Origin of the sequence: Acinetobacter sp. GG2 (genome assembly GCF_000292385.1) — a bacterium.
Taxonomy (GTDB): Bacteria; Pseudomonadota; Gammaproteobacteria; order Pseudomonadales; family Moraxellaceae; genus Acinetobacter; species Acinetobacter seifertii.
Map to the genome: position 1 here is coordinate 1 of NZ_ALOW01000036.1, position 57,671 is coordinate 57,671.

Consider the following 57,671-nt stretch of genomic DNA (forward strand, 5'->3'; position numbering starts at 1 on the left):
AATTGCACTATTACCAACAATCACATTATTGAGTGCATTACCTGTACCATTAATTGCTGTAGTGCCTGTTAAGGTTAAATTTTCCACATTATTTACTAATGTGTAAGTAACACTACTTTGGACAGTATCAGTTCCTTCATTCACACTTTCACTAATAACATCAGCAGTACTATCCACAATATAAGTGTCATCACCTTTTCCACCGTACATTGTGTCGTTACCAGTACCACCATTTAAAGTGTCATTACCTGCTTGCCCATAAAGAATATCATTACCTGCTTGACCTGTTAGTGTGTCATTTCCTGAAGCCCCATATAACGTATCAGCATTGCTTGTTCCATTTATTGTTTGATTTTGAACAACAAATGTTAGCTTAAACACATCAGAAACTGATTGGTTAGCAATATCTTTGACTGTAATTTTAATATTTAGCGGCATTGTGTTATCAGGTGAAGTGCCACTCAACACTCTCGTAGTTGGGTTGAAACTAAGCCAAGATGGTAATGGAGAGCCATCTTCTAAGGTAGCCGAATACGTTAATGTATCACCATCAGGGTCTTTGAATGTTGTTACAGGAACGGTATAGCTAAATGCTTTAGCATCCGTCACGCTTTGATCTGCAATTGCATTTAACAATGTTGGAGCTTGGTTCGGTAGACTAACTTTTAAATTAAATGAGGTGGCGGTACTATAACCATACATATCTGTTCCCCAATAAAAGAACGATAAGTTGCCAGTCACATTAGTAGGAGGAGTACCAGATAAAGTTTGTGTTGCAGTATCAAAACTTAACCATGATGGAATAGATTGGTATTGTCCACTACTATCTTTAGTCGTTAAAGTAATTTTATAACTCAAAGAATCCCAGCTATCCTGATCAACAATAATATTATTAGCAAATTTATAGCTAAATTCAGTTCCCTGATTACTTGTAATTAATGGTATAGCTGCATTAACAGTTGGTGCATGGTTTGTTAAGGCTCTATTAACTAATGTGTTAATATCATCAACACCCCAAATCACTCCAGAATCAAAATTAATCTGATCCATCTTATAGGTGGTATTTTCGGTATCTGCAATATAATAATTAGAAAGCCAAATATGATCATTTGTACCTTTAAAACTAAGATATACGCTATCGCCATATTTTTGAGCAGATACATCATTAGCTGAATAACCTTGAATTTTTAATATATTTACAGCATCAATATTATCTTCAAAGCTGTAGGTATCTGTACCACCACCTCGGCTAAAAATATAAGTATCATTTCCGGCTAAACCATCAATATAATTATCTTGCTCATTTCCAACAATGATATTATCAAGATCATTACCAAATCCTGTTTTAGCATTACCTTTTAAAATAAGATTTTCGATGTTATTTTCTAATATTTTATAACTATCTGTTAAAACTGGATTTCCATTTTCATCTTGACCAATAAAGCGTGCATCTTCCCAACGTTCTAGGGTATCTATTCCCCCATCAACATCTTCAACAACTTGGTCACCCTCTATAATGTAAGTATTACCATTCTCATCAGTTTCGATAGTTTCGGTTGTATCAACAACATAATAGTCATTACCCATACCCCCTTGCATATAGTCACTGCCTGCACGACCGTCAATATAGTTATTACCACTATTACCAATTAATTTATTATCAAATTCATCTCCATAGGCATTAATATTCTGGTTACCCAATAATGTAACAGCCTCAAAATTATTTAATGCAAGATCAAAATTTTTAGCAATATAAATTGTATCGTAACCACCATTTGGATCATTTTCTTCGTAAGTATCTTGTTCATCCACAACAAAGATATCATCACCTAACCCTCCTATCAGATGATCTGCTCCATCACCACCATCTAAATAAACACCTGATTTTCCAGCAAAAAGAATATCATCACCATTACCGCCATAAACATCACCACTTTCTATAGATATATAATCATTACCTTCGCCCCCATATACTTCACCTTTTCCACCTAGAATAATATCATTTCCAGCACCTGCTGTTATATAATTCTTCCCTTGACCTATAGTTATTTGGTCATCACCATCACCACTTTCAACTTTATTATTTCCACTACCAACATCTATTGTGTCTGCTCCACTTCCTGAATAAATGGTATCATTCCCACTTTTAGTTAAAATAATATTTTTGCCATTTCCTGCATAAATTAAATTATTTAAATTTCCAAAACCATCAATTACATTATCGCTATCATCATAAATAGATTTCACATCGCCAATAGATGAAATAAAATCTGTTAGTTTAAATTCAGTAGCTAGATAATGACTATAAGTGGCATTAGTATGATAAACATCCTCACCATCGATTCTAATATTCATATTTTTATATAAACTTAAATCACTAGCTGCGTTTATATTTTTCAACCCAAAAACAAACAAATCATCCTTCATGAGAGTAAATGTTTTAGAATGATAATCATAAGTTGCTTGAAGTAATGGCCTATTATTCAATGTGTATTTATATTCTGTATGTCCATTATTTTGAGATATTAATTCAGCAGAACTGCTATTTGGTGAGCGAATAAAAACATTACCTACTAATGTAAAATAGATTTGTGAATCAACATTTACAACCCCAAGATAGTCTTCATCCTCAATCCAAGTTTTTGTACCTAATTTTAAATTGTATGAATCATAACCCAACCCACCAAATAAATTAAATTCTGATTGAGAGTATGAATAATTTACTTGAAATAAATCATTACCACTTCCCCCATAAAGATAATTTAATAATTTTCCACCAGATAAATTATCATTACCATCACCACCATATATAATATTATTAAACTCAGCAGAACCACCCAAGTAATTGTCACCACTATCTCCTAGTTTTGTTATTCTTATTGACTCATTCAACTTATCTTTTGTTAGAGTCAAGTCCTCAAACTGAATTTCCTTGATATTCCCTTTCAATATAAAATTAGAAATTGTAACTAATGAACTTTCATTATAATGAATATTTAAATCATCTTTCACCACTTCAATTATTACATCTTTTGAAGTTATTCCATTAAACTTTAATATACTATCATCCCCATCATAGATAGTATTCTGTTGACTAAATATATCAAATAAATAAATATCCTCCCCATTTCCTCCTTCTAAAATATTATTACCTTTTCCTCCACTTAAAATATCATTATCATCTCCGCCGTATAATTTATCATCACCATCTCCACCGTAAAGCACGTCTCTACCAATATCTCCAAAAAGTTGATCATTGCCAGTGCCGCCCTCGATAATGTCATTTCCGTCGCCAGCTTCTAAATGGTCATCATCATCCCCACCTTCTAAATGATCTTCACCTGCACCACCGAAAAGCTGATTACTACCAATACCTCCTTTAATAATATCATTGCCATCACCACCTTCAATAATGTCATTTCCATCGCCACCTTCTAACTGATCATCACCTTCACCACCAAAAAGCTGATCATTACCTGTGCCACCACTAATAAAGTCATTGCCAGTATCCCCCTCTAACCTATCATTCCCTTCATCGCCAAAGAGCTGATCTGAACCACCAAGACCTTTGATAGTGTCATCGCCAATCCCACCATAAACAATATCCTCACTCTCAGAGCCTGTTGTTTGGTCATTACCACCCAACAAGTGATATTCATTGGCCTGATATTGTCCATATGAAATAACATTATTTCTAATCTGTTGAATATCAACAATGTCACTTAAATCAGAATTTTGATAAATTAAATTATCATCTTTAATATAACTATTAGTAAAAATTAAATATAATCCTTGAACACCATGCCAAGACCCATTCAAAACTTTATAACTTAGTCCTTCACGTTCTTTTAAATAGGTATCGATATGAATCACATAGTCATTCTGAATAGTATTATTTAAATTTGTATTTACATTATATTCATTGCGACTAAAATGAAGATATTGATTGTAACCGCCCGTAACGTTGTTTTCATATTCATCTGTGATAATTCCCCCATCAATTGTTGGTTGAGTTTTACTATCATCAAAAAAAGTTAATTTAAACTGGGGTAAAACAGCATCAGGATCTTGACTTGTTGTTGGACTAATAAGACTAACCGCATTCTTATAATGATAGATATTTATATTTGAAAGATTAAAATTTCCTTCTAAATAAAAGTGGTTTTCTCCAGAACTATCTAAAATTTTAACTTCCGAATCTCTTACTTGAATATGGTATGTATCATTTCCCTCACCTCCAGATAATTGATCATTCCCTTGATTACTTATAAAAGTGTCATCACCTTTTCCACCAAAAATGATATCATCTCCAGCTCCGCCATCTAAAATATCATTACCATCAAAACCAGATAAACTATCTTTTCCATTACCACCATAAAGTTGATCATTACCATCGAATGTATGATTATTAGTACCATCACCTACCAGATAATCATCTCCATCACCTCCATATAAAATATCCGAACCACCATCACCACGAATATTATCATTCCCAACATCACCATAAAGTGTATCATCACCATGATATTGAGCATCTAACTGACTATTATCTCCTTCTATATAATCACTACCAACTCCGCCATAAATAGTATCTGCCCCCCCATTTCCCCATAAAAGATCATCTCCTAAACCTCCATAGATTTGATCGTTTCCATGATATTGATGATCTAAAGCTGAATTATCTCCTGAGATTCTATCATTACCGTCATCTCCATAGATTTGATCATTACCACCATCCCCATTGATCTCATCATTATCATTACCTCCATAAATCTTATCGTCACCATGATACTGTCCATCTAAACTAGACTCATCTCCTGCAATTACATCATCTCCATCTCCTCCATAAATATAATCTTCATCACCTTGCCCCCAAATCTTATCCTTTCCATCGCCTCCATAAATTTTATCACCACCATGATATTGCCCATCTAAACCAGAATCATCTCCTGCAATTTCATCATCTCCATCTCCTCCATAAATAGTATCTGAACTTCCATCTCCCCAAATCGCATCTTCACCATCTCCACCATATAGAATGTCTTCATTATGGTATCTACCATCTAATGAAATATTATCTCCTGAAATTTTATCATTCCCTTTCCCACCTTCGATTATATCTTTCCCGCCATCACCCCATAGTTTATCATCCCCATTCCCTCCAAATAACTTGTCATCTCCATGATATTGCCCATCTAAGGTTAGATGATCTCCCGAAATTTCATCATCACCTTCATCACCAAAAATTTCATCATTACCTAGATTTCCCCAGATCTTATCGTTTCCCACACCCCCATAAACCAAGTCATTACCAAAACGGTTATAATTAGTAGATTCAATTGGTGGAGCAGATATATCTCTCAAATTCTCTAAATCAGCTTGAATGTTGTCATCACCTTCACCGCCATAGATGATATCTCGTTCAAGTCCACCAACAAGACTATCATTTCCATTGCCACCAGTAAGATCATCACTCCCATCCCCGCCATATACGATATCGTTATTCTCTCCTCCATATAGATAATCACCACCATCCATTCCATAAATAGCATCATCTCCTTCCCCACCATATAAAAAATCTTTATCAGATGACCCCAAGATAATGTCATTTCCTTGACCACCATAAGCAATATCACTTCCTGCATATCCATGGCCATAATTTAAAGCTTCTACAAGATTATAAAAATAGTACTTACCCTTTTGTCCTGTATAATAAATATCAAAAATAGGAAGAATTTGTTCTGTAATTTGCGATAAGTCATTTTTTATATAATATGAAAATCTATTAGTCTCATCTAAATCCATTTCAAAATTAAAGTTTAAGACATTATATTCTTTAGTAAAATCCGTACTACCTACATCTGCACTTCCAATTTGATTCAATAATGATTCTTTTAAAGCATCTAGTCTATTTGAAGACATAATAATATCATTACCACTTCCGCCATAAACTTTATCTAGCCCCTCACCAGAAAATATAATATTATTATCTTGGTTTGAATTAGTCACTCCTGCATAAATAGTATCGTTTCCTTTACCTGTAGAAATTAAATCATTACCATCACCGGCAATAATGACAGCATTTTCATTAGTAGAATGAATAAAGTCATTTCCTCCAAAGCTAGCTATATAACGTTCATCAAAAATAATATTATTACCTTCTGTACCAAAGGAATAAATTGAAGTTTCAGATGGAGGAGTAGTGTTATCCTCTATATCCCCGAAGGAGAGCCCTAATGCCCCATTATTAAAATGTCTTACTGTAATTTTATTAATTTCATTTTCGTCACTAATTACAACTTTTTGTGTAGTAACTACACCATCAAAGTCTTCAACTAAAACGATTGAGAATTTCCCATCAGCACTTTTCCATATTTTATTATTAACTTTTTCACCTACACTAAGAGCTATATCATCTATTTTTATCTGACCATTCCCATCTAGATCATAAATAGAATCTTTTCCAAAATTTCCATTAAAAATATAGGTATCATTACCTTTTTCATCGACTAAATTATCATCACCCTCTCCACCATCTAAAATATCATTCCCCACTCCACCATTCAGGTAGTCATTGTCTTCAGCACCATTTAACGAATCATCATCGCTCCCACCATATAAGGCATCAGAATATTTTGTTCCAGTAAGCGAATCATCCCCATCACCAGAAACAATAGAAATACCTTTTTGAGTTAATAAACTCTTCGCCAAATTTATAAGGTTAATTAATTTTTCATTTAAATTTAATGAAGAGGGTAAATTGGCTATACTCAATAGAATTGATTTTTGTAAAACTAAATTCGTTAACTCTCCATCACCCAAATTATCTTGTTTACTTGAGCCGTAAATGATTGCACGTCCAGAATTATCTACATAACTAATAATATCATTTTTAATTAAAGTTTCTAATGCTTCTAAAAGCTTTCCAGCATCTGGAATAGGTATATTATTAGGTAAAGATGATGAATAATCTTTAGCTTCCGTAATTAAACCTTGCAAATAATTTTCTTGTTTTATTAGAGATGGTAAATCACTTTTATCAAGATCAATTTTCTGCAATTTGTTTTTATCATCAAATATTATATTTACAGTCTTTCCTATATGATAGGGATCAATCGCACCTTTTGTAAGTAAGTTCGTTAATTGAGCGACACCGTTACCAGATGTATAATCAAAGTTATCATCTATAGGAATTATCGAAATATTTTTAATTTGAAAAGATCCATCTTTTCCAACAATAAACTGTGCATCTGGATTAATAGTAAAGGACATTGAACCGAACACGTAAGATCTATCAACATAATCATTACTATTTGTATCAAGACCATAATTTAAAACACTAAGCTGAGTTTTTCCATTATTAGGATAATCTTTATAACCAAGCGCATCAAAAAGTTCACTTGTATAATAAACTTTTCCAACTATTAGTTTATCAGCATACTCACCAGCTAAAAATTTTCTTACTGCTGTAACATTGCCCAAACCTACATAACGTCCAGCTCCAGTGGCCATAAATTCTATTGAATTTATATGGACTTTAGTTGCCAAGTTATCACGATCAGAAGAAATAATTTTATCATCAAGTAAATTTTCTGGTTTTTCCCGCTGCCCATATAAATAATAACTGATCATTTCAAACATATTAATAATTGAACTCACACACACCCCTTAACTAAAAATAATCATATTTTAAAAACATTGCTTAAAAAATTAAAAAAATTCAAAAGATCACTTCAACACCCCTAGTATAAAAAATATTTGAATTAAAAAATTAACCTAAAAGTAAAACAAATCATCTATATATTTTATAAAATCAATATTATCAATATACTATTTAAAAAAATAAATTTTAAATTAATATAGTTTATTTCTTTTTCTTAATGAGATATCTTCACCACTTTGAGTTTCACTAGAGTTAAATACTTGCTCTTCTTCTGAAATAGTGCCACATGCAGTTACCAATATTCTCCTCACAAATGGATATATATCTTTTCTTAGAGAAGCCACACTCATACGTACCCCATATCTTTGGATTTGTTCTGGCTCATTGAGTGCTAAATTTTCATATAACTTCATAATATAAACAGCATCAATATCTTCACCATTAATTTGTTTTAAATTCAACTTAGGTTCTTTTGTGCTATATAATTTTTCACCTCCCTTCATTCTTTTCCAATTTCCTACTATTTTTAAATCTATTGCTTTAATTTCTTTTGAAATTTCTTTATTATCACAACAAAGCTTGTTAAATGAATATGCTTCTATACTATAATTACCATTACTTATTTTTTTTAAACTTGAAAGTGGAAAAATTGTTCCACCAGAAGTTATTACAGAATAGTTCATTGGCAAGTTTTTTACATAATCAATATTCATCCGATTATCTTTCGTCCACAAACTTTTTAAATTATTCTTATTTTCACTTAAATCTTTGCATCTACTTTTATCTTTCTTACAATTTTTATTATTGTAATAATCCTGCATTGTTGCTACTGCTACAACATCCATATTCTCTTCAAATTTTTTATCTATTTTTGAAGTACTTATCACTTCAATAATTTTTTCCCTATTATTAAAATTAAATTTAGAAATATACATTGCATTATCATACACATTAAATCCTTCACGACCCTCTCTAATCCAATGTTCCATTTGTATAGCCAAAAAATCTGCTTTTAAATTTATTAACTTTTCTTCATCCGTAAGATATTTATTCTCACTTGTACAAAATCCTTTTTCTTCATTTTTATTAATTATATATTTTTGATATTTATTATTTGAAAATTTAAATATCAAAAAAAACACAAAAACAGCTAAAAAAAATATTTTATATTTCTTCACTTGCAACCTCTTTTATTTTCAAGTAGTCTAATTGGCCTTATTTTCTCTACTTCATTAAACAAACTAAATGTCTGATTCATATAATTTACAACACCAGATATTTGTTCAATATAATGCATAAGCTCAGGAGTTTTTTCTGCTTGAATTAACTTAACCGTTCTTGATGGATCAAAACCATCAAACTGGCAGTAAAATAAAGGGTCACCACGTTTTAATATTAAATCCTTTGATGTATCGTGCCATTCAAACGCCCACATTAATGGTCTAGGCCAAATATGAATTGGGAAACGTCCACCAAAAATAGTTCCAGGTAAAGGTTTTTTACGATAATGTGCAAATGCATCGAGTTGAGTTAAATACACGACTTCATCGGCTATAAAACAGTAAGGCAATTTAAGCTGAAGAATTGGCACTTGGGGTGTCCGCCATTCATTTTCATTTACCAACGTTAGCAACTCGCGTAATTTATTGGCTCGAACAGGTGACTGGTCGCCTAATACATTAACTAAAGTCGGTTTTCCGTTTGCATCTCGGGCGAATCTTAAATGAAAATCAAAAGGACAATTCACCACGAAGTAGCGACTTTCAAGTTGTAATACTGCAGGACAACGACTCGCTGACTTAGCATGCTTGGTTTCAGATTTTGAACGCATTCGATAAGGTGGTTCATAAAGTAATGCAGACTTATCATCTACCAGAAACCAACCTACCTGTATTACGCCTTCCCCTATGATCTTGTCTTGATCATCAATTGTAAAATTAAGATACATTCAGAATTTATATTTTCATTTTCAATACATTATTTTAACACCAACTATACAAAACTGTCTGTATTTTTCCCCAAAACAGAATAATAAATATCAAAAAAATTATGCTCTTATAGCTAGTATTTGTTCTGCTATCTTTTTTATTATTAAATCTTAAAAAATTAAAGAATCTGTATTACATTCAATTTACTTAAACTCACGAAAAGTCAGAAAACAATATGTTAAAAATTTTAGGACGCGATAACTCAATTAACGTTCGCAAAGTCTTATGGCTATGTGAAGAATTAAATCTTGAATATGAAAGAGAAGACTGGGGTCGAGGCTTTCGCTCTGCACAATCACCAGAATATTTGCAATTAAACCCAAATGGTCAAATTCCTGTTGTTTTAGATGGCGATTTAGTACTGTGGCAGTCTAACAGTATTATCCGTTATCTCGCCAATGCTTACGATAAAGACCATAAGCTTTACCCTACTCAAGCGAAAGAAAGATTCTTTGTTGACCAGTGGCTTGATTGGCAAGCGATCGAGCTAAATAATAGTTGGACTTATACGATTATGTCTTTGCTTAGACATTCACCAAATCATCAAGATCCAGATTTATTAAAAAAAGGTATTGATAATTGGAATCACCATATGCAGATTCTTGACCAACAGCTTGCAAAAACTCAAGCCTATGTTGCAGGAACTGAGTTTACCTTAGCCGATATTCCAATTGGTCTATCTGTACAGCGCTGGAAAGCCATTCCTTTTGACCATCCAACACTTAAACATGTCGACCAATATTTTGAACTATTAAATCAGCGTGCTGGCTTCTTAAAATGGGGCAATAACGGCGAACCTTAATTTTAAAATCAGTTTTAGTCCGAGTGATGGCGCTTCACGATGCCATCACTTAAAAGTTGATAGACCTGTTTTAAGTCATCCCTATTTGCTTGAGTTAATAGACTCTCATGCATTGCCAAGATATTTTGATCTCCCCTTACCGCAGGCCCAGTTTGCATTTGTTTCGGATCGTTTTCAGTGGCTTTTTTTGCTGTTTCCACCATTAATGGGTAGAGCAAGCTAAAGTCGACTTGTTCTGCATCCACAATCTGTTCAGCCATATCAAAACAGTAATTAGTAAAATTACAAGCAAATACAGCTGCCAAATGTAAAGTTAAACGCTGCTTTGAGGTGTATTGATATACTCGATTACTTAGGCTATTTGCTAAATCAGAAAGCATGGCTAAATCGGCTTTATTGGTCGCCTCTACAAATAATGGCGTGGCTTGCCAATCAACGTCTCTTTCCAGACTGAATGTTTGTAAAGGATAAAACACCCCTGCTTTTTCATGAATATTACTGATAACTTCAATATTGGTACTCCCCGATGTATGAACCATAAGCGTTTCTGGGAATATCTCATGTACCTGCATTACAAGTTCAGCAATAGCGCTGTCTGAAACTGCCAAAATAATTAAATCAGTTGCTTGAAACTCTTGAAGAGACTGACATGCTTTTGCTTGAATTTTTTCTGCAAACTTCAGGGTTTTCTCAAAATCACGCGCATAGACTTGGGCAATGTGATGCCCCTTAGCCAAAAGTGCCTTTGCCAAATGAAAAGAAACACGCCCACTTCCTAACAAACTGATTTTCATGTCAACTCAACAATATTGATCTCTATAAAAAAGCTTCTCAAAATGAGAAGCTTTTTTCAAATCAGAATCCAGTAAAATCAAGATTTCTTATGAATCTATTGATTATTGGGCTACTGAAAACTCGATACGACGGTTTTTAAAGCGACCTTCTTCAGTCTTGTTGTCAGCAACAGGGTTTTCTGAACCATGACCTTGAGCAACAAGCTTAGAAGCATCTACTCCTTTAGAAACTAAGTAATCTACTACAGCTTGAGCACGGCGTTGAGAAAGTGCTTTATTGGCAGTAGCATTACCTGTTGAGTCAGTATGACCACCTACGTTTAATTTCACGCTAGTCACTTTATTTAACAGTGTTGCAGCTTGATCAAGAATGGCTTTGTTGTCTGCTGGAATTTCACTTGAACCACTCGCGAAGTTAATGATTTGCAAGTTAAGAGCTTTAACTAAAGCATTTACGTCTACATTGTTCGGATCAATTGAACCTAACGCTGTTTGCGAAGCCGTTAAACTATTACTCACAGATTGCTCAGCCGTTGCAGGTGCTGTACCAACAACCTCAGTATGTGGCACCAACGCTTTTACCTTGGCAGTTAAAGCCTCTAAAGCTGCGGCATCACCTGCTTTCAATGTAATTTTGTCACCTACCCATTCTAAAGATGCATTTGGAACACCTTTTAATGCACCAAGTACACCTGCTAATGCATCTTTATCGGTAAATGTAGCGGCATAAGTTTGACTCGTATCGACGTTACAGTCTTTAGAGGCTGAAAGAACTTTTTTAACTTGAGTTTGTAAGGTCGCCAAGAAGCCCTGATCACCAATACCTGCCTGACATTGACTCACAGCGCCTTTGTCGTCTGTACTTAAAGTTAAAGTAGCAGGTGCAGCTGCTGCGGTTGCCACACCACTTGCAGGTGAAGTCTCAGGTACAGGTGTAGCTTCTTTATGTTGGCAAGAGCGCCACAACCAAGCGATTAATAAACCAAGAATAATCAGTGCAATAATCGGTAAAATTCCGCGAGATTTCCCTGTTGTTTCGGTTGCCGCGGCAAGCGGTGGTGCAGTTGATGTCGTTACTGATGATAAACCTGCACCCAGACCTAATGGTGCCAATAGTCCAACTGCCCATCCTGGTAAATATGAACGAATCGTTTCTGCATGTTGACGTAAATAGTTCACAATACTTTGTTGATCACTTCCGGCAACTTCAGAAATTGTATTGAGACTAGGTTTGATCGCACTATTGAGTGTACTTTCAATTTCGGCAGATGGCGCAGTACCGCTTAAATGAGTCAGTACAGTATTTTTAATTTGATCATTATGAGAAAAAAGATCGGATAATGAGGGGGCTAAACTATTTTTTAATTGTCCAATAAGATCAGGTTTAGCAGCTAATAATGAAAGTAAAATTGGATAAAACTTAGAAAGCGCGTTAGTTTTTTCGCCTAGGAATCCATCCTGATTATCTAATATTGTTGAAGATACTTTTTCTTTAAGCAGTTCTATAGGGTTTATCGACATTGTTTATTCTCCCGAATCTTATACGTCGTAACCAGCAATTTTTTGGTTATTCAAATACTTCTGTTTGCTGATAGTTTTTTATTCTAATGCGCTTGAAATCTTTTGTTGTTTTTTAAATAATTTATATACAATTTTCCATCTAGTATTTACAAAACAGGCAGATCACAAAGATCTGCCTGTTTATATTTTGAATAAGTTTTTAGCCGTCGGAAACTACACAGCAAAAGTTTGTAGTACTTTACCAGTAAGGCTTTGACCCAATAATGGCGTATTTTTCCCTTGAGACAAGATAGTGTCTTTAGTTAACGTCCAGCTTAATTCAGGATCGACCAACACCCACCCTGCTTCGGCTTGCCAACGCTTAGTCATGTTTGCTACCTGTGCAGGAGCACTTGTCACTTTGGTAACCCATTCAAGCGGCTCAAATAAGCCTTCATTAATAAGTTGAATGCCTAGGGCTACATAAGTATCGAATGCTGTAATACCCGGTTGAGTTTCAGCAAATGGTGCCATTTTCGCTGAACTGCTTAATGGTTCGTGATGCGTACAAATTGCATCAATGACACCTTGTTTTAAACCTTGGCGTAAAAGCTCTTTATCTTGCTCAGAACGTAATGGTGGACGAACATGGGCTAGCGAGTTGAAGCCATCAGTTAATTGCTCAGTTAAATGTAACTGATGCATTGCTACATCGGCAGTGACAGGCAAACCTTTTGCTTTTGCTGCACGAATTAACTCAACCGACGCACCGCAAGACAACAAACCAAAGTGAGCTTTAACACCTGTCGCTTCAATCATAAGCAAATATTTTGCAATCGCTACAGTTTCAGCAATTGCAGGAATCATCGGCAAACCTTGACGCGATGCGATAAAACCTTCATGAGCACATCCGTCTTTAGCAAGTTGCGATTCTTCAGCATAGAACACGACTGTTAAACCAAGACCAGCCGCATACTCAAGCGTGCGAACAACAACATCGTCATTTTCAAAAGCAGCATTCGCATTTGAAACAGCAGTACAACCACCCTTTTTAAGGCCAGCCATATTTGCTGGTTGTTTACCATTTAAGCCTTGAGTCTGCGCACCGATAATATGCATATGGATACCACCATCAAGCCAAGCTTTTTCAACTAAGCCATGAATGAGGGCACCATTGTCCTGAACAATTGGCTTTGAGTCTGGAGGGGTAATGACATGCAAAATACCATTAGCACGTGCAGCCTTCCCTTCAGACTTGAGTGTACCGTGTTGTTGTTGACCCGGTTCACGCAAACGTGCACACAAATCAACCATAGTCGGCATTAACCATTTGCCTTGCCCATCAATGGTTTGTTCAACTTGGTCAACTGGTGCAACCAACTTACCGTCTTGAATATATACAGTTTGTACGCTGTCTGTTTTTTGGATTGGGTCTAACACACGTACATTTTCAATTTTTACAATACTCATGTGATCCATTCCTTACAACGCAATTGCTTCAATTAAACCTTGTTCTTGAAGTTGCCCTTGCATAGACAACGCCAATACAGCCATACGAACTGCAATACCGTTAGTGACCTGTTTTAAAATCACAGACTGGTCACCATCGGCAATACTCGAATCAATTTCTACACCGCGGTTCATTGGGCCAGGGTGCATCACAATACAGTCTGGTTTAGCTAAACTTAGGCGTTCTTTGTTTAAGCCATACATTCTGTAAAATTCAGATTGCGAAGATAATGCTGGTGAATCAATACGTTCATTTTGAATACGTAGCGCAATAATCACATCACAACCAGTAACACCTTCATCCATGTTATTGAACAAACGAACATGATCACCGTATTCTGAAAAACCAACTGGCAATAATGTATTCGGTGCAATCACACGAATGTCTTTACATCCAAGAGTTTGAAGTGCAGCCACATCTGAACGTGCTACGCGAGAGTGCTTAATGTCGCCAATAATCGCAACACTCAACTCTTCAAATGGTTTTTTGGTTTCACGGCGAATGGTCAGCATATCAAGCATCGCTTGCGTTGGATGAGCATGACGTCCATCTCCAGCATTAATAATTGCGACTTTTGGGCATACATCTTTAGCAATGAAATGTGCAGCACCCGAAGATGAATGGCGGACTACAAAAATATCGGCCGCCATTGCCTCAAGGTTCCAAAGCGTATCTCGTAAAGTTTCACCTTTAGATGTACTTGAACGAGCAATATCAATATTCAGCACATTGGCAGACAAACGCTTTGCTGCTGCTTCAAAAGTAGTACGAGTACGGGTGGAGTTTTCAAAGAAAAGATTCATCACCGTCCGTCCTTCTAAAAGCGGGCGGTTGATTAAATTATTATTATCGTCTAAAAAGCTTTGCGCGGTATCTAAAATCTTAGTGAGGTTTTCTTTTGAAAGGCCCTCAATCGTTAAAAAATGTTTTAAATTTCCGTCTTGATTGAGCTGAACCTGGCTCGGCTGATGCAACGCTGCAATATGCATAATGGATTCCTATGGGTCGAATCGCGAAAACGTGCATAGTGTAGCTGAATTCCAGCTTTTTCGCAGAAGAACTTTACAGAATAAGACCCTAAATTGACCAGAAAATTTAGGGTCGCGCAAAGATTACCTTAAAGCACCAATATAATGATGTGGAACTTGTGCCCGATAAATATCTTCAGCCGTGATTTCTGTTTCTTCGCTCAACTGAACGGTGTTAGCGATTTGTTTTTGAGGAAGCTCGGGTATTGAGTCAGTCAATGAGTTTAATCGCTCAACAAAACGTTTTAATTCATCGTCATCTGTTTCCAAGGCAAGTGCTATTACATACTTTGCATAATCTTTATTTTGGACCACATACAATGCATCTATGACTCGCCCCGTGACTCTACGCATACGTACATATATTTGTGTAGAGATTGAAAAAGCTTCCGCATTGGTTACAAAACCATTCCCCATCATATCTTTCATTTATATTCCCCTATGCTTTCAAATCATAAAATTGGTTAAAAACCATTTAATAAATAAGCGTTACTCATAGAGGTTTAGCAAAATACATACCAGTTTATATATTTTAAGCTTTAAAAATCAGTTTATTGGTTGCCAAGTGATAGGTTGCAATAATTTAAAGACCTTTACACATCAAAATAAGTTAAACTTTGCATCGTTAATATTTATATGTTTTGGTCAATTGAGTTTATGAATACCTCTTTACGTTTAAACCACTATTGGATTACTTGTGCTGATGGTTTAGAAAGCCTCTTACAAGAAGAAATAGAACAGCTTGGCACCAAAGTGACAGAACGTAAAGCCGGACGTTTAATCATTGAAGGAACGCTTGAGCATGCTTATCGTATTTGCATGTGGTCACGTCTCGCTTCTCGTGTTTTACTTCCAATTCATACTTATGAACTTGAACACACACATGATGCACGTGACGTAGCAGAAGAGCTTTACGAAGGTGCAATGAGCTTTGACTGGTCACTTATTTTTGCACCACAAAGTACCTTCGCTATTCGTCTACATGCAGAGCGTGAAATTAAAGTTAACACCCAATTTGCAACGCTTCGAGCAAAAGATGGTGTCGTCGATTCCTTTATGGAAGCTGTAGGTCGTCGCCCAAGTATTGATACTAAACAACCAGAAATTACCTTATATGTGCTTGCTGGTAAGACCGAACATACTTACTGTCTAGATTTATCTGGTGACTCATTGCATAAACGCGGCTACCGTCGTTACATGACAGATGCACCGATTAAAGAGAACCTAGCTGCCGCAATTTTACAAAAAGCTAAGCTTAAAGAACGTAATCCAGAACTTGTACTCGACCCAATGTGTGGTTCAGGTACATTTATCATTGAAGCATTAATGATTTTAACTGACCGCGCACCTGGTCTTGTTCGTCGTTTTGGCTTTAATGGCTGGCATGGTCATGACCGTGAACTTTGGCTTTCGCTCAAAGCTGAAGCAGCAGAACGTCATGAGAAAGCGCTTGAGTTACCTCTACCTAAATTTTATGCCTACGATGCTGACTGGGAAGCGGTAAAAGCAACACGCGAAAATATTATTGCGGCGGGCTTTGAAAAACTATTAAGCGAAATTCAAATTGAAGAACGTACTTTAGCTGACTGGCCAGATTTTGCCGCTGAAAAGAAAACAGCTTTTATTGTAACTAACCCGCCATATGGTGAACGTTTAGGTGATAAAGCATCAAACCGTTCTCTTTATTTAGGTCTATCTGCACTTTTACAAAAACATTTCCCAAATCAATATGCCGCTATTATTGCAGCTCAAATTGAACAAGCGGATGTATTAGCTTTTGAAGCGCCTGAAACTTTACGTTTAATGAATGGTAAATTACCAATTTACATTCGCTTCGGTGCAATCAAACCAGAAAAAGTAACACAGCCATTTTTAGCAACTTGGCAAGCTCAACCCGTGGAAATAGAAGAAGCTCAAGACTTTGCTAACCGTTTGCAAAAAAATATGACTGCCTTAAAAAAATGGGCTACTAAAGAAAATATTTATTGCTTACGCTTATACGATGCCGACTTACCTGACTTTAACGTCGCTGTAGATTTATATGGCGATCGCTTACATGTTCAGGAATATGCTCCACCAAAAACGATCGATCCTGAAAAAGCAAAAAAACGTTTTAATTTAGCGCTTGCTGTAATTCGTGCTGTAACTGGTTTGAACCGCGATGCTATTTTTATTAAAACGCGTGCTCGTCAAACAGGAACTAATCAATATACGAAACAAAGTACAGCTTCAAAACGTTTTATCGTTCAAGAAGGTAAAGCCAAAATTTTAGTGAACCTAACCGACTACCTCGATACAGGTTTATTCCTTGACCATCGTCAAATGCGTTTACGTATTGCTCAAGAGGCTCGTGGTAAACATTTCTTGAACTTATATAGTTATACCTCTACAGCAAGCTTACATGCTGCTTTAGGCGGTGCTGCTAGTACCACAAGTGTCGACTTATCGAATACTTACTTAGGCTGGTCAAAAGAAAACTTCGTTTTAAATGGTTTAACTGTAGATCATGCAGACGAACAACACATGTTCTTTGCAAGCGACTGTTTTGAATGGTTAAAAGAAGGTCACGAACAATATGATCTTATCTTTATTGACCCACCGACCTTCTCTAACTCTAAAAAGTTCTACGGTACTTTCGACGTACAACGCGACCACGTTTCTCTTATTAAACGTGCAATGAACCGTTTAACAAGTGAAGGTACACTTTACTTCTCGAATAACTATCGTGGTTTCGAGATGGATGAAGAGATTGAAGCACTATACGACGTTGAAGAAATTACGTCTGAAACGATCGGACTTGATTTTAAACGAAATCAAAAAATCCACCGTGCTTGGAAAATTCAGCATCTAGGTCTGAACTAATATAAATTTGGCGAGAAGTTATTATTACTTTACGGTAATGATAACTTCGCCACGTACATTTTTTGGCTCAAATTCATAACGTGTAAAACGATCTGCCCGATCTGGTAATGCAACCATCTCTAGTTCTTTCTTTTCTTTAATATCTATTACCTGATTTTGTTTTTGTTCCTGATAAGGTGATAACACACTCGACCTTAATGAATTCCAGCGAACTTCTTGTAAATAGTTATCTCCTAATTCTTTTCGAGCTCGATGCTGTTCTTTTTCAGGCTTCTTGGCATCATCTTGGGCTTTAGCAATAATAACGGGTAAAGATGCGGTTATCGCTCCTGTCTGAGTCGAAAGCGCACTTTCACTCATGGGTTGAGCAGCCCAAGTATTTGATAATAATACAGACATACCGCTTAAAATTATTAGCGCACACCCTTGCTTATTATTCATTACCAACTTCCTAAAATTGTTATTGTTTGTTATATCGAATAAAACTAGCAACTTTTTAACCTTGTCGCAATGTTATAAAGAAACTTCCCGATAATTAGCATTGATCATTTTAAAATCAAAATATATCACAAGTATTTCGTCACTATTCAATAGTTTTATAGATTGTTATCTCAGGCTTGAACGATACCTTTAAATCACTTACTGTAATTTTTAATTCATTTGTATTTGATTTTATTTATAAATACACACCATACGAGGTGAAATAATGCTCCAGCAATGCTGCCAATTATTAGAAGATCTTCAACTTAAAGTTGCATTTATTGAAAGTGCCAGTTCAGGCTACTTAACCAGTCAGTTTTCGATTCATAAAAATAGTGGCGCTGATATTTTACTGGGCGGTTTGGTTAGTTATGACCCCAGCATTAAAATTAGTATTTTAAAAGTCGATCCAAATTTAATTAATATGTACACAGCTGAATCGCCACAGGTTACAGAAGAAATGTGTAAGTTGGGCCAAATCTTATTTCAGCAAGCGGATATTATTGTAAGTTGTACGGGTTTACTCAAACATGGTGGAAGTGAAACCGCAGAAAAGCCTGTAGGTACTTTTTTTATCTGTATTTCTTACAAAAAGCGTATTTATCATTATCATTATTTTTTATCTGGTCATGCCGAACAAAAACTAAAAACTCTCACACAAAAAGTAGCAGACTCAATTATTACGCTTATATCATCTAATCAAAATAAAATTTAAATATAAAAAAAGAGAATATGTTTCCATATTCTCTTTTCGGTTTTAGCAGAAAGAGCTTAGCTCAGTTTCATCTTATCAAAAACTAAGTGACCATGCTCGCCTTTAACTAAAATAGTATCACCAGCGACAAAATCACCCGATAAGATTTTTTGAGCTAATGTGTTTTCAACCTGTTGTTGAATTGCACGTTTTAATGGACGCGCTCCATACACAGGATCAAAACCAGCATCGATCAATAAATCAAATGCACTGTCATCAACATTCAAGCTCATATCACGATCAACCAGACGTGAACGTAAACGATCTAACTGAATATCCGCAATACCACGAATCTGCGCTTTCTTGAGTGAGTGGAAAACCACAAGCTCATCAATCCGGTTAATAAATTCCGGACGGAAATGCTGACTCACTGCATTCATCACGACTGTACGTACTTCGTCATCAGTTGCACCATCACCTAGCTCACGTACATCTTGTGAACCTAAGTTTGATGTCATCACAATAACCGTGTTTTTAAAGTCCACTACTCGACCTTGTGAGTCGGTTAAGCGACCGTCATCCAATACTTGTAGCAAGATATTGAAAACATCTGGATGCGCTTTTTCAACCTCATCAAACAACACCACACTATATGGTTTACGGCGAACAGCTTCTGTTAAAACACCGCCTTCTTCGTAGCCAACATAACCTGGAGGCGCACCAACTAAACGGCTGACAGAATGTTTTTCCATGAATTCACTCATGTCGATACGAATCATGGCATCATCACTGTCAAACAAGAAGTTAGCTAAAGCTTTAGTCAACTCAGTTTTACCTACACCCGTTGGCCCCAAGAACAAGAATGATCCACTAGGACGATTCGGGTCAGATAAACCTGCACGTGAACGACGAACTGCATTCGATACAGCAACGACTGCTTCATCTTGTCCAACAACACGGTCATGTAAAAACTCTTCCATATGAAGAAGTTTTTCACGCTCGCCTTGCATCATTTTAGCAACCGGAATACCCGTTGCAGCACTAACCACTTCAGCAATTTCGTTTTCAGTCACTTTAGTACGAATGAGTTTTGGTTCTTCGTTTTCTTCAGCAACTTCGTCTTGCTCAAGTTGTTTTTGAAGCTCTGGAATTACACCATATTGCAAACGTGCCGCTTCAGCCAAATCACCTTCACGCTGAGCTTTTTCAAAAGCAATACGCGCTTTATCAAGTTCAACCTGAGCTTGTTTAGTACCCTCTACTAGAGTTTTCTCAGCCTTCCACACTTCTTCAAGATCGTTGTATTCTTTCTGAACTTCAGCGATCTGCTTTTCAAGATGAGTAACTTCGGCTTTACTGCCTGCATCTTCATCTTTTTTCACCGCTTCCAATTGCATTTTCAACTGGATTAAACGGCGATCAAGCTTATCAAGTGCTTCGGGTTTAGAGTCAATCTCCATTTTAATACGTGAAGCTGCTTCATCGATCAAATCAATTGCCTTGTCTGGTAATTGACGGTCTGTAATATAGCGATGAGACATTTTCGCCGCAGCAATAATCGCTGAGTCTAAAATTTGCACCCCATGGTGAGTAGCATATTTTTCTTTTAGACCACGTAAAATCGCAATGGTATCTTCTACACTTGGCTCATCAACCAATACTTTTTGGAAACGACGCTCTAAAGCTGCATCTTTTTCAATGTATTGGCGGTATTCATCTAAGGTTGTTGCACCTACACAGCGCAATTCACCACGAGCCAATGCAGGTTTCAACATGTTCCCTGCATCCATAGCACCGTCGCCTTTACCAGCGCCTACAAGCGTATGCAGCTCATCAATAAACAGGATGATTTCGCCTTCGTGTTTCGCCAAATCTTTTAAAACAGCTTTTAAGCGTTCTTCAAACTCACCACGATACTTCGCACCCGCAAGTAACGAACCTAGGTCGAGGGATAAAACACGTTTATTTTTTAAGCCCTCTGGCACTTCGCCATTCACAATACGCTGTGCTAAACCTTCAACAATAGCGGTTTTACCAACACCAGGCTCACCAATGAGTACAGGGTTGTTTTTTGTACGACGTGATAAGACTTGAATAGTACGGCGAATCTCATCATCACGCCCAATCACCGGATCAAGTTTTCCAGATAAAGCCCGCTCAGTTAAATCAATCGTATATTTATTAAGTGAGTCACGTTGGTCTTCGTGATTATTACTCATGACTTTGTCACTACCTCGAATATGTTCAATTACTTTGCGTAAGCTGTCAGGAGTTACACCTACGGCACTTAAAATATTTTTCGTTTCACCAGTTTCTGCCAAGCCCAATAAAACCCAGTCAGTTGACAAAAATTCATCACCCGCTTTTTGCGCATATCGATCTGCCAAGTTAAGCGCTTTAACTGCTTCTGGGTTTAAATTGACATCGCCTGTCGGATTCGCAATAGTCGGAGCATCTTTTATAGCTTGCTCAAGCTTTTGTTTAAGTTCAGGTAACCGTGCACCTGCTTGTTGCAACAAGCTAATATTTGAAGGCTCTTCTAATAAGGTACTCAAAATATGAATACCTGCTATAGCGGTATGGTCTTTACCCATCGCTAAAGATTGAGCATCTGAAAGGGCTTGCTGCAAGCGGTTTGTAAATTTTTCAAAACGCATTCTTGTTATTCCTCACAACAAATTTGTACTTGTCTAATAGATGGGAACACTTTTTCGGATTTCAAATAAATTTTTATATATTTTTCATAAAGTTATTAAAATAACAATAAGTAAAACTCCATTATAATATGGGTTTATGAATGATCTATTTCAAGTATATTTTGTATAATTTTTAAGAGAAAACAAAAACCTGATATTTCATCTGAATTTTTATCATAAATGGCAATTTTAAAGCCGTAATATCTTTATTAATTATCGTATTTAAATTTAAAAAGATTAAAGGCAGTCCCTCACTTGAGAGACGGCCTCATAATATAGCTAATCAATTATGCCATTGATGGAACGGACACTTAGCTTGCTCTGTTTTTTCTTTTGGAATATCTGGCGTAGAGATTGGACGACGCTGATGCTGTTCCTGAATGATAGGAAATACCGACGTAAAGAAGTTTGACCAACCACCAGTACGTACTCTTAACAAATTATATTGCTCAGGTGATGTTACCGCTTGAGTAAATGTTTCTGGGTTAGCGACCGTGATCGTTAAAATATTAGATGAACCACCTTGGCTGAATTGCTTCAATATCTTGATCAAATCTTTAACGCCAAAGTCTTCACGAATATTAAAGTCTGTAGGTGCACCATCAGCCATTAAATTTGTACCCGTACCATCAAAACCTTGCAAAGCCCGACTGAATTCAGCCATTTGATGATCAACAACTAAATCTGCTGGACTTGGTGATGGACTTAAATCTGATGCTACTGTTGTACCTAAACGACGACCATCAGCGCTCGCCCCATTCCATGCTCCCATCTCCACGTGATTTTCAAAAGTTCCCACACCGGGTTGAATCTGAATACCAAAAGGATACTCTTCTGAACCATACCGTTCAGCTAAACCTTTAAGACTTTGCGCAAATTGTGGCCATGGTTTTCTAAATGTTTCGACTGAAATTTCAGCAATCATTTGAACAATCTGATCGCCTAATTTATCGACTTCAGAATTTCCTCGTCCATAACGCGGTTGTGCTAAAGCAATCTCTCGTAAACGCTTATAGCGATCAGCTTGTGCAGCAATACGAGCATGCCCAGCTAAATTACTAATAAATGGCTCAGTCATTTTATAACCCCAGTCACAACACAAGCACTCTAAGAGTTCAGGTAATGTAGTTACCGCAGTTAATGGATCAAAAACCATTGCCTTAATCGCATATAGTGAATTAATGGTATTACTGAGCGAGATATAACACGGTCCATAAATATTATATTTAGCCCCACCACTATAAAAATCCTGACCTTTAGCCAAACAATCATCCATCAAAACATTTAGAATTGGAGATGGACAAATATCTGTATTGGCACCATAACCCAGAATTTGCCCATTAAATGCCTTGCGATTGAGCAATTCAAAATGTTGCTTATATAGATCTAATAGTTCTTCAAAACTATCTATCTGATCGGCAGGTTTCGTATTTAGTGAAACAGTTTGCCCAAACAGATAGCTTTGCCCAGCACTTGAAATTGTTCTACCCTGATTTAATGCACATTCCAAAGGCTGTAATGTCGAGAAGCCACCTAATGAAAACCAGTTTTCACCAGGGAACTGAGGTTCATAACAACCATCACAAGCATAATTTTGAGCTGAACGAATATCGACTTTAGAATTCCAATTTGGCAAATTAGAGAATGCATCTCCCCCTACGCCATCTCCACTTTGATGAAGACTAGGAATGAGTTTTTCATCATTTAATAAAATCGGGTGGGCACCGCCAGATAAAATTGCATGCGCAGCCACTTCTAAAATTTCTTCTGGAATATCTTTGCGAGTTCTTAAAGACAAACACGGTGCATTTAACGGTAAACGGCCTGACGCACGAATGAATAATTTTGTGACCTCATTATAAGCTGGTTTGGTTTTAGAAAAGTCTTCCTCACCATCAGCGACTGTACCACCAACTGTAATCTGTTGAATCCATTGTCCCAAAGATGCACCTTGAGGATAAGGTCCCGAACTGCCGCCCATCGCAAGATTACCGAAAGGTTGATGGTCTTCCATAAACATACGGTTCTGTTGTACTTTTTCGTCTAACTTGATATAGAGGGCATCGATAATTTCCTGTGCTTCTTCAAGCGGAATCGCATCTTTGTCAAGGAAAGGTTGCAACAGCTGATCCATACGTCCAAATGCTGTTGGCTCACCATTTAAATGCAAACAACTATGCAATGTGAAAATAAATTGAACTGCTTCAAGAAATGTGTCCGGTTTATCTTTCGATAACTTTTCCATTCGATGACCAATCGCAATTAAATTATCTCTTTCGAACTCTTGTCCTTTTTGCATTTGGTCTGCGACTTTAAATGCGAGCTTTGAGTAATTTAAGAAATATTCAGAAATACCAACTAGTGCTAATCTCGAACCTTCATAGAAGTCTTTTTTCTCTGGATTCTGCGCATTGCTTGCATGTTTCGCAATTTCTTGTTGTAGACCAGCTAAACCTAAATTTAGTGCCTTTTTATAATTTGGAATAACATGCCCAACACCCGATGCTTCACTTAAGTTACGCAAAAAGCCCTGAAGACGTTCTTCTTCAGACAAATACTTCATGACATAACGACCTTCACCCAAGGTCAGATTTGGCATAGCTCCTACAATAATTTCATCTGGCATAATGCGATAAGTATCTGATCCATAAATGACCTTACCTTCACATTCACGCCCAGTTGAATATGGAATCATTTCACCATTTTTTAATAAAATTTTCCGTCCGCGGAAACCATAGTTTTCTGATGAGAATAACTGCAAACTTAACCGGATAGCCCAACCTTTGCGCAGCATAATAGATAAACCCATAATATTTTCAGGCTTATCACTGATATCGAACTCATCAATATAATAATCTACCCCTCGTTCAATTTCTTCTTGTTTACGGTTGAAGTACCAGTTGTCTTGCCATAAAGAAAATGTATTTTCAAGTAAGCTTAAAATACGATTAGAAGGTGGTTTAAAAAATTCACTATGGGGATTTAACCCAGTTGCCATATTAAAAAGATAATTACTATGATTATAGTACATCAAACCATTATCTGAGCTGTTCGTATAATGGCGATCAAATCGATTCCAATCCATACCTGGGAAAAAATTCCAGTTATCTTTATCTAATCGACTAAAATCATTTAAATATTCTGGTGCATCATCTAATGCTAAATCTTTTAAACTTGGAATATAAAATATTCCTCCCAAATCTGAATGAAGGCTATTGAATAGACGGTCATTCATAAAGCCTTCTATTGCCCCAATCTGACTTGCCATAACTTCTTCTAAAATGGCAGCAGTTTTTGCAAATCCAGCAAAATAAATTCCTGCTTCATCGGCTTTAGTTACCGATTTTGGCACTCTAAAACTTGAATTTGATTCAGCACGGCCAAATGGTAAACCTAGACGCAGAATAGGCGTGGTATTTCCATTTTCATCTTGTACACGAGAAGCTTTAATGTGCGAACGGCTATCACGGTCTGGAATAATCGTGTCGTCAGTTTTACGTCCAATCAAATCTTCAATTTGATCTTCCGACATCATGTTGATTTGATCCCAATTAATTAAAAACCTTTGAGATAAAACATATGAGCCACCAAAATGATCAATATCTTCTGCACCAATTAAAGTATGTTTTGCCAGTGAAATAGGATCAGATGGATTATTTAAATTTTCAGAAAAACGACACCCTAAAACCTTCCCATTGCGACCTGTTTTAGATTGTGAAGCAGTAACTTGACTAAATATTTCTTTAATATCTGAAGCTAAAAAATCCTCAATATATGTCTGTAATACTGTACACGCATCGGCATCATCACTTTTTACATGCAACCAAATGTCCCCATCCGAATTTTTAAAACTCCCATTCGAATCAGAGAAAATTTCTGAGACATTTGGGTTCTTTTCTTCTGGATAATGTAATTGCATTCCCTTTGGTCGTGACAACTTGTCTTTTTCACAAATCAGATCCCAATTGTCAAAAGATACACCAATTGCCAAAGTTGTATTTTTACTAGAAAGTGCTGGATTCTTATTAACCTCTTGACGCACAGCTATCATTAATTGTCGTATTTTTTCCCGCGTAATTTCTTTATTTAGCCAAACTGTACTAAAAATGGCATGGGGTGAAGGATAAACCAACCCACGTTGCATATATTTCCATATTTCAGTAAAACGATCTTCATAAGATATATTTAACATTATATTAGTTCCTTTAAAATTTTTATATAATAATTAAAAGTATGATTATAAATTTAATTACAAAAGCATTATTCATAATAAAATTTCAAATAACAAGATATTTAAAATCAAACAAAAATAGTAAGAATTAATAAACATTCCCAATAAAAATTTAAGTTTAGAGAATTTAAAATATAAAGCAGAAAAAAGTCACAAAAAATAAAGCAAATCACATAAAAAAAGCCATCAATTATTAATATAAAATAATAAATAAAATTAAAATAAAATCATTAAAAAATTTAAAACAACTTTTAAGTAAAGCTTACTGATATAATTTCTAGCATTCTTTTAGAAAATTATTGTCGCTATGTTGATAAAAAAACTTATTTCTACTTTGCTTTTTACATCAATACCTTTTTACTGCTTTGCCGAGCTTCCTCAAGACTCAAGAAGACCCGGTGGAATTGCAGTCGTTCCATTAACTGCCGATATTATTCAGGTCACTTTTCAACAGAAACCAGTTTTAATTAGTCAAGAAGGTCATCAACGTTATGCTGTCGTTGGTATTCCGTTGTCCACACCACTTGGCAGTGTTCAACTCAATACCAATAAAGCGCCTATTCCAATAGAAGTTAAGTCTTATCCTTATGCTGAGCAACGGATTAAAGTCAATAACCAAGACTATGTGAACCCTAATCAAAGTCAGTTAGATCGTTATGCTCAAGAAGCGAAAGAACAAAATGAAGTTTATAATTCTTTCACATCAAGTTCATGGCAAAGCTTACCCAAATTTATACGTCCCACTTCAGGGAAATTTACCAATTCTTTTGGAAGAAAACGCTTTTTTAATGGTGAAGAACGTGCACCTCACTCAGGTCTTGATATTCCAGCCCCTGTAGGTCAAAAAGTAATTGCACCAGCAGATGGCGTGGTCGTTCAGACAGGAAACTATTTCTTTAATGGCCAAACTGTATTAATTGCTCACGGCCAAGGCCTAGTCAGCATGTTTTGCCACTTAAGCTCAATCAAAGTAGAGAAAGGCCAACATATCCGCCAAGGAGAAACATTAGGTTTAGTAGGCAAAACAGGACGCGTGACAGGCCCTCATTTACATTGGGGCATGAGTCTTAATAATGCTCGAGTAGATCCGCAACTTTTTCTAAATACACCTCGTTAATTTAAAGCCTTACGAAAATACTTTGGCGCTTCAACATAACCTTCTTTTAGGTAAAACTGATGTGCCAAAGGTCTTTGTATTCCTGAATGCAATTCCATTCGATCAGAGCCACGTTGCCTTGCTAACCGCTCTGCTTCTTGCACAAGCAAATGCCCCACACCTTTACTACGCATATTCTCATCAACGCACAAATAGCAGATTTTGGCAAAATCTCCTTTTAAGGCAATTTGCGGAATAAAATAAAGCGATAAAACGCCATACACATTTAGATTGTCAGTTGCTACCAATGTAATTGCATTCGAGTCTTTACTTAATCTTTGAAATTGTTCCTGAACTACTTTTAAAGGCTGCGAGTATCCCATTTGCTCCAGCAAGTGACATATGGCCTCGGTATCTTGCGACTGTGCTAAACGGATATTCATCCAATATTCTCCTTAATATTTTTTGAATTATTCTTATCACAAAAAAAGCCAACATCACTGTTAGCTTTTCTTTTTCAGGCATTCATATGAAATTATGCAGCTTCAATAATCTCAAAATCGTGAGTAATTTCTACACCACCATCAGAAAGCATTTTACTCGCTGAACAATATTTTTCAGCTGATAGCTCTACTGCTTTTGCAACCTGTTTTTCTTTGACAGCTTTACCTGTTACCACAAAGTGCAAATGAATTTTTGTGAAAACCGCTGGAATTGCATCGGCACGCTCAGCTTTAAGCTGACATACGACATTCGTCACATTTTGACGAGATTTCTTTAAAATCGTCACAATATCAAACGAAGCACACCCACCAAGTCCCATTAATAGCAATTCCATAGGACGTGGTCCACGGTTTTCACCACCATACTCAGGTGAGCCATCCATGATGACACTATGTCCACTATCCGATTTCGCTTCAAAAGCAACATTCTCTAGCCAATGTACACTTGTTTGCATTGCAACTACCCAAAAAAAATTATAAATTTAAGCAGGGTCTGTTGACATTTCATCTATGGATTGCGTAATAGCTAAAAATTAATTCAAATAAAAACGCAAAACACAGACAAGGGCAATCCTTTGTCCAGTTTTGTAATAAAATTTGTTAAATTTCAGCCAAAATCTGAGGTGTGATTTAAGCATCTTAGAAGCAGCGCAAGACCAGATTTTTTGTGCGTTTCGTTGTTAAGCTCTATTTATTTAGAATGACTAAATTCCATAGTTCTTGCTTCGTAACGTCTAGAAAAATCGTCTTATGTCGCAACCATCTGTGAAATGTCAACAGGCCCTTGTTTTGTACACTAACATAAAATGAGTTGATAAGGAATTTCATCTCTTCTGTGTAATAGCTCATCTCGAGCCTGTGTGAATTGTTTACCCTATTCGGAACATATCAAGCATGACTTCAAATTTTTCACAACTCAGCACAGATGCTTTATCTCCGGGGCAACTACCTGAATCCGTTAAAGCATTGTTAAAGCGTGCTCACATCAACAGATATCCAAAACGAACCACAATTGTTGATGCCGGAACAGAGTCAAAATCTTTATATTTAATTTTAAAAGGCTCAGTTTCAATTATTTTGCGTGAAGATGACGAACGTGAAATTGTTGTGGCATATTTGAATCCTGGTGACTTCTTTGGGGAAATGGGGCTTTTCGAACCGAACCCTCAACGTACAGCTGAAGTCCGTACTCGTGATGTTTGTGAAATTGCTGAAATTTCATATGACAACTTCCACGAACTGAGCAAGCAGTATCCAGATCTTAGCTATGCCGTTTTTGCGCAACTTGTTCGTCGCTTAAAAAATACAACTCGCAAAATGACTGACCTTGCGTTCATTGACGTATCTGGTCGTATTGCTCGTTGCTTAATCGACTTATCTTCACAGCCAGAAGCAATGATCTTGCCGAATGGTCGTCAGATTCGTATCACTCGCCAAGAAATTGGACGTATTGTTGGATGTTCACGCGAGATGGTTGGTCGTGTATTGAAGACTTTAGAAGATCAAGGCATGATTCAAACTGATGGTAAAGCCATTCTCATTTTTGATGCTTCATTAGAAGAGAATTCAGTCACTGATGAAGACTATGATGATGAAGAATAAGTAATTACAATGATTTAATAAAAAGCAAACTTCGGTTTGCTTTTTTTATATGCAACAATGAGTTAATACACAAAACTTACAAACTATTCTAATTTTATGATTTAAGTTGAATACATATTTGCGATTAGGCTAACTCAAATTTCTCAAGGATTTCGATATATGCAATTTAACTCGCTTGGACACACTGGCATTAACCTTCCAGAAATTTGCTTAGGTACCATGACATTTGGTGAGCAAAACACTCAGCAAGAGGCTTTCGAACAACTCAATTATGCTTTAGAACACGGTCTTTATTTTTGGGATACAGCAGAGATGTATTCTGTACCACCCAAACCAGAAACATATGGCGCTACTGAAACTATATTAGGTCATTGGTTTGCACAGCATGGTCAACGCGATAAAGTATTCCTTGCTTCAAAAATTGCAGGTCCTGGCTTTGGTGGAACTCATATTCGAGAAGGCCATACCAAGTTCAATAGTGACCATATCTCACAAGCACTTGATGGCTCACTTAAACGATTACAAACTGATTATATTGATCTCTACCAACTGCACTGGCCTGAGCGTCATACTAACTTCTTTGGAACGCTCGCTTATGGCAATCAACAAGCACAAAATGATTATGACACGACACCCTTAGAAGAAACTTTACTTGCCCTTCAAAAAGAAATTAATCGTGGACGTATCCGTTATATCGGTTTGTCTAACGAAACACCTTGGGGCACCATGAAATTTTTACAGCTCGCTGAAAATTTAGGAATAAGTAAATTTGTAAGTGTACAAAATCCATATAGCCTGCTTAATCGTACTTATGAAATAGGTATGTCTGAGATTGCTAAATATGAAGGTGTAGGATTACTTGCTTACTCTCCTCTGGCTTTCGGTTATTTAACTGGTAAGTTTAGAAATGGTGCACGACCTGCGAATGCTCGCGTTACTCTATTTCCACGTTTCAGTCGTTATAGCAATCCACAAAGTGAATGGGCAACTGAACAATATGCACAACTCGCTGAAAAGCATGGTTTAAGCCTGACTCAATTGGCTCTAGCGTTTATTAAACAGCAGTTCTTTGTAACAAGTACAATTATTGGAGCAACCAACCTAGATCAGCTCAAAGAAAATATTCAGGCATTTGAAATTGATCTTTCACCAGAAATTTTACAGGGTATTGAAGCTATTCATATACAACAGCCTAACCCCGCTCCTTAAAATAAGAAACGGATGCTTAAGCATCCGTTTTTATATGAACTGAAAGTTTTAAAACTTACTTACGACCATTGTAAATCGCTAATGCAGCAGGTAAGTTTTTACGCATATCATTAATACGCTGTGAGTTAGATGGGTGAGTCGATAAGAATGATGAACCACCAGCACCTTCAAGCTTGTTCATTTTTTCCCATAATGTAATAGCTGCATTTGGATTATACCCAGCACGGGCCATTAACATTAAGCCACCTTGGTCAGCACGGCTTTCTAAACTACGTGAATATGGTAAGCCTACACCCACTTGCGAGCCTAACTGAGCAGCAGCAGTACCAAGCTGCCCCACATTATTACCCGCATAGCTTAATCCAATGCCTAAAGCTAAATCTGTGAGAGCTTGAGCACCAATTTTACTTTTCGCATGTTCTTCTAAAGCATGCGTCATTTCATGGCCCATAACAGCTGCAATTTCGGCATCGGTCAGGTTCAATTTATTGACAATGCCTGTATAAAACACCACCTTGCCACCTGGTGCAACGTAAGCGTTAACCGTATCTGATTTCAGTACAGCCAACTGCCAACTAAATGGCTGACCTGTTTGGTTCATTTGGTTCGCATAAGGTCTCAAACGGTTAAAAACAGCATTAATACGGCTATAGGTACTTGAACTTGTATCTAAAGTCCCTTTACCACGCGCTTCCTGCACCATTTGATTAAAACCTTGTGCAGATTGCGCATTTAGTGTTGCAGTATCTGCACCAGCCATGTCTGCTACTGTTGCACAACCAGAGATTGTTACCACACTCGCAGCACATAAACTTAAAAAGAGTTTTTTATTCATCAACATGGATCACCTAAATCGTTAAAAAAACTGTTTATTCTTTTGCACTAATTATAAGAAATAGCACACAAGCTTTGAATGTCTCATTTCTTCACGATCATAGTATTTATGTAAAGATCAAGTCGATAAAGTCATCAAATAAATCCAGAAAATTAAACAAATTATGTTTAAGCCCAAATATACATGACTTAAGGTCTTAACTTTTTCCTCAAGAGTAGGACTTTTCCTTTTCCACAGCAAATAGCTATTTTGTATGAGTACGACAGGAATGAGCACACATGCGAACAATACGGACAAGCTCATAAAGGCAGTCATAAAGAAATCTTGATTATAATTTTGCCCATAGATGACTAACATTGCTAATGTAGGCGAACCACCAATAGCAAACAAAAAAGAATAAAACATCGTTTTTGAAATAGCTGGCTGTAATTTCATTTGAGTTCATCATCCATGATATAACCTATGTCTATGTTGTAATCTGAATTAGACAAAACAGAAACTGCACTTTAGTCGGATATAAAAAAAGCCCCCTTTTCAGGAGGCTTTTATCATCTTTGCAAATTAAGCAGAGAACGGATGACGTAAAACAATTGTTTCTGCGCGGTCTGGACCAGTTGAAACGATATCAATCGGACATTCGATTAATTGTTCAATACGTTTCACATAAGCCAAAGCATTTGCAGGTAATTGGTCAATGCTAGTTAAACCAACAGTTGACTCACTCCAACCTGGCATAGTTTCATAAATTGGTTTCAAGCATTCAAAAGAAACCGCATCAGAAGAGCCTACGCAACCTGAATCAGTATTTTCATAACCTACACAGATTTTTACTTCTTCTAAACCATCTAAAACGTCAAGTTTAGTTAAGCAAATACCTGAAAGTGAGTTAACGTCTACAGAACGACGTAGGATTTCGGCATCAAACCAACCACAACGACGTTGACGACCAGTAGAAGCACCAAATTCATGACCTACAGTGCCGAGGTGTTTACCAATTGCATCACCAGAGTCAGTTGCAGCATCGTAAACCAATTCAGTTGGGAATGGGCCAGCACCTACACGTGTCGTATAAGCTTTAGTAATACCCAATACATAATCAAGATGTAAAGGACCCATACCAGAACCCGAGCTTACGCCACCAGCCGTTGTATTTGAGCTAGTCACATACGGGTAAGTACCGTGGTCGATGTCTAGAAGTGAGCCTTGAGCTCCTTCAAACATCACAGCTTTACCTTCTTTACGGTAGTCATGCAATACTTTAGTCACATCAATCACTAATGGAGCAAGAACTTCACGCCATTGGTTGCAAAGAGCCAATACATCTTCAAATTTAACAGCTTCTACACCGTAGAACTGAGTTAACTGGAAGTTATGTAACTCAAGCATTTCTTGAAGTTTCTCTTCTAGCGCTGCACCACCACGAACAAGGTCAGCAACACGCACTGCACGGCGAGCTACTTTGTCTTCGTACGCAGGGCCGATACCACGACCTGTAGTACCAATTTTAGCGTTACCACGTTTCTTCTCACGAGCCTGATCAAGAGCAATGTGGTTAGGCAAAATAAGTGGACAGTTTGGAGAAATGCGTAGACGTTCCTTAACTGGAACACCTTCAGCTTCCAAAATTCCCATTTCTTCAATTAGTGCTGCTGGTGAAAGCACCACGCCATTACCAATTAAGCACAATACGTTTTCACGTAAAATGCCTGATGGAATGAGGTGCAATACAGTCTTTTTACCACCTACGACAAGAGTATGACCTGCGTTATGTCCGCCTTGATAACGTACTACCGCAGCCGCTTGATCTGTGAGCAGGTCGACGATTTTACCTTTACCTTCGTCGCCCCATTGGGTACCAAGTACCACAACATTTTTGCCCATAATAGCCTCATTACATCATGCTGTTAAAATTGGAAACCATCAGTAAAATACTGTTGGCGTTTAAATCTTTTCAATATTCCATTGTCCATTTTGCAACACCAATTGATGTGTGGCATATGGAATAGAAGTTAAATCATCATTACCTAACAATTGAACCACACGTAAGCCTTGTGAACGTGCATTTGCAATTGCTTTAAGCAAATCTGTATCTGTACCTTTAGGTGCAACTACTGTTTCAATCTCAGCGAATTGATTTGCACCTAATGCATATAAATCACAACTAAAACCAGTAGCAGGACGCGCACGACCAAAGTGCTCACCAATACCGTCATAGCGACCACCCTGAGCTAAAGGTGCAGCACGGTTTGGTGCATAAACTGCATACATCAAACCAGTGTGATAGTGGTAGCTACGAAGTTCAACAACGTCAATTCCGACGTTCAGTGCTGGCCAACGATTTTTAATTTGGTCAAGTGTTGTTTTAAGTGCATCTAATGCTGCTTTAAATTCAGCATCTTGTAATATGTTTGCACTTAAATTTGCCTGTAGTGCATCTAAATCACTTGAATAGCGACCAAGCGCATAAAAATCAGAACCCATATTTAGGTTTTGAGTAAATTCTGCTAACTCTGGCAATGCTTTTCTTTGGTATAGATCAGACAGCTCATGTTCTTCATTTTTTGACAGACCAGCGTACTTTACTAGACTACGGAACAAACCTACATGGCCCAAATCTAGATGAGCGCCTTGTAAAGTATAAATGTTCTCAATTAGCCCCAGCATAACATCGACCATTTCGACGTCAGCTTCGATACTATCGTGGCCATATAGCTCTGCACCCAATTGCAAAGGTGCACGAGTTGCATTGAAATTTTGTGGTTTTGTATGTAATACAGTCCCTGCATAACAGTAACGTGCAACACCTTCAACGGGTCTTACATGTGCATCAATACGTGCAACTTGCGGTGTCATGTCAGCACGGATGCCAAGTAAACGGCCTGAAAGCTGGTCAATGACTTTAAAAGTTACTAAATCCAAGTCTTGATTTAATTCTGATAATGAAGACAACGATTCGATGTATTCGATAAATGGTGTATATACCAGTTGATAACCTCTTACTGCGAGGAAATCGATAGCTTCACGGCGAAGTTTTTCAATGACTTGCGCCTGTTCCGGCAATACATCTGCTACCCCGTCAGGCAGCAACCATGTCTCTGAAATGGTCATATTTCAAGCCTAAAATCTGATCAACGTGGAACGACCCCACATAAAAAAATCGGGAACACACCCGATTTCTCTTAGTGTAGCATGATACTTTGTGCCATGCACCTTACAATTTGCATAAATCTTTCTGAATAAACTCTAAAGTCAAAAAGAAGATTTAAACAATTAATAATAACATTCAATATCTTACTGCGCTTTGCTTATATCATAATCAAAAGTTCTTCGACCAAAGAATGGGCCAATATCTGAACTATCACCTTGTTTCCAATTAACCAAATTTAGCTTTTGAATAGCTTGAGCTGCTTGGGTATTAAAAGCAAAACAACCTTTTTCAAGACTTGCTATTTTTAACTTTTGTCTGAAAGCAATTAATGAATGTACTTCATTAAGCGGGTTATCATCGACAGAATACAGATGAGACTTTTCATAGGCCAAACTTCTATCAGCATCCCATAAACTGCTTGATACAAAATCCATAGAAGCAGACTGGTCATTATTATTTCCCAGCGCACTTTGAATATCGCCTGTTTCCAAGTTTTCTAAAACAGTTAAGTTATAGCCATACCACTGCGAGTTTAGAAGCCTAAAATACTTTTTATCTGTACCTAAGTTATTATATCTTTCTCCGACTGACTGTTTTGTCTGACTAAAAGAAGGATTTGAATTAAAACTAGATATATAAGAAATATAAGATTGATTCCATTGAGTTTCTTTTAAACGATAGCAATAGCTACCTTTTGGGAAGGTAACATTTTTATAATTTCGATAGAAGTCAATTAAACTTTTATCAAGCTGATTATGAAGTCCTGTATCTAAATTCTTATTTTCTTTATAGCCTGGCAATACTCGATCAAAGATTTTTTCACCATCTATTTTAACAATTTCAAAATTTAAGTTTTGTTTTAAACTTGGTGTTAGCTCATAAGTCCAACTACTAGGTGTTAACCTTTTTACAATGTTTGTTTGTAGTGTCCCCTTATTTAAAACTTTCTGTTCTGTTAAAAGTTCTTTTTCTAGTGGTTGGTTATGTGACTTTGCAAAAAATATTTCATTATTTTGAATAGGATATTTAGCTATTTCAAAATAATCACTATAAATCTCAGAAGAGATATCCGAAGGTTGATAATACACTTGATAAATCGCGGTATCTTTTTCTAAATTACTGTCAGTTTGACCATTCGTATCTTGATCCAAACCTTCACCAGTACATGCAGTTAAAATAATAGTAGATGTGATAATTAAAAAACCACTTATTCTTTTTGAGTTAAATTTCATATGAACTCTATAGTTAAAATTTTAATGTTTGCGAATCATACAAATAGAAATAGTCACATACAACACCAAAACTAAATTTTTATTTTCAAGTATTTCTATTAGAGATTTATATTAACCATTAAAAAAAGGATATTAAGTTAACTTAATATCCTTAAAATATTTAAATATATATATTCAAAAAGAATTGCACAAATCTAATAATCGATTTGCATAACCCCATTCGTTATCGTACCAAGCAAATACTTTAGCTTGATGCCCCACAACCATAGTTTGAGTTAAATCAACAATAAGTGAATAAGGTGAATGATTAAAATCGCTTGAAACTAGCGGTTCATCAGTTACTGCCATAATTTCTGCATAATCTGTTTGAGACGCTTTAATCAGCAACTCATTAATATGATGAACAGTAATTGGTGATTGTGCGATAAACGTTAAATCAATTGCAGCCACATTAATGGTAGGAACTCGAATTGAGTAACCATCAATACGGTCTTCCATTTTCGGCATTACACGTTTTAATGCGCCAAGAGCACTAGACGTAGTGGGAATAATATTTTGCCCAGAAGCTCTAGCACGACGTAAATCACGATGTGCATGATCAAGTACAGACTGGTCTGCTGTTACTGCATGAATTTCGGTCATGAGCGCAGTTTCAATACCAAATGCATCATCAATAATTTTTACTAATGGCACTAAAGCCTGCGTAGTACATGACACACTAGATATGATTTGATCAGTTGCTTTTACATCGGCATGGTTAACACCATAGACAATTGCAGCATCGACATGGTCAAAAGGTGCTGCCCCAATAATGACCCGCTTCGCCCCTGCTTCTAGGTGGCGTGTTGCATCAGCATGAGAACGGAACAATCCAGTACATTCGAGTACAACATCAATTTGCAAGCTTGCCCACGGCAAAAGTTCTGGTTGTTTTTGCTGAAGAACTTCAACTTTCAGATTTCGCTGGTTTGATTGAATATTTAAATAAATCTTTTCATTTTCAATAGCTATGTCAACTTTGCCATTAAAACGGCCATGGGTTGTATCATACTTGAATAAATGCACTAGTGTTTGTACATCTGCTATATCGTTAATCGCCACGATTTCAAAATGAAATTGTTTCGGGCTTTCAAACCAAGCACGTAAAACATTACGTCCAATCCGGCCAAACCCATTAATGGCGATACGTTGCATGACCTATCCTTATCTACAAAACCAGAAACGAAAGAAGGCATATAGTAAAACACGTGAAGGCTAATTGAATATAGATTTTTAGCCAAATCACAGTTTTGTAAGATATTCCCTCTAAAATCGTTGGTTCGGTGGGGTTTTTCCGTTACAATTTAGCGTTTTTTAAAAATAAGCCCCGTATCACATGCAAGATTTGTGAACAAACAAACTTGTAGTGATGCTTTTAGCCAAATTCGAAAATATGGAGTGACTTGGTTGTGAGTACTCGTTTAATGACATCTGCTGAAATTCGTGAAGCATTTTTGCGCTACTTTGAAACGCAAGGGCATACACGTGTCGCGTCGAGTTCTCTTGTTCCTGCCAACGACCCAACTTTATTATTTACAAATGCTGGGATGAACCAGTTTAAAGACTGTTTTTTAGGTCTTGAGAAACGTGACTATGTACGTGCCACAACATCACAAAAATGTGTACGTGCAGGCGGTAAACATAACGATTTAGATAACGTCGGCTATACAGCTCGTCACCATACATTCTTTGAAATGTTAGGTAACTTCTCATTTGGTGACTATTTCAAACGTGATGCGCTTAATTTTGCTTGGGAATTTTTAACCAGCGAACAATGGCTTGCTTTACCGAAAGACCGCTTATATGTAACGGTTTACCACACCGATGACGAAGCTTACGACATCTGGAATAAAGAAATTGGTTTAGCGCCAGAGCGTATTATCCGTATTGGTGATAACAAAGGCGAAAAATACGCTTCAGATAACTTCTGGGCAATGGGTGATACTGGTCCATGTGGCCCATGTTCTGAAATTTTCTTTGACCACGGTGACCACATTTGGGGTGGTTTACCTGGTTCTCCTGAAGAAGATGGCGACCGTTTCATTGAAATCTGGAACAACGTTTTCATGCAGTTCAATCGTACTGCTGATGGCGTGCTTCACCCTCTTCCAGCTCCATCTGTAGATACAGGTATGGGCTTAGAGCGTATTTCTGCTGTATTGCAACATGTTAATTCAAACTATGATATTGACCTGTTCCAACACTTATTAAAAGCTGCTGCAAACATTATTGGTATTGAAGACGAAGGTCAGCCTTCTTTACGTGTCGTTGCAGACCATGCACGTTCTTGCTGTTTCTTGATTGCTGATGGTGTAAACCCAAGCAATGAAGGCCGTGGCTATGTACTTCGCCGTATTATCCGTCGTGCTGTTCGTCATGGTAACAAGCTTGGTGCAACTGGTACGTTCTTCTACAAAATGTTGCAACCTTTAATCGAAGTTATGGGTGATGCGTACCCAGAACTTGCAGCACGTAAAGACGTGATTGAAGCAACTTTAATTCGTGAAGAAGAACAGTTTGCTAAAACACTTGAGCAAGGTTTAAAACTACTTGAAGGTGAACTTGCTCAGTTAAAAGACAAAACTATTCCTGGTGCGACAGTATTTAAACTTTACGACACTTACGGCTTCCCAACAGACTTAACGGCTGATATTGCACGTGAACGTGGCTTTATTATTGATGAAGCTGGTTTTGAAGTTGAAATGGCTGCACAGCGTCAACGTGCACGTGATGCTGGTAAGTTTGCAGTTGACTATAACAACATTGTAAAAGTTGAAGGTGAAACTCAATTTGATGGTTATATCAACACAACTGGTCAAGGTGAAATTGTAGCGATCTATAAAGATGGCGTACAAGTTGATGAAGTTTCTGAAGGTGACGAAGCTCTTATCGTTTTAAACCAAACTCCTTTCTATGCAGAAAGTGGTGGTCAGATTGGTGATACGGGTATCTTCAAAAACGAAACTGGTATTTTTGAAGTTCAAGACACCAAAAAGTCAGGCGGTGCTTTTGTTCATCAAGGTATTGTGACTGTTGGTAACCTCAAAGCAAATCAAAATGTAGAAGCGATTGTTAAAGCAGACATTCGTGAGGCTACTGCACGCAACCACTCAGCAACTCACTTGTTACATGCTGCCCTTCGTCAAATCTTAGGTTCACATGTACAACAAAAAGGTTCTTTAGTTGCAAGCGACATCTTACGTTTTGACTTTGCAAATGACCAACCTGTTTCATTTGAACAATTACAACAAGTTGAACGTCTCGTAAATGCTGAAGTTATCGCCAACACTCCAGTGACGACTGAACTTCTTGACATTGAAGCCGCGAAAGCAAAAGGCGCAATGATGTTGTTCGGTGAAAAATATGGCGATGAAGTACGTGTACTCTCTATGGGTTCAGTCATTGATGAGAAGAACTTCTCAATTGAACTTTGTGGTGGTATTCACGTAAAACGTACAGGTGATATTGGTTTATTCAAAATCACTTCTGAAGGTGGTGTAGCTGCTGGTGTACGTCGTATTGAAGCAGTAACTGGTACTAAAGCGTTAGAAGTGGTACAAAAAGCTGATAATGATATTCAGCACATTAATAGCTTACTAAAAGCACAGAAAGACCAAACAGTTGAGCGTGTTCAAGCTAATGTGGAATTGGTTTCTGCATTACAAAAGCAGATTGAACAACTCAACCAGAAATTGGCAAACTTCCAAGCGGCTGACTTGATTGATCAGGTACAAACGATTGCTGATCGTCAAACGCTTATCACTACTGTTCAAGGTGTTGATGCAAAAGCGCTTCGCAACTTGCATGACAGTGTGAAATCAAAATTAGAGAATGCAGTGATTGTGTTAGCAGGTGTAGAGGGTGACAAGGTCAGCCTGCTTGCATCAGTCGCGTCGCAATACACTGCAAATCTAAAAGCAGGTGACATCATCAAACATCTAGCAACTGAGTTAGGTGGTAAAGGTGGTGGTAAACCTGACTTAGCACAAGGTGGCGCGCCACTTAACGAGAAGTTTGGACAAGTTATTGCAGCATTGCCTGCTTGGCTTGAACAAAAATAAGACTTCACTTTTTGTGTAACTGACCCTGAAAAGCCTCTCAGGGTCATGGCTTATATGGAACAACTATGGCATTAATCGTTCAAAAATATGGCGGTACTTCTATGGGTACCCCCGAGCGCATTTTAAATGTTGCTCGTCGTGTGAAGCGTTGGCATGATCACGGTCACAAGGTTGTTGTGGTCGTATCTGCAATGAGTGGTGAGACAAACCGCTTACTTGCCCTCGCTAAAGCCATTATCGAAACACCTGACCCACGTGAGTTAGACCAAATGGTTTCAACCGGTGAACAGGTGACGATTTCCATGTTAGCTATGGCACTTAATTCGATTGGTGTGGAAGCTAAATCCTATACCGGACGTCAAGTCGGTATTAAAACTGACAGTGCATTTACCAAGGCGCGTATCGAGTCTATTGATACAGATGTCATGACCAATGACCTAGATGCAGGCCGTGTTATTGTGGTTGCTGGTTTCCAAGGCTTTGATGCAAATGGAAATACCACAACACTAGGCCGAGGTGGTTCAGATACTTCTGGTGTTGCTCTTGCTGCTGCTTTAAAAGCTGACGAATGTCAGATTTATACCGATGTAGATGGCGTTTACACCACTGACCCTCGTGTTGCTCCTAAAGCCAAAAAAATCGACCGTATTTCTTTTGAAGAAATGCTAGAAATGGCATCATTAGGTTCTAAAGTTTTACAAATTCGCTCAGTAGAGTTTGCTGGGAAATATCAAGTTCCTTTACGTGTATTATCAAGCTTTGATAATGACAACGATGGCGTTTTTGACGACGAATTTAAAGAAAATGTAGGTACACTCATTACGACTGAGGCGGAAGACAATATGGAACAGCCAATCATTGCAGGTATTGCTTTTAACCGTGACGAAGCAAAATTAACGATTTTAGGTGTGCCTGATGAACCAGGTATTGCTTCTAAAATCTTATCACCAGTAAGTGATGCCAATATCGAAGTCGATATGATAGTGCAAAATGTTGAAGAAGATGGCACAACAGATTTCACTTTCACTGTAAACCGTGTTGATTTAGCGAAAGCTGAAAAAATCTTAAACGAAACTGCTAAAAATATTGGCGCGCGTGAAGTTTCAACACGTGATGACATCGTTAAAGTATCTATCGTTGGTGTTGGTATGCGTTCACACGCAGGTGTAGCGAGCAAAATGTTCACTGCCCTTGCTGATGAAGGCATTAACATCCTTATGATTTCAACTTCTGAAATTAAAGTTTCTGTCATTATTGATGAGAAATACCTTGAACTTGCAGTTCGTTGCCTACATACCGCATTTGGTTTAGACCGCGAACATGGTGAAAGCAGCGCCCGCGCTTAATTTTACCAAACGGTCAAGAATTCATTAAAAAATGTTTACTTGTCCGACAATAATCAAAGAAAACACAGAGCCGCTATAGTTTTTTTTATAGCGGCTCTGTTATATTAAACGGAAAGTTTTTTGGCAGTGATTATCAAAATATGACTTTGTTCTCATATTTCTGTTAGAATCTGACTGAAAACTGAGGTTGAGCTTTTATTTGGGTACCAATATTGCAGTTTTAAGCGTTTAGCAAGGAGATAAACATGCTGATTCTGACCCGCCGTGTCGGGGAAACATTAATGATTGGGGATCAAGTCAGTGTTACTGTGCTTGGCGTCAAAGGAAACCAGGTTCGAATTGGTGTGAATGCGCCAAAAGAGGTTTCTGTTCATCGCGAAGAAATTTATCAACGTATTCAACATGAACGTGCAATGCATGAACACCTTCAACATCTTGATCAAGATTATCAAGTTTCATATGAAGATGATAATTATGCACAGAAAAACTTCAATCGTTAGTATGAAGTTATTCTCTCCCTAATTAAAGCGACTTTCTAGTCGCTTTAAATTTTTTTTGGGAGTATATAAATTTATAGTCCTAATGCACGTTTTACTGGTGCATAACTACGACGGTGTTGATCGATCACCCCGTGAGCTGCAATCGCTTCAAAGTGTGCTTTTGTTGGATAGCCTTTATGTTTGGCAAATCCAAATAATGGATACTGTTGATCTAATTCTGCCATTTGGCGATCACGTGTGACTTTTGCCAAGATACTGGCAGCACTAATTTCGGCGTGGCTCGCATCTCCACCAACAATTGCTTCACAAGGAATAATGATTCCTTTGGGAATTTGGTTGCCATCTACAATAACTTTTTCAGGCAGTGTTTTAAGGCCGTCCACTGCTCGCTTCATTGCTAGAAATGTTGCTTGTAGGATATTTAGCTCATCAATTTCTGCATGCGTCGCTTCCGCAATTGACCATGCTAAAGCTTTTTCCTGAATTTCAATAAACAACTTTTCACGTTTTTTTTCAGTTAATTTTTTAGAATCGTTTAGTCCTAAAATCGGATTTTCCGGATCTAAAATAACAGCTGCGGCAACAACCGACCCCACTAATGGGCCTCGCCCCGCCTCATCTACACCTGCAACGAACATGTATACTCCAATGAAAAAAAGAGGCCGATCAATATGAGTCAGCCTTCTTTGAAAATTAAATTATTAATTACTTTTGTAAAGCTTCAGCCACGCAAGCATTTACAGTATTAGAAACGACTTGGGTTACTATTGTTGCACGTGCAGCTGGGTCAAGTGCAGCAGTAGCCAAATCAACTGCAGTAACACTGTTTGGTGCCTTTTCACTTACGCAGCCACAAACATTAGTTTGAATACTATCACGTTGTTCAGCCGTCATAAGCTTTGTTGCTGTTTTCCATGCAGGAACATTATTAATTTCTGTAATACATTTCGCATTTACAGCAACTTTCAATGCAGCCATACCTAACTGTTGAGTTGTAGTTTCTGCAGAACCTGCTCCAGGCGTGGTTGCACATGCAGTTAAAGCTAAAACAACTGGTGCCACAGCAAGCATCAATTTTTTCATCATTTTTCCTTTGATCGAACGTAAGCAGCGCGTATTTTGCCTAAACTCGTGCTTAGAAGAAACAAATAAATTGATGCATTTATGCAATCTAATTTTCCTACACTCCAGTTTGATTTAATCATGTGCTTCAGCTAAATCGTTCTGTTTATAGTACGCTCCGTTACGAGAACAACATTTCTCAAAAATACTGCTTTACCATAAAATCTAGCGCTAAAATGACAAAAAATTAGGGTCTTTTATGCCTGCCTCATCCTCTCAATACTACACCCGCACTGCACAGATTTTGCATTGGGTTATGGCAATCATTTTCATTACGGCTTGGGTGATTGGTTTCTACAGTGGAAATTTTTTAAGTTACGACACTAGTACCATTAAAGGTGATGTCATTACACTGCATAAAAACATTGCCACAACCATTATCTTTTTAGTGGTTATTCGCCTTTTCTGGCGTTACACCCATCCAGCCCCAAAGTTGCCCGACACCATGTCACCAACAATGAAAACTTTGGCTCACATTGGACATTTATTACTCTATGTGATTTTAGTGGCGCTACCTATTACTGGCTGTTTATTTAGCTGGAGTGCAGACCACCCTGCTCCAGTTTTATATTTATTTGATATTCCACGTTTAGTTCAAAAAAATGATGAACTTTTAGCTATCGTTAAACCATTACATATTTATATTTCATGGTTTGCAGGCCTGCTTATTGTTGGACATGTTCTGGCAGCTTTAAAACATCACTTTGTGGATAAAGACAATGTTTTAAACAGCATGACCAAACAACCTAAATAAATTCAATATTAAAAAAAACCGCCTATTAAAGGCGGTTTTTTTATTTAGATTTTTTGGATTTCTGAAATCCACTTTTGTTTATCTTCATCTGAAATGAAAGAGGCTTCAAAAGAGTTAATTGCGAGTTGCTTCAACTCATCATTACTTAAATCTAAGGCTTGCTGAATAGCAACGAAGTTATCATTCATATATCCACCAAAATATGAAGGATCATCCGAGTTAACAGTCACGTGTACGCCTTTTTGCAACAGACGACGGATATTGTGATCTTTCATATCCTTAACAACACATAGCTTTAAGTTACTTAAAGGGCAAACGGTTAATGGCATTTTTTCATTAATTAAACGAGCCATTAATTGTTCGTCTTCTTCAGAACGCACGCCGTGGTCAATACGGTTTACTTTAAGCAAGTCCAAAGCTTCCCATACATATTCAGGTGGGCCTTCTTCGCCTGCGTGAGCCACGATTAAGAAGCCTTCTTCACGTGCCTTAGCAAAAACACGTTCAAATTTAGCTGGTGGATGACCTACTTCACTTGAATCAAGCCCTACGGCAATAATGTCTTCTTTAAACGGTAAAGCTTGCTCAAGCGTTTCAAATGCAGCTTCTTCGCTTAAATGACGCAAGAAACACATAATGAGCTGAGAGCTAATACCAAATTTAGCTTTTGCATCAGCACATGCACGTTTAAGTCCATTGATTACTGTCGCAAAAGCAACACCACGGTCAGTATGGGTTTGCGGGTCAAAGAACATTTCTGTATGAACGACACGATCTTCTGCACATTTCTCAAAATATGCCCATGCTAAATCATAAAAATCTTGCTCATGAACAAGAACATTTGCACCAGCATAGTAAATATCTAGAAATGATTGAAGATTATGAAAGTTATAAGCTTGCTTTACTTCTTCAACAGATTTGTAAGGAATCTGAATCTGATTACGCTGTGCAATAGCAAACATTAATTCAGGTTCAAATGTCCCTTCAATATGCACATGCAACTCGGCTTTTGGTAAGGCCTGAATCAGCTCGACTTGATTCATATTAACTCCACATCTAAAGAAAAAAGGGTGTGGTAACACACCCTTCAATAACTTCCTTCTTATATAACGATTACGAAATATAGTTCTAGAAGGAAATTATAAAAAATCGTATTAACCGCCAAAAGCGATAAATTTAAATACCCAAAGAGCAGCAATAATCCACACCATGTATGGAACAGTTTTTGCCTTACCTGTGAATAGTTTAACTAATGCATAGCTGATAAAGCCCATTGCAATACCATCTGCAATTGAATACGCGAATGGCATAAATACAATCGTTAAAAAGGCTGGAACAGCTTCTGTAATATCATCCCAATCAATGTGCGTGATCCCTTGGATCATAAGTACACCGATAAATAATAAAGCTGGGGCTGTTGCAAAACCTGGCACAGATTGAGCAAGAGGAGCTAAAAATAAACAGCAGATAAATAAAACAGCAACAACGACTGCAGTTAAACCAGTACGCCCACCTGCCGCTACACCTGAAGCTGATTCGATATATGGCGTAGTTGATGAAGTACCTAATGCTGCACCAGCAACAATAGCCGTAGAGTCAGCAAATAATGCTTTTTTCAAACGTGGTAATTTACCATCTTTTAAAAGCCCTGCGCGGTGTGAAACGCCAACCAAAGTACCCGTACTGTCAAACAAGTCAACAATGAAGAATACGAAGATGACACCGACCATACTTGCAGTAAACAGGCCTTTAAAGTCCATTTGCATGAATGTTGGTGCAATTGAAGGGATTTGACCTACTACACCTTTAAATTGATTCAAGCCTAAAGCGGTCGCAATTGCTGTAACGACTAAAATACTAATAATGATGGCACCGCGAACTTTAAGCTGATGTAAAACTACAATCAATAAAAATCCAAATAAAGCCAACAACACTGTAGGCTGTTTAATATCACCCAAACCTACCAATGTCGCTTGATTGGCAACAATAATGCCGGCATTTTTTAGCGCAATAAGTGCAAGGAATAAACCAATACCCCCGCCTATCGCAAATTTAAGCGACATTGGAATTGCATTGACAATCGCTTCACGAACTTTAAAGAAGCTAATAGCAAGAAAGACAATTCCTGAAACAAAAACAGCTGCTAAAGCCGTCTGCCATGGCACTCCCATGCCCATACATACCGAATAGGTAAAATAAGCGTTAAGCCCCATGCCCGGTGCCAATGCAATTGGATAATTGGCAATAATACCCATCACTAAACAACCGATTGCTGCCGCCAAACAGGTTGCAACGAATACGGCGCCATGATCCATGCCGGTTTCAGATAAAATGAGTGGATTGACAATGATGATGTAACACATCGTTAAAAACGTAGTTACACCAGCAAGAACTTCTGTTCGAAACGTGGTTTTATTGTCGCTTAACTTAAATAAACGCTCTAACCAGCCTGCCGAAGAATTGGGCGCCGCCATAAGTAGCCTCTATGCAAAATCTGAGCTGTGGAATATGTACTTCTATGTAGGTATCTGAGCAATCTTGTTTTTCTGATCAGATCTCTAAACAAAAACCTCAAATAGATGAAGCAACAAATATGCCACTCATTTGAATTTTGATTTCATACATAGAAAATAGACACAGCCCCTCTTGAAACACAAAAAAGCTGCATAACCCCTATGCAGCTTTTTTACTATACGTTAAATAAGTTTAACAGATTCAATCGCAACATGATCAAAATTTATGAAAAGATATGACCAATGACAGTCTTTTTTTAAAGCAAATTACAACAACAGTTTTGACTAGAAAAAAACTTTTTTATCACTGAGATAGTTTTGCAAAGTATAAGAAGCTAAATTGCTATGACTAACACGATTAGGATTTCGCTCAATCGTTTGCAAATTTTTTTCTGCTTCTTGAATAATTCGCATAAGTTCTTGGTGTTTTTTATTTTGGCTATCTAAATACGCCCAATACCCTAATACAAACACGATACTCACACACAACACTATTAATACTTTATTGATCATTATTATTATCTCTATGTTTTTAATGTTAATGATCTTAACAAAAAATAACCAGTTTGTGAATACTTTCACATTTATTTACAATAATTACCAATCACTCAAGCTATTGATATAAAAAATATTTTCTAATTTACAATTTTAAAAAAGCTTAAAAAGGAAACTTTTCACTTAAAAATTCATTTTTAAAAATCACTATATTTTTTTATTAAAAACTTATATACACTGCTTTCCCTCTTTTATTTTTAAGTATATTTAAATTTATTTTTCAATTTAACTTCACTATATTATTGATTGAATTTTAATTTATTTATTCAATTCCCAAATAATAAAAAGCCCATTTCAATCAATCAAAATGGGCATTTATAAATTAATTAACCGACAATTTTTTCAACTTTAGGTTTTGCCTTTATCAAATCAGCCTCATACACCACTTCATATTCTTCTAACTTTAAATGTTTTAAACGCTGTCTAAGTTTTTTCAAAGACCATGGCCATGCGGCAAAATTACGGCCATTAGCATCGAGATAGTAACTTTTACATCCGCCACTATTAAATACAGTGGTTTGCAGATGTTTTTGTACAAGCTCATTATGCTTTTTAATCACTTCTGACTTAACGGAAAGTTTAGCAATGCCCTTTGCCTTCATTTGTAGCAAACCATCAACAATATATTGCAGTTGTGCTTCAGCAAGACCAATAAAGGAGTCGTAAACCAACACATTAGGTCCTAGCATAAGAAATGCATTCGGCACATTTTCAATATTGGTACCTAAGTAAGCTTCTGGTGAAGAGTCTTTCCAAAGATCAGCCAAACATTGTCCTTGCTCATTGTGTACACGTTTACCAATTGGTGGATGAGACACTTCAAAACCCGTGCCCCAAATAATCACATCAACTTCGTGACGTTCACCATTGGCAGCAATAACAGTATTGCCTTCAACTTTAACCAGACCATGTGGAATAAGTGTAGTGTTAGATGCCTGTAACGCTGGATAGTAGTTATTGGCAAATAAAATACGTTTACAACCAATATCAAAATTAGGTGTTACGTTTTGACGTAGAACCGGATCTTTAATTTGCAACTTTAATAGTTGTTTCGCAGCAAAATTGACAGGCTTTAAAGCTTTTGGATTGCGTAAGCCAAAATTAATGACATTTAAAGTACCCGCCACAGTCTGTCGCCAAGTCGCTTGAATAGCTGGATACTTAGCAATGACGGATTTACTTAACTCACCCAAGTCGGTATCTGGTTTTGGCAGTACCCAAGGTGCTGTACGCTGGAACACAAACAGCTCTTTTGCTTTAGGTTGGATTTGTGGCACAAACTGGATGGCAGATGCACCAGTACCAATCACGGCAATGCGTTTACCAGTTAAATCATAATCATGGTTCCATTTCGCTGAATGGAACATTTCACCAGTAAAAGTATCTAAACCCTCAAGACGTGGTATCTGAGCTTCAGTAATTGGACCAGTAGCAAATAGGACTGTTTTAGCGATATATAAACCAGAGCTTGTCTCGAGTTTCCAGACATTTTCTAGACTGTCCCATTCTGCTTTTAATAGTTCAGTATTAAATTCAATTAAGGATTCAATATCAAACTCACGGCTTACATCTTCTAAGTAACTTAAGATTTCCGGTTGGCGTGCAAATAAGTGACTCCATTTTGCACTTGGCGCAAAGGAGTAAGAATAAAGCGATGATGGAACATCACAACCACAACCCGGATACGTGTTTTCACGCCAAGTACCACCGACGCGGCTCGCTTTTTCAATAATTTTAAAATTGGTTAAGCCTGCTTCATTTAGCTTAATTGCAGCAGCTAAGCCAGAAATACCTGCACCGACAATAAAAGTGTCATAAATATGTGCAACTTCTTGGGTTTTACGTGTACGCGTATTTGTTCTAGGTTTAGTGACCATAATTTTCTGCCTATACAAAATTTTATTTAAATAACTGATACGAAAGCCCAAGGAACTTTGCATATAGCGTTGGTGACGTTCTTTTCATAAGCCAGAATAATTTGGCGTCGATCTGTGGCGTGGTATAGAGCTGCCCTCGATCTAATCGGTTCAATGTTAATGTTGCAACTGCATCACTGGTGGTCATGGCATAATTCATGAGTGCATGATCTGCAAGTTTTGAATAGCGCCCTGGAATACGACCATTTTTAATGATATTTGTCGGAACCAAAGTCGGGCACAGCACATTCACTTTAATATTGAATTTGCGAAGCTCAGCTGAAAGGGTTTCTGATAATGCCAATACACCCGCTTTCGTTACGTTATAGACACTCATTTCTGGTGCTGCAGTATAAGATGCGGCTGAAGCTACATTAATAATTGCGCCGTAACCTAATTTTTTGAGCTTTGGCACAAATGCATGACAACCATGAATAACACCCCATAGGTTTACATACATACACCACTTCCAGTCTTCCAAGCTCATTTCATCAAATTTGCCGCCTAGACCTACGCCAGCATTATTAATAATCAGTGTTACCGGATGCTCTAATAATTGCTCTGCTTGATCAGCCAAAACCTGTACTTGTTCTGCTTGTCCAACATCGCACTTGACTGCAAAAGCTTTTTGTCCAAGCTGTTCAACTAACTTTACGGTTTCTTCAGCAGCTTCTAAATTAATATCCGCACATACCACGTTGCCACCGCGTTTTGCCAATTCAAGTGCAAAGCTACGGCCAATTCCACTCCCTGCCCCTGTCACAACAGCATATGCGTTTCGGCTAGGCTGGTCTTTCTTACCAAATAGAATCATAGTAAATCCTAAAAAACTTTAGGGAGACGGCAGTAATTTGGGTATTACTGCGCTGACCAACAGCCTTATGAAACTGCACGAACTGGTGGAGTAAATTCCTTCACAAAGTAAGGTGCAATTGCACCGCCCTCGTTAAGTAATTTCTTTTTGTAGTACTCAAGGTATTGAGTTGTGTCATGATCATTTGGATGAAAGCTTGGACGTAAATAATCCAGAATCTGGCCAACGGTGCTACCGAATACGCCATCTTTTGGACTAAAAATTAAGTTGACGCCACGACGTGCATCTTTCCAAAATTTTCTGGTTAGCATTTCTTGTGGCTTACGCAGTACAGGCACAAATAATGTTGCGGTTGGAATAAGCCCTAAAATGGTAATGAAAGCCATTAGAAAACCTGTTGCACGCAATGGATAGTTACCGTTCAAAACCTGATAGACATCATAAGCAATATCTTTGTGCTCAGACTCTTCAAGCATATGCCACATCCATAACGCTCGGCTTTTCGCATCGTCGGTATAATAAAAGTTCTTTTCATGCTTCATCATGTATTCAGCGAGAACTGCCGTAAAGTGCTCAATGCCTGCCATAAGTGAAAGCTTTAATGGCTGTGGGAATTTTAAAAACACATATTTAAAAAAGTTTTCACCTAAGAAACGATATAAATCGACCGGATATTCCAGCTCTTTAATTGCATCATTGAATTCATTATGCAATTTTGAATGGATAGCCTCTTGACCAATAAGAGAAGTAACACGCTGTTTTAAAATCGGATCTTGAATAAATTCACGGTGATGGCGAGCAGTTTCGATGACAAGATCTTCACCATAGGTCAAAAAAACCGAAAGCGTTGCAAAGAACAAAGTTGCAAACTGATTGTTGACGTAAAACTCGATATCAATTTCTTTGCCATCAAATCCGATATTTAGATGGCGGATTGGGATAGATCCTTTATTTGAAAAGTCTATCTTTTGATACTGAGCCATAACTGATTTAGGAGAAATAATATTTCGGATAGCTTGAGCGACCATTTTTTGACACCCTATAAAATTTGTTAAATACAAGGCAGCGTCGAATCAAACAGGTAAAGTTGTCTTTAAATTATTTCTTGCAATCTTTAACTGCTCTAGAACAAAAATTTGCTCGGTTACATCTGCCTTGCCATGTTTTATGAACTTAAGCGAGGTTAAATTCACCAAATCAGGTTAAATAGTGCGCTTGATGCATTACTCGAACAAGGACAAAAAAAGCCAACCCACATTGAAACTTTTTGCCAATTTAAATATTTTTTGATTATTTCAAACGACTTATATAAGCTAATATTATTCATAACGATTTAAATAAAGGACACTTGTCCTAAAATGATAAAAAGATGGCTTAAAAAGATAATAAATGAAACATTATGCCTATTTTTTATAGTATATCATTTTAATACTTCAGCGTTCCAAAAATCACACCAAGCTTTCTGTTTTTAGAGCTTCATTGCATAAATGAAAACGATAAACTGCATTCAGAGAAAAAAATTGAATGAGGATAATAAATCATGTTTGATATGCGTTTATCTCATGAGCGTGGTGCAGCACATCATGGCTGGTTACAGTCAAAACACACGTTTTCATTTGCAAATTATTGGGACCCGAAACAAGTAGGCTTTTCAGATTTGCTTGTGATTAATGATGATACTGTTGCTCCATCGAAAGGTTTTGGTACTCACCCTCACCGCAATATGGAAATTATTTCTTATGTGCTTGAAGGTGCGTTAGAACATAAAGATTCAATGGGTACAGGTTCGGTGATTGTGCCTGGTGATATTCAATTAATGAGCGCAGGTCGTGGTGTTGCTCATAGTGAATTTAACCACTCTGCACAAGAAAACGTGCACTTCTTGCAAATTTGGGTTGTTCCAAACGAAGTGAACACCACACCGGGCTATCAACAATTGCATATTTCCGAGCAAGACAAACGCGGTAAATTGCACTTGATGATTTCGCCAAAAGGTGACGAAAAAACTTTGTCGATCAAACAAGACATTAATATTTATTCAGGTCTTTTTGACGGTGAAGAAACAGCTGAGTTTGCAATTCCAGAAGGACGCTATGTTTACCTACATGTGGCAAAAGGCCGTATTGATGTAAACGGTAAAACCTTTAACACGGGTGATGCTGCGCGAATTCGTGATGGAGGCAAGTTATCATTTACTAATGGTGATAATGCTGAAATTCTGATTTTTGATATGCGTCCGGAAGAAGTTCCAACCATGCCATAATCAACAAAACACCTGCATAGTTATATGCAGGTGTTTTTTTATATATTGAAATTAAAAACTATGAATGTTCTTCCGAGCGTGCCATTTCAGTATTGATATAACTCATGATCATAGTGGTTAACCCTTGCACCATTTCATCAAAACTAATAAATGGGTTAGGTAAAATAAGATGTCTTGCTACGTTAAAAATACCGCTATTTATACAAATGTAAGTAATGACAGGTAAGTTATTAATTTTTAAATATTTTGGATTATGCATCATATACTTCATGATGACTTCCATTAAAGCCTGTTCAATTTTTGGAATATATTTATCGTATTGCAACTCACCTGCATAACGTAAAACGGTTAAGTAACGGTCATTATTCTTCTTTAACAAATCACTAAATGTATAAAAGATCATTTCGATAACAGGCTCTAACTCCAACTCTAGAATTGTAGGAGTTAACTCTTTAATCATATCGAGAATTTCACTCACAAAGTAGTGATTCATCGCATCATAAATTTCTTCTTTATTTTTAAAATACTCATAAAGTGACCCAACACTCACACCTGCAATTTCTGCAATATGACGTGTAGTGGTACCACTTGGTCCATGCAATGCTACTGCAATAAAACCTGCTTCAATAATAGTATCGACAGTAACCTTGGCTCGTGCCTGACGGGGTTTTCGCGTAGACATATTTTCTTATAAATAATCCGAACATAAGCTCAGGTTAGCATGTAATTTAGCCCTACCCTAATAAAAAAACAAAATCCGAATACTTGTCAAATTTCATGATGCAATTTCTTTAGAGGTATCGCAAAACATAGTTATGAGTTCTTTTATTAATAGGTAATTACTTTTAAAGGAAACTAAAATATTTAAATAAAAATCAATGTATTAATAAAATTTTAAACTAATTTTTTATTTTATTTATACATTAGATTTAAGCTTAAATAAATTGAAAAGTTACCCGAATTGAATCCGAACATAAACTCAGATTAACATGAAAAAATCTAAAAAGAGGTTGATTCATTTTATCAAGTTCGCCTCTTTTTCCGTTATTCAGTCAAATAATCAAACAAATAACGGAGCAACATCACCGTACTCAGTAAGCAGAAAACTGCTTTTTGAAAATGGAATTTACAGTGCCCTGTTGGAAATCAAAGCTTTTTGGTTTTCGACAACATCGCACTATCACTGATTGATCTGAAGGTGTCGCCATGATCTCGACCACAGTTAAAAAATCACTAAACAAAATTAAATTTTACCGTGAAATCGAGTTACCAGATTTTGCCAGTAAAAAATCTATCCCAATCCGTCATTTAAATATTGGTTTTGATGGAAAGGAAATTGATGTCAGATTCTATATGGATAACCAATTTGCGACGATTTTTTTTGCTACGCTTTCAGTATTTCTAACCTATGGTGAAGATTTGGTGATTGAAACTGCTCGTCACCACCGCGAATTTATTCAAGACCCCGTGTTAAAGCAACGCGTTACTTCCCTCATTGGTCAAGAAGCAATTCACTCTAAATTGCACAATGAATATAACGATGCGCTTAAAGATGTTGAGTACCCTGTCGATTTATATCGTTTCTTGGGCGAGAACTTCTTCAAATATGTGTTTTTAAAATTCCCGCAACCACTGAAATTATCGATGATGGCTGGTATTGAGCATTTTACGGCTGTACTTGCTGAATACATGATGAAGCACGAGAAGAACTTTTACTATTCGGACGATGCGAAAAGTCGTGCGTTATGGATGTGGCATATGCTTGAAGAATCCGAGCATAAAGATATTGCCTACGATGTTTATCAATTACTTAATGGTAGCTACCCACTACGAGCTTCTGGTTTCTTCTTAGCTTTGTTCACTATTTTAGGTCTAATCCCTGCGACTACCTTGTTTATTCCTGTTTTAAGAAAGCCACAGGAAATGTTAACTAGAAAATTCTGGAAAGACGCTCGGCGAGGTGTAGGACTTATTTTTGGTCCAAAAGATGGCGTATTTGGTAGCACCATTGGTCAAATTCTTGACTACTTACGCCCTGATTTCCACCCAAATGATCATGATACGACTGAATATCTAGAATATTACAAAAACAAATTACTAAGCGAAGGCGGTGCAATTGCACCTTACTTTGTGAAGGAATTTACCCCTCCTGTACGCATGTCTTAATTGGCTTGTAACCAGTCACTACTCAATGGCTGGTTTTCCTTAAATCTATTTCGGGATGAATCATGATTTTATTTGGCAAAAAGAGAGTTAAACCAAGCCAAAAAGCTTATGCCGTCGTGACGGGTGCAGGTAGCGGAATTGGTCGGAGTTTTGCAATTGAACTGGCAAAACGTGGTGGTAGCGTAGTATGTGCAGATATTAATTTAGAAGCCGCAGAAGAAACCGTAAAGCTTCTTGAACAAGAAGGCGCAAAAGCTTTTGCTATGCGTTGTGATGTGGGTAATGCAGAACAAGTAAATCATTTAGCTGAAACTGCTGAAATTTTACTTGGGCACCCTGTAACTCTTGTCATTAATAATGCTGGAGTGGGTTTGGGTGGCAAGTTTGACGAACTCAGTCTAGAAGACTGGAACTGGGTCATGAATATTAACCTTTGGGGTGTTATTCATGGTTGTCATGCTTTTGTACCAAAGTTTAAAAAGTTAGGTTACGGCGCGATTATTAATGTGGCTTCGGCGGCATCTTACACTGCTGCTCCAGAAATGACCGCGTATAACGTAACTAAAGCGGGTGTACGTGCGCTATCTGAAACACTTTCGGCCGAACTGCATAAGTTTAATATTAAAGTCAATGTGCTGTGCCCGACTTTAGTTCCCACCAATATCATTAAAAATGGTCGTATTCCGGGTCGTTATTCGAAGCTTGCAGACCATGCACTTATGAACTATGCACTCACCACAAGTGATGACGTCGCCAAACTCACTCTTAACCGTCTTGATCAGGATGAGCTTTATACCATTCCTCAAATCGATGCGAAGTTATTCTGGCTCATGAAACGTGCATCTCCAAGCTTGTATACCAAATTCCTTGGTACGTCTTACAAATTATTTAAATAAGAAATTTATAGGTAGTACACATATGACTGCTCAAATGAAAACAAATGCATCAGCAAAAAAAGCTGTCAATTCACCTCAGCATATTTTCGATACTTTTATTGTGGGCGCTGGCATTTCAGGTATTGCAACAGCGATTCGTCTCGACCAAGTTGGCTATACCAACTACAAAATTATTGAAAAAGCAGGACGTGTAGGTGGTACTTGGCGTGAAAATACCTACCCAGGTTGTGGGTGTGATGTACCTTCTGCTCTTTATTCGTACTCATTTGCCCCGAGTGCAAAATGGAGCCATTTATTTGCGCGCCAACCAGAAATCCTAAGTTATCTGGAAGATGTGAGTAACGAATTTAATGTTACATCTAAAATCGAGTTTAACAACGAGTTGCTTAACGCAGCGTGGGATGACTCACGTCATGTATGGGTACTTGATACCACTACTGGTCAATATTTATCTAAAACCGTTATTTTTGCCACAGGTCCAATTACCGAAGCTCAAATTCCACGTCTTGAAGGCTTAGAAACATTTACAGGTGAAATGTTCCATTCAGCGAAATGGAATCATGATTATGACTTAACTGGTAAACGTATTGCCGTGATTGGTACGGGTGCATCTGCCATCCAATTTGTGCCACAAATTCAACCTAAAGCAAAAGAGCTGTTTGTGTTCCAACGTACAGCTCCTTGGGTGCTGCCAAAACCAGATACCGACTTGGGCGAGTTGAGTAAATCCGTCATTGCTAAATATCCGTCTATTCAAGCGAGCTGGCGTAAAAGTGTAGCGCTAACGTTGAATGCAATTAACTTTGGTTTACGTAATCCACTTGCGCTAAAACCAGTCAATGTATTGGGTAAGCAATTACTTAAACTTCAAATTGCAGACCCTGAGTTACGCAAAAACGTAACGCCTAATTTTGATATTGGCTGTAAACGTATTTTGTTTGCTAACAATTACTACCCTGCACTACAAGCACCAAACACGACTCTGATTCCTCATGGTTTAGTAAAAGTTGAAGGCAATACTGTTATTGCTGCACATGGTGAGCGCCACGAAGTTGATGTGATTATTTGGGGTACAGGTTTTGAAGTATCGCACCCACCTATCGGTAAACGTGTGTTTAATGAAAAAGGACAACGTTTAAATGATTTATGGAAAAACACTTCACCAGAAGCTTACTTAGGAACCAACATTGAAAATGTGCCAAATGCATTTTTAATTTTAGGTCCTAACGTACTTGTCTATGACTCTTTTATTGGTTTGGCAGAAGCACAACTCGACTATATCGTAGATGGCTTATTGAAAATTAAAAATAAAGGAATTAGCAAGTTAAACGTTAAGTCTGATGTAATTAAAAAGCACAACGACTTGGTGCAAAAGCACTTACAAACAACGGTATTTAATAGCGGTGGCTGTAAGAGTTATTACCTTGATGCCAACGGTCGCAACTTTGCCGCATGGCCGTGGTCATTGAAAAAGCTAAAACAACGTTTGAAAAATCTAGATTTAAAAGATTATGAAGTCACATATCAAACGTCAAAAACACATTAACTTGTAATTTTGACCAAATCCGTTGTTAGGAATGAGCAGTGTATTTTTGTTTTTTATAAAATACACTGCTTTCTTCATTGAATCTTCAAGAAATAAAAGAACAGGTTAAAGATGAAAGAAGGTCAATCAAGCCGTACTGCCGAAGCTGCTGCTGCCTTACGCGCAAATCACTTTAAAAATACGACGAACCCTGTATTTTCAGATCCTTATGCTTTTGAACTAACGAGTAAAGGCTGGAAAAAACTGCTCTCTAACCCGCTGATTGTTAAAGTGATGAATTCTTCAGTTTTAAACCGCACTTTAGGTTTACTTACTGGGCAAGTGGTCGGTCGCTCTCGTTATGCCGAAGACTTACTGGATCAGGCTGTTCAACACAATATTGAACAATATGTATTAGTGGGTGCTGGTCTAGACTCTTTTGTACTACGTGAGTCACAGCATTATCCAACGTTAAAAATTTTTGAAGTCGATCATCCAGATACTCAAGCGACTAAACAAACCAAGCTCAAAAAGCTAGGCGAACTCCCCTCCACGATTGAATTTGTTGCCATTAACTTTGAAAAAGAATCTATTTCTGAAGCTCTGACTAGAAGTGTCTATAATTCATCTGTTCCTGCTTTTTTTTCATGGTTAGGCACAACTCATTATTTAAACCCGCAAACGACCCTGCAAACTTTAAAAAGTATTGCTGAATTTGCTGCAAACAGTAGTGAATTAGTACTCGATTATTCAACTGATTTTCAGGAATTAAAGGGTATTGAGCGACTTGGAAGTATGGGCGTTGCACAGTTTACCCATTTACTGAAAGAACCTTTATTAGGCCAATTTAAACCCTCAGATTTGCATCAGGCCGTTGAAAAAATGGGTTTTGAAGTCGTAGAAGACCTATCTGGTGAGGCAATCACTGAACGTTATTTTTATAATCGCGCAGACAATATACGCCATACATCGGCAACACGCTTACTGCATCTACGTTTGAAGAAATAAAGATAGTTTTATTGGTTGTTAAGCCGCATGGCATGAGGTGTTTTCCCATGCCATCTTTTATAAGCATGAATAAAACTGGCAGGTTCTGCATAACCTAGCCACTCGGCAATCTGTTCAACCGAAGTTTTGGGTAATGCCAAATATTGCTCTGCTAAGACCTGTCTAACCTCTTCACGAATCTGGATAAAAGTCATTCCTTCCGATGCCAAGTGACGGCGTAAAGTACGAACGTTTAAATGCAATCGGTCAGCGACTATTTCCATAGAAGGCATTTCCCCTCGCACATTCATAAGTTGCTGTTGCACCAAGGTTGTAAATTT

At 37.3% G+C, this 57,671-nt stretch carries 44 protein-coding genes (1 of these 44 running past the window's edge); 15 read left to right on the forward strand and 29 right to left on the reverse strand.

The genetic code is table 11. The features are described 5' to 3' along the window. The 3 genes from B554_RS0111385 to B554_RS0111395 all read right to left on the reverse strand — a co-directional run. Positions 1–7,659: putative Ig domain-containing protein (locus tag B554_RS0111385; RefSeq protein WP_025465192.1), on the reverse strand; the 7,659-nt coding region annotated here is incomplete at its 3' end. Positions 7,660–7,854: 195 nt separating this feature from the next. Then, complete coding sequence (locus B554_RS0111390; RefSeq protein ID WP_019458137.1) at positions 7,855–8,841, reverse strand: hypothetical protein; 987 nt, start codon at positions 8,839–8,841, stop codon at positions 7,855–7,857. After that, positions 8,838–9,611 carry a hypothetical protein gene (locus B554_RS0111395; protein ID WP_019458138.1) on the reverse strand — a complete coding sequence of 258 codons (774 nt, stop codon included), beginning with the start codon at positions 9,609–9,611 and terminating at the stop codon, positions 8,838–8,840. Before B554_RS0111395 ends, B554_RS0111390 begins: the two co-directional genes overlap by 4 nt. A gap of 215 nt (positions 9,612–9,826) precedes the next feature. Between B554_RS0111395 and B554_RS0111400 the strand changes: the two genes are divergently transcribed. Beyond that, on the forward strand, positions 9,827–10,453 hold the full coding sequence (locus tag B554_RS0111400) for a glutathione S-transferase family protein (RefSeq protein ID WP_019458139.1): 627 nt from the start codon (positions 9,827–9,829) through the stop codon (positions 10,451–10,453). A 14-nt stretch (positions 10,454–10,467) separates the two neighbouring features. Here B554_RS0111400 and B554_RS0111405 read toward each other — a convergent pair whose 3' ends face one another. The 5 genes from B554_RS0111405 to B554_RS0111425 all read right to left on the reverse strand — a co-directional run bounded on the left by B554_RS0111405 (position 10,468) and on the right by B554_RS0111425 (position 15,714). Continuing rightward, positions 10,468–11,247: a Rossmann-like and DUF2520 domain-containing protein gene (locus B554_RS0111405; RefSeq protein WP_019458140.1), complete on the reverse strand. Its 780-nt coding sequence runs from the start codon at positions 11,245–11,247 to the stop codon at positions 10,468–10,470. 102 nt (positions 11,248–11,349) lie between these two features. Beyond that, on the reverse strand, positions 11,350–12,768 hold the full coding sequence (locus B554_RS0111410) for an OmpA family protein (protein ID WP_019458141.1): 1,419 nt from the start codon (positions 12,766–12,768) through the stop codon (positions 11,350–11,352). Positions 12,769–12,981: 213 nt separating this feature from the next. Next, a complete protein-coding gene (locus tag B554_RS0111415; protein WP_019458142.1) occupies positions 12,982–14,217 on the reverse strand; it encodes a dihydroorotase in 1,236 nt (411 codons plus the stop codon). A gap of 12 nt (positions 14,218–14,229) precedes the next feature. Then, a complete protein-coding gene (locus B554_RS0111420; RefSeq protein WP_004702756.1) occupies positions 14,230–15,246 on the reverse strand; it encodes an aspartate carbamoyltransferase catalytic subunit in 1,017 nt (338 codons plus the stop codon). A 123-nt stretch (positions 15,247–15,369) separates the two neighbouring features. Continuing rightward, on the reverse strand, positions 15,370–15,714 hold the full coding sequence (locus B554_RS0111425; protein ID WP_019458143.1) for a hypothetical protein: 345 nt from the start codon (positions 15,712–15,714) through the stop codon (positions 15,370–15,372). 228 nt (positions 15,715–15,942) lie between these two features. On the opposite strand from B554_RS0111425, the gene rlmKL reads away from it, so the two are divergent. Further along, on the forward strand, positions 15,943–18,147 hold the full coding sequence (rlmKL, locus tag B554_RS0111430) for a bifunctional 23S rRNA (guanine(2069)-N(7))-methyltransferase RlmK/23S rRNA (guanine(2445)-N(2))-methyltransferase RlmL (RefSeq protein WP_019458144.1): 2,205 nt from the start codon (positions 15,943–15,945) through the stop codon (positions 18,145–18,147). 24 nt (positions 18,148–18,171) lie between these two features. Here the strand turns inward: rlmKL and B554_RS0111435 are convergent, their stop codons facing one another. Beyond that, a complete protein-coding gene (locus B554_RS0111435; protein WP_004702759.1) occupies positions 18,172–18,588 on the reverse strand; it encodes a hypothetical protein in 417 nt (138 codons plus the stop codon). Between the two features lie 265 nt (positions 18,589–18,853). Between B554_RS0111435 and B554_RS0111440 the strand changes: the two genes are divergently transcribed. Next, positions 18,854–19,342 (forward strand): CinA family protein, encoded by a 489-nt coding sequence (locus B554_RS0111440; RefSeq protein WP_019458145.1) that lies wholly within the window; start codon positions 18,854–18,856, stop codon positions 19,340–19,342. Between the two features lie 56 nt (positions 19,343–19,398). Here the strand turns inward: B554_RS0111440 and clpB are convergent, their stop codons facing one another. Next, the gene (clpB, locus tag B554_RS0111445) at positions 19,399–21,978 is read right to left on the reverse strand and encodes an ATP-dependent chaperone ClpB (RefSeq protein WP_019458146.1); all 2,580 of its coding nucleotides are present in this window, start codon (positions 21,976–21,978) and stop codon (positions 19,399–19,401) included. Between the two features lie 322 nt (positions 21,979–22,300). After that, complete coding sequence (locus B554_RS0111450) at positions 22,301–26,209, reverse strand: Dyp-type peroxidase (RefSeq protein ID WP_019458147.1); 3,909 nt, start codon at positions 26,207–26,209, stop codon at positions 22,301–22,303. Between the two features lie 346 nt (positions 26,210–26,555). Between B554_RS0111450 and B554_RS0111455 the strand changes: the two genes are divergently transcribed. Continuing rightward, positions 26,556–27,365 carry a peptidoglycan DD-metalloendopeptidase family protein gene (locus tag B554_RS0111455; RefSeq protein ID WP_019458148.1) on the forward strand — a complete coding sequence of 270 codons (810 nt, stop codon included), beginning with the start codon at positions 26,556–26,558 and terminating at the stop codon, positions 27,363–27,365. On the opposite strand, the gene B554_RS0111460 is transcribed toward B554_RS0111455, so the two are convergent. Then, positions 27,362–27,787, reverse strand: coding sequence for a GNAT family N-acetyltransferase (locus tag B554_RS0111460; protein ID WP_019458149.1), 426 nt, complete (start codon positions 27,785–27,787; stop codon positions 27,362–27,364). The genes B554_RS0111455 and B554_RS0111460 overlap by 4 nt on opposite strands. Before the next feature lie 92 nt (positions 27,788–27,879). Next, positions 27,880–28,302 carry an OsmC family protein gene (locus B554_RS0111465; protein WP_019458150.1) on the reverse strand — a complete coding sequence of 141 codons (423 nt, stop codon included), beginning with the start codon at positions 28,300–28,302 and terminating at the stop codon, positions 27,880–27,882. Between the two features lie 439 nt (positions 28,303–28,741). Between B554_RS0111465 and crp the strand changes: the two genes are divergently transcribed. Further along, positions 28,742–29,449 carry a cAMP-activated global transcriptional regulator CRP gene (gene crp / locus B554_RS0111470; protein WP_004702771.1) on the forward strand — a complete coding sequence of 236 codons (708 nt, stop codon included), beginning with the start codon at positions 28,742–28,744 and terminating at the stop codon, positions 29,447–29,449. Between the two features lie 159 nt (positions 29,450–29,608). Beyond that, entirely contained in the window at positions 29,609–30,658 is a 1,050-nt protein-coding gene (locus tag B554_RS0111475; RefSeq protein ID WP_019458151.1) for an NADP(H)-dependent aldo-keto reductase, read from the forward strand. 55 nt (positions 30,659–30,713) lie between these two features. Here the strand turns inward: B554_RS0111475 and B554_RS0111480 are convergent, their stop codons facing one another. The 6 genes from B554_RS0111480 to B554_RS0111505 all read right to left on the reverse strand — a co-directional run bounded on the left by B554_RS0111480 (position 30,714) and on the right by B554_RS0111505 (position 37,067). Continuing rightward, the gene (locus tag B554_RS0111480) at positions 30,714–31,493 is read right to left on the reverse strand and encodes a M48 family metallopeptidase (RefSeq protein ID WP_019458152.1); all 780 of its coding nucleotides are present in this window, start codon (positions 31,491–31,493) and stop codon (positions 30,714–30,716) included. 117 nt (positions 31,494–31,610) lie between these two features. Beyond that, the gene (locus B554_RS0111485; RefSeq protein WP_004702777.1) at positions 31,611–31,928 is read right to left on the reverse strand and encodes a hypothetical protein; all 318 of its coding nucleotides are present in this window, start codon (positions 31,926–31,928) and stop codon (positions 31,611–31,613) included. A 126-nt stretch (positions 31,929–32,054) separates the two neighbouring features. After that, on the reverse strand, positions 32,055–33,374 hold the full coding sequence (locus B554_RS0111490) for an adenylosuccinate synthase (protein WP_004702779.1): 1,320 nt from the start codon (positions 33,372–33,374) through the stop codon (positions 32,055–32,057). A 60-nt stretch (positions 33,375–33,434) separates the two neighbouring features. Continuing rightward, positions 33,435–34,601, reverse strand: a complete 1,167-nt coding sequence (locus B554_RS0111495) for an ATP phosphoribosyltransferase regulatory subunit (RefSeq protein ID WP_019458153.1) — start codon at positions 34,599–34,601, stop codon at positions 33,435–33,437. A 183-nt stretch (positions 34,602–34,784) separates the two neighbouring features. Next, complete coding sequence (locus B554_RS0111500) at positions 34,785–35,873, reverse strand: hypothetical protein (RefSeq protein ID WP_019458154.1); 1,089 nt, start codon at positions 35,871–35,873, stop codon at positions 34,785–34,787. Between the two features lie 174 nt (positions 35,874–36,047). Next, positions 36,048–37,067 (reverse strand): type I glyceraldehyde-3-phosphate dehydrogenase, encoded by a 1,020-nt coding sequence (locus tag B554_RS0111505; RefSeq protein WP_004702784.1) that lies wholly within the window; start codon positions 37,065–37,067, stop codon positions 36,048–36,050. 269 nt (positions 37,068–37,336) lie between these two features. Between B554_RS0111505 and alaS the strand changes: the two genes are divergently transcribed. From alaS to csrA, 3 genes are all read left to right on the forward strand, one after another. Then, positions 37,337–39,973 (forward strand): alanine--tRNA ligase, encoded by a 2,637-nt coding sequence (gene alaS, locus B554_RS0111510; RefSeq protein WP_025465194.1) that lies wholly within the window; start codon positions 37,337–37,339, stop codon positions 39,971–39,973. 65 nt (positions 39,974–40,038) lie between these two features. Beyond that, positions 40,039–41,319 (forward strand): aspartate kinase, encoded by a 1,281-nt coding sequence (locus B554_RS0111515; RefSeq protein ID WP_019458156.1) that lies wholly within the window; start codon positions 40,039–40,041, stop codon positions 41,317–41,319. Positions 41,320–41,564: 245 nt separating this feature from the next. Next, positions 41,565–41,819 (forward strand): carbon storage regulator CsrA, encoded by a 255-nt coding sequence (gene csrA / locus B554_RS0111520; protein WP_000906487.1) that lies wholly within the window; start codon positions 41,565–41,567, stop codon positions 41,817–41,819. Positions 41,820–41,890: 71 nt separating this feature from the next. On the opposite strand, the gene rnhB is transcribed toward csrA, so the two are convergent. Together rnhB and B554_RS0111530 are read right to left on the reverse strand one after the other, a co-directional pair. Further along, complete coding sequence (gene rnhB / locus B554_RS0111525) at positions 41,891–42,457, reverse strand: ribonuclease HII (protein WP_004702791.1); 567 nt, start codon at positions 42,455–42,457, stop codon at positions 41,891–41,893. A gap of 67 nt (positions 42,458–42,524) precedes the next feature. Continuing rightward, entirely contained in the window at positions 42,525–42,902 is a 378-nt protein-coding gene (locus tag B554_RS0111530; protein ID WP_004702793.1) for a hypothetical protein, read from the reverse strand. Between the two features lie 238 nt (positions 42,903–43,140). Between B554_RS0111530 and B554_RS0111535 the strand changes: the two genes are divergently transcribed. Further along, positions 43,141–43,695: a cytochrome b gene (locus B554_RS0111535; RefSeq protein ID WP_019458157.1), complete on the forward strand. Its 555-nt coding sequence runs from the start codon at positions 43,141–43,143 to the stop codon at positions 43,693–43,695. Between the two features lie 44 nt (positions 43,696–43,739). Here the strand turns inward: B554_RS0111535 and B554_RS0111540 are convergent, their stop codons facing one another. The 6 genes from B554_RS0111540 to B554_RS0111565 all read right to left on the reverse strand — a co-directional run bounded on the left by B554_RS0111540 (position 43,740) and on the right by B554_RS0111565 (position 50,476). Next, on the reverse strand, positions 43,740–44,738 hold the full coding sequence (locus tag B554_RS0111540) for an adenosine deaminase (protein WP_019458158.1): 999 nt from the start codon (positions 44,736–44,738) through the stop codon (positions 43,740–43,742). Between the two features lie 111 nt (positions 44,739–44,849). After that, positions 44,850–46,169, reverse strand: a complete 1,320-nt coding sequence (locus tag B554_RS0111545) for an NCS2 family permease (protein WP_004702799.1) — start codon at positions 46,167–46,169, stop codon at positions 44,850–44,852. 324 nt (positions 46,170–46,493) lie between these two features. Next, complete coding sequence (locus B554_RS0111550) at positions 46,494–46,721, reverse strand: hypothetical protein (protein ID WP_004702801.1); 228 nt, start codon at positions 46,719–46,721, stop codon at positions 46,494–46,496. A gap of 368 nt (positions 46,722–47,089) precedes the next feature. Beyond that, on the reverse strand, positions 47,090–48,640 hold the full coding sequence (locus B554_RS0111555; protein WP_019458159.1) for a flavin-containing monooxygenase: 1,551 nt from the start codon (positions 48,638–48,640) through the stop codon (positions 47,090–47,092). Positions 48,641–48,662: 22 nt separating this feature from the next. Next, complete coding sequence (locus tag B554_RS0111560; RefSeq protein WP_019458160.1) at positions 48,663–49,493, reverse strand: SDR family NAD(P)-dependent oxidoreductase; 831 nt, start codon at positions 49,491–49,493, stop codon at positions 48,663–48,665. A 65-nt stretch (positions 49,494–49,558) separates the two neighbouring features. Continuing rightward, positions 49,559–50,476 carry a metal-dependent hydrolase gene (locus B554_RS0111565; RefSeq protein WP_223861106.1) on the reverse strand — a complete coding sequence of 306 codons (918 nt, stop codon included), beginning with the start codon at positions 50,474–50,476 and terminating at the stop codon, positions 49,559–49,561. A gap of 557 nt (positions 50,477–51,033) precedes the next feature. Here B554_RS0111565 and B554_RS0111570 point away from each other — a divergent pair. Beyond that, positions 51,034–51,756: a pirin family protein gene (locus tag B554_RS0111570; protein ID WP_019458162.1), complete on the forward strand. Its 723-nt coding sequence runs from the start codon at positions 51,034–51,036 to the stop codon at positions 51,754–51,756. Positions 51,757–51,814: 58 nt separating this feature from the next. Here B554_RS0111570 and B554_RS0111575 read toward each other — a convergent pair whose 3' ends face one another. Beyond that, complete coding sequence (locus B554_RS0111575) at positions 51,815–52,438, reverse strand: TetR/AcrR family transcriptional regulator (RefSeq protein ID WP_004702811.1); 624 nt, start codon at positions 52,436–52,438, stop codon at positions 51,815–51,817. Positions 52,439–52,962: 524 nt separating this feature from the next. Between B554_RS0111575 and B554_RS0111580 the strand changes: the two genes are divergently transcribed. The 4 genes from B554_RS0111580 to B554_RS0111595 all read left to right on the forward strand — a co-directional run bounded on the left by B554_RS0111580 (position 52,963) and on the right by B554_RS0111595 (position 57,351). Further along, positions 52,963–53,922, forward strand: a complete 960-nt coding sequence (locus B554_RS0111580) for a metal-dependent hydrolase (protein WP_004702813.1) — start codon at positions 52,963–52,965, stop codon at positions 53,920–53,922. 62 nt (positions 53,923–53,984) lie between these two features. Next, positions 53,985–54,818, forward strand: coding sequence for an SDR family NAD(P)-dependent oxidoreductase (locus B554_RS0111585; RefSeq protein ID WP_019458163.1), 834 nt, complete (start codon positions 53,985–53,987; stop codon positions 54,816–54,818). 22 nt (positions 54,819–54,840) lie between these two features. Next, a complete protein-coding gene (locus B554_RS0111590; RefSeq protein WP_019458164.1) occupies positions 54,841–56,364 on the forward strand; it encodes a flavin-containing monooxygenase in 1,524 nt (507 codons plus the stop codon). A 111-nt stretch (positions 56,365–56,475) separates the two neighbouring features. Then, positions 56,476–57,351 (forward strand): class I SAM-dependent methyltransferase, encoded by an 876-nt coding sequence (locus B554_RS0111595; RefSeq protein WP_019458165.1) that lies wholly within the window; start codon positions 56,476–56,478, stop codon positions 57,349–57,351. Positions 57,352–57,359: 8 nt separating this feature from the next. Here B554_RS0111595 and B554_RS0111600 read toward each other — a convergent pair whose 3' ends face one another. Continuing rightward, positions 57,360–57,671, reverse strand: the 3' portion of a protein-coding gene (locus B554_RS0111600) for an AraC family transcriptional regulator (protein ID WP_025465195.1). It continues 702 nt past the right edge of the window; the window shows 312 of its 1,014 coding nt (coding positions 703–1,014); its start codon lies off the right edge, out of view; the stop codon is at positions 57,360–57,362.

Excerpts from the sequence above, each read along its gene's own strand:
- B554_RS0111535 (WP_019458157.1), top strand. The coding sequence starts at position 43,141 with ATGCCTGCCTCATCCTCTCAATACTACACCCGCACTGCACAGATTTTG.
- B554_RS0111460 (WP_019458149.1), bottom strand. The coding sequence starts at position 27,787 with ATGAATATCCGTTTAGCACAGTCGCAAGATACCGAGGCCATATGTCAC.
- B554_RS0111595 (WP_019458165.1), top strand. The coding sequence starts at position 56,476 with ATGAAAGAAGGTCAATCAAGCCGTACTGCCGAAGCTGCTGCTGCCTTA.
- B554_RS0111515 (WP_019458156.1), top strand. The coding sequence starts at position 40,039 with ATGGCATTAATCGTTCAAAAATATGGCGGTACTTCTATGGGTACCCCC.
- B554_RS0111450 (WP_019458147.1), bottom strand. The coding sequence starts at position 26,209 with ATGTTAAATATATCTTATGAAGATCGTTTTACTGAAATATGGAAATAT.
- B554_RS0111585 (WP_019458163.1), top strand. The coding sequence starts at position 53,985 with ATGATTTTATTTGGCAAAAAGAGAGTTAAACCAAGCCAAAAAGCTTAT.
- B554_RS0111480 (WP_019458152.1), bottom strand. The coding sequence starts at position 31,493 with ATGAATAAAAAACTCTTTTTAAGTTTATGTGCTGCGAGTGTGGTAACA.
- B554_RS0111415 (WP_019458142.1), bottom strand. The coding sequence starts at position 14,217 with ATGAGTATTGTAAAAATTGAAAATGTACGTGTGTTAGACCCAATCCAA.
- csrA (WP_000906487.1), top strand. The coding sequence starts at position 41,565 with ATGCTGATTCTGACCCGCCGTGTCGGGGAAACATTAATGATTGGGGAT.
- rlmKL (WP_019458144.1), top strand. The coding sequence starts at position 15,943 with ATGAATACCTCTTTACGTTTAAACCACTATTGGATTACTTGTGCTGAT.
- B554_RS0111420 (WP_004702756.1), bottom strand. The coding sequence starts at position 15,246 with ATGCATATTGCAGCGTTGCATCAGCCGAGCCAGGTTCAGCTCAATCAA.
- B554_RS0111565 (WP_223861106.1), bottom strand. The coding sequence starts at position 50,476 with ATGGCTCAGTATCAAAAGATAGACTTTTCAAATAAAGGATCTATCCCA.
- B554_RS0111465 (WP_019458150.1), bottom strand. The coding sequence starts at position 28,302 with ATGCAAACAAGTGTACATTGGCTAGAGAATGTTGCTTTTGAAGCGAAA.
- B554_RS0111505 (WP_004702784.1), bottom strand. The coding sequence starts at position 37,067 with ATGCAACGTATCGCCATTAATGGGTTTGGCCGGATTGGACGTAATGTT.
- B554_RS0111560 (WP_019458160.1), bottom strand. The coding sequence starts at position 49,493 with ATGATTCTATTTGGTAAGAAAGACCAGCCTAGCCGAAACGCATATGCT.
- B554_RS0111575 (WP_004702811.1), bottom strand. The coding sequence starts at position 52,438 with ATGTCTACGCGAAAACCCCGTCAGGCACGAGCCAAGGTTACTGTCGAT.
- B554_RS0111530 (WP_004702793.1), bottom strand. The coding sequence starts at position 42,902 with ATGAAAAAATTGATGCTTGCTGTGGCACCAGTTGTTTTAGCTTTAACT.
- B554_RS0111475 (WP_019458151.1), top strand. The coding sequence starts at position 29,609 with ATGCAATTTAACTCGCTTGGACACACTGGCATTAACCTTCCAGAAATT.
- B554_RS0111500 (WP_019458154.1), bottom strand. The coding sequence starts at position 35,873 with ATGAAATTTAACTCAAAAAGAATAAGTGGTTTTTTAATTATCACATCT.
- alaS (WP_025465194.1), top strand. The coding sequence starts at position 37,337 with ATGACATCTGCTGAAATTCGTGAAGCATTTTTGCGCTACTTTGAAACG.
- B554_RS0111485 (WP_004702777.1), bottom strand. The coding sequence starts at position 31,928 with ATGAAATTACAGCCAGCTATTTCAAAAACGATGTTTTATTCTTTTTTG.
- B554_RS0111405 (WP_019458140.1), bottom strand. The coding sequence starts at position 11,247 with ATGAAAATCAGTTTGTTAGGAAGTGGGCGTGTTTCTTTTCATTTGGCA.
- B554_RS0111435 (WP_004702759.1), bottom strand. The coding sequence starts at position 18,588 with ATGAATAATAAGCAAGGGTGTGCGCTAATAATTTTAAGCGGTATGTCT.
- B554_RS0111495 (WP_019458153.1), bottom strand. The coding sequence starts at position 34,601 with ATGACCATTTCAGAGACATGGTTGCTGCCTGACGGGGTAGCAGATGTA.
- B554_RS0111540 (WP_019458158.1), bottom strand. The coding sequence starts at position 44,738 with ATGAATCAAGTCGAGCTGATTCAGGCCTTACCAAAAGCCGAGTTGCAT.
- B554_RS0111490 (WP_004702779.1), bottom strand. The coding sequence starts at position 33,374 with ATGGGCAAAAATGTTGTGGTACTTGGTACCCAATGGGGCGACGAAGGT.
- B554_RS0111425 (WP_019458143.1), bottom strand. The coding sequence starts at position 15,714 with ATGAAAGATATGATGGGGAATGGTTTTGTAACCAATGCGGAAGCTTTT.
- crp (WP_004702771.1), top strand. The coding sequence starts at position 28,742 with ATGACTTCAAATTTTTCACAACTCAGCACAGATGCTTTATCTCCGGGG.
- B554_RS0111440 (WP_019458145.1), top strand. The coding sequence starts at position 18,854 with ATGCTCCAGCAATGCTGCCAATTATTAGAAGATCTTCAACTTAAAGTT.
- B554_RS0111570 (WP_019458162.1), top strand. The coding sequence starts at position 51,034 with ATGTTTGATATGCGTTTATCTCATGAGCGTGGTGCAGCACATCATGGC.
- B554_RS0111410 (WP_019458141.1), bottom strand. The coding sequence starts at position 12,768 with ATGTCGATAAACCCTATAGAACTGCTTAAAGAAAAAGTATCTTCAACA.
- rnhB (WP_004702791.1), bottom strand. The coding sequence starts at position 42,457 with ATGTTCGTTGCAGGTGTAGATGAGGCGGGGCGAGGCCCATTAGTGGGG.
- B554_RS0111455 (WP_019458148.1), top strand. The coding sequence starts at position 26,556 with ATGTTGATAAAAAAACTTATTTCTACTTTGCTTTTTACATCAATACCT.
- B554_RS0111550 (WP_004702801.1), bottom strand. The coding sequence starts at position 46,721 with ATGATCAATAAAGTATTAATAGTGTTGTGTGTGAGTATCGTGTTTGTA.
- B554_RS0111590 (WP_019458164.1), top strand. The coding sequence starts at position 54,841 with ATGACTGCTCAAATGAAAACAAATGCATCAGCAAAAAAAGCTGTCAAT.
- B554_RS0111395 (WP_019458138.1), bottom strand. The coding sequence starts at position 9,611 with ATGTATCTTAATTTTACAATTGATGATCAAGACAAGATCATAGGGGAA.
- B554_RS0111545 (WP_004702799.1), bottom strand. The coding sequence starts at position 46,169 with ATGGCGGCGCCCAATTCTTCGGCAGGCTGGTTAGAGCGTTTATTTAAG.
- B554_RS0111400 (WP_019458139.1), top strand. The coding sequence starts at position 9,827 with ATGTTAAAAATTTTAGGACGCGATAACTCAATTAACGTTCGCAAAGTC.
- B554_RS0111555 (WP_019458159.1), bottom strand. The coding sequence starts at position 48,640 with ATGGTCACTAAACCTAGAACAAATACGCGTACACGTAAAACCCAAGAA.
- B554_RS0111580 (WP_004702813.1), top strand. The coding sequence starts at position 52,963 with ATGATCTCGACCACAGTTAAAAAATCACTAAACAAAATTAAATTTTAC.
- clpB (WP_019458146.1), bottom strand. The coding sequence starts at position 21,978 with ATGCGTTTTGAAAAATTTACAAACCGCTTGCAGCAAGCCCTTTCAGAT.